Origin of the sequence: Paenibacillus qinlingensis (assembly GCF_013204845.1) — a bacterium.
Taxonomy (GTDB): domain Bacteria; phylum Bacillota; class Bacilli; order Paenibacillales; family NBRC-103111; genus Paenibacillus_E; species Paenibacillus_E qinlingensis.
In genome coordinates this window covers 288,358-346,028 of sequence record NZ_JABMKY010000005.1, presented here as the reverse complement: position 1 = coordinate 346,028, position 57,671 = coordinate 288,358, and the positions used below count along the sequence as shown (strand labels likewise).

General features: G+C 43.3%; 47 protein-coding genes (2 of these 47 only partly in view). 12 read left to right on the top strand and 35 right to left on the bottom strand.

The features are described 5' to 3' along the window. Positions 1-246, bottom strand: the 5' portion of a protein-coding gene (locus HQN88_RS13340) for an ArsR/SmtB family transcription factor (RefSeq protein WP_173112291.1). The gene continues 102 nt to the left of window position 1, outside the view; 246 of the gene's 348 nt are visible here — the first part of the coding sequence; it begins with the start codon at positions 244-246; its stop codon lies beyond the left edge, outside the window. A gap of 303 nt (positions 247-549) precedes the next feature. Between HQN88_RS13340 and HQN88_RS13335 the strand changes: the two genes are divergently transcribed. Beyond that, positions 550-1,941, top strand: a complete 1,392-nt coding sequence (locus HQN88_RS13335) for a phytase (RefSeq protein WP_173112288.1) — start codon at positions 550-552, stop codon at positions 1,939-1,941. Between the two features lie 80 nt (positions 1,942-2,021). Here the strand turns inward: HQN88_RS13335 and HQN88_RS13330 are convergent, their stop codons facing one another. From HQN88_RS13330 to HQN88_RS13310, 5 genes are all read right to left on the bottom strand, one after another. After that, positions 2,022-3,197, bottom strand: a complete 1,176-nt coding sequence (locus HQN88_RS13330; protein WP_173112285.1) for a YibE/F family protein — start codon at positions 3,195-3,197, stop codon at positions 2,022-2,024. 76 nt (positions 3,198-3,273) lie between these two features. Next, entirely contained in the window at positions 3,274-4,398 is a 1,125-nt protein-coding gene (locus HQN88_RS13325; protein ID WP_173112282.1) for a HupE/UreJ family protein, read from the bottom strand. 86 nt (positions 4,399-4,484) lie between these two features. Beyond that, complete coding sequence (locus HQN88_RS13320; protein ID WP_173112279.1) at positions 4,485-6,365, bottom strand: S-layer homology domain-containing protein; 1,881 nt, start codon at positions 6,363-6,365, stop codon at positions 4,485-4,487. Between the two features lie 95 nt (positions 6,366-6,460). Continuing rightward, a complete protein-coding gene (locus HQN88_RS13315) occupies positions 6,461-8,374 on the bottom strand; it encodes a metallophosphoesterase (RefSeq protein ID WP_173112276.1) in 1,914 nt (637 codons plus the stop codon). A gap of 170 nt (positions 8,375-8,544) precedes the next feature. Then, the gene (locus tag HQN88_RS13310) at positions 8,545-9,618 is read right to left on the bottom strand and encodes a HupE/UreJ family protein (RefSeq protein WP_173112273.1); all 1,074 of its coding nucleotides are present in this window, start codon (positions 9,616-9,618) and stop codon (positions 8,545-8,547) included. A gap of 292 nt (positions 9,619-9,910) precedes the next feature. Between HQN88_RS13310 and HQN88_RS13305 the strand changes: the two genes are divergently transcribed. After that, the gene (locus HQN88_RS13305; RefSeq protein ID WP_173112270.1) at positions 9,911-10,720 is read left to right on the top strand and encodes a hypothetical protein; all 810 of its coding nucleotides are present in this window, start codon (positions 9,911-9,913) and stop codon (positions 10,718-10,720) included. A gap of 162 nt (positions 10,721-10,882) precedes the next feature. Here HQN88_RS13305 and HQN88_RS13300 read toward each other — a convergent pair whose 3' ends face one another. The 9 genes from HQN88_RS13300 to HQN88_RS13260 form a co-directional block, all read right to left on the bottom strand. After that, positions 10,883-11,230, bottom strand: a complete 348-nt coding sequence (locus tag HQN88_RS13300; protein WP_173112267.1) for a VOC family protein — start codon at positions 11,228-11,230, stop codon at positions 10,883-10,885. A 63-nt stretch (positions 11,231-11,293) separates the two neighbouring features. Further along, complete coding sequence (locus HQN88_RS13295; protein WP_173112263.1) at positions 11,294-11,758, bottom strand: VOC family protein; 465 nt, start codon at positions 11,756-11,758, stop codon at positions 11,294-11,296. Positions 11,759-11,837: 79 nt separating this feature from the next. Beyond that, positions 11,838-12,524: an RNA polymerase sigma factor gene (locus HQN88_RS13290; protein WP_274319552.1), complete on the bottom strand. Its 687-nt coding sequence runs from the start codon at positions 12,522-12,524 to the stop codon at positions 11,838-11,840. Between the two features lie 249 nt (positions 12,525-12,773). After that, positions 12,774-13,619, bottom strand: coding sequence for an alpha/beta fold hydrolase (locus tag HQN88_RS13285; protein WP_173112262.1), 846 nt, complete (start codon positions 13,617-13,619; stop codon positions 12,774-12,776). Positions 13,620-13,676: 57 nt separating this feature from the next. After that, a complete protein-coding gene (locus HQN88_RS13280) occupies positions 13,677-14,432 on the bottom strand; it encodes a hypothetical protein (RefSeq protein WP_173112260.1) in 756 nt (251 codons plus the stop codon). Positions 14,433-14,503: 71 nt separating this feature from the next. Continuing rightward, positions 14,504-15,088: a TetR/AcrR family transcriptional regulator gene (locus HQN88_RS13275; RefSeq protein ID WP_173112257.1), complete on the bottom strand. Its 585-nt coding sequence runs from the start codon at positions 15,086-15,088 to the stop codon at positions 14,504-14,506. Between the two features lie 142 nt (positions 15,089-15,230). Further along, complete coding sequence (locus tag HQN88_RS13270) at positions 15,231-15,701, bottom strand: cupin domain-containing protein (RefSeq protein ID WP_173112255.1); 471 nt, start codon at positions 15,699-15,701, stop codon at positions 15,231-15,233. Positions 15,702-16,711: 1,010 nt separating this feature from the next. Next, complete coding sequence (locus HQN88_RS13265; RefSeq protein ID WP_246320215.1) at positions 16,712-16,999, bottom strand: hypothetical protein; 288 nt, start codon at positions 16,997-16,999, stop codon at positions 16,712-16,714. Positions 17,000-17,177: 178 nt separating this feature from the next. Then, on the bottom strand, positions 17,178-17,513 hold the full coding sequence (locus HQN88_RS13260; RefSeq protein ID WP_173112253.1) for a DUF1801 domain-containing protein: 336 nt from the start codon (positions 17,511-17,513) through the stop codon (positions 17,178-17,180). 233 nt (positions 17,514-17,746) lie between these two features. Between HQN88_RS13260 and HQN88_RS13255 the strand changes: the two genes are divergently transcribed. Then, on the top strand, positions 17,747-18,253 hold the full coding sequence (locus tag HQN88_RS13255; RefSeq protein WP_173112251.1) for an alpha/beta fold hydrolase: 507 nt from the start codon (positions 17,747-17,749) through the stop codon (positions 18,251-18,253). 225 nt (positions 18,254-18,478) lie between these two features. On the opposite strand, the gene HQN88_RS13250 is transcribed toward HQN88_RS13255, so the two are convergent. After that, positions 18,479-19,873, bottom strand: a complete 1,395-nt coding sequence (locus HQN88_RS13250) for an aminotransferase-like domain-containing protein (protein ID WP_173112248.1) — start codon at positions 19,871-19,873, stop codon at positions 18,479-18,481. 146 nt (positions 19,874-20,019) lie between these two features. Between HQN88_RS13250 and blaOXA the strand changes: the two genes are divergently transcribed. Next, entirely contained in the window at positions 20,020-20,823 is an 804-nt protein-coding gene (gene blaOXA, locus HQN88_RS13245) for a class D beta-lactamase (RefSeq protein ID WP_246320213.1), read from the top strand. A 50-nt stretch (positions 20,824-20,873) separates the two neighbouring features. Here the strand turns inward: blaOXA and HQN88_RS13240 are convergent, their stop codons facing one another. Both HQN88_RS13240 and HQN88_RS13235 read right to left on the bottom strand, forming a co-directional pair. Then, a complete protein-coding gene (locus HQN88_RS13240; RefSeq protein WP_173112242.1) occupies positions 20,874-21,812 on the bottom strand; it encodes a helix-turn-helix transcriptional regulator in 939 nt (312 codons plus the stop codon). Between the two features lie 195 nt (positions 21,813-22,007). Beyond that, the gene (locus HQN88_RS13235; RefSeq protein ID WP_173112238.1) at positions 22,008-22,238 is read right to left on the bottom strand and encodes a hypothetical protein; all 231 of its coding nucleotides are present in this window, start codon (positions 22,236-22,238) and stop codon (positions 22,008-22,010) included. Positions 22,239-22,509: 271 nt separating this feature from the next. Here HQN88_RS13235 and HQN88_RS13230 point away from each other — a divergent pair, with 271 nt between their 5' ends. Next, positions 22,510-22,755: a hypothetical protein gene (locus tag HQN88_RS13230; RefSeq protein ID WP_173112236.1), complete on the top strand. Its 246-nt coding sequence runs from the start codon at positions 22,510-22,512 to the stop codon at positions 22,753-22,755. Between the two features lie 186 nt (positions 22,756-22,941). Here HQN88_RS13230 and HQN88_RS13225 read toward each other — a convergent pair whose 3' ends face one another. The 4 genes from HQN88_RS13225 to HQN88_RS13210 all read right to left on the bottom strand — a co-directional run bounded on the left by HQN88_RS13225 (position 22,942) and on the right by HQN88_RS13210 (position 26,024). Continuing rightward, complete coding sequence (locus tag HQN88_RS13225; protein WP_173112233.1) at positions 22,942-23,742, bottom strand: sporulation protein; 801 nt, start codon at positions 23,740-23,742, stop codon at positions 22,942-22,944. Positions 23,743-23,947: 205 nt separating this feature from the next. Next, the gene (locus tag HQN88_RS13220; RefSeq protein ID WP_173112229.1) at positions 23,948-24,748 is read right to left on the bottom strand and encodes a class I SAM-dependent methyltransferase; all 801 of its coding nucleotides are present in this window, start codon (positions 24,746-24,748) and stop codon (positions 23,948-23,950) included. 132 nt (positions 24,749-24,880) lie between these two features. Beyond that, entirely contained in the window at positions 24,881-25,147 is a 267-nt protein-coding gene (locus HQN88_RS13215) for a CD3324 family protein (protein WP_173112226.1), read from the bottom strand. A 7-nt stretch (positions 25,148-25,154) separates the two neighbouring features. Further along, positions 25,155-26,024 (bottom strand): LysR family transcriptional regulator, encoded by an 870-nt coding sequence (locus tag HQN88_RS13210; RefSeq protein ID WP_173112223.1) that lies wholly within the window; start codon positions 26,022-26,024, stop codon positions 25,155-25,157. 116 nt (positions 26,025-26,140) lie between these two features. Between HQN88_RS13210 and HQN88_RS13205 the strand changes: the two genes are divergently transcribed. From HQN88_RS13205 to HQN88_RS13185, 5 genes are all read left to right on the top strand, one after another. Continuing rightward, positions 26,141-27,535 carry an MFS transporter gene (locus HQN88_RS13205; protein WP_173112220.1) on the top strand — a complete coding sequence of 465 codons (1,395 nt, stop codon included), beginning with the start codon at positions 26,141-26,143 and terminating at the stop codon, positions 27,533-27,535. Between the two features lie 140 nt (positions 27,536-27,675). Continuing rightward, positions 27,676-29,193 (top strand): spore germination protein, encoded by a 1,518-nt coding sequence (locus HQN88_RS13200; protein WP_173112217.1) that lies wholly within the window; start codon positions 27,676-27,678, stop codon positions 29,191-29,193. Further along, positions 29,180-30,346, top strand: a complete 1,167-nt coding sequence (locus HQN88_RS13195; protein WP_173112214.1) for a Ger(x)C family spore germination protein — start codon at positions 29,180-29,182, stop codon at positions 30,344-30,346. Before HQN88_RS13200 ends, HQN88_RS13195 begins: the two co-directional genes overlap by 14 nt. After that, positions 30,336-30,569: a hypothetical protein gene (locus HQN88_RS13190; RefSeq protein ID WP_173112211.1), complete on the top strand. Its 234-nt coding sequence runs from the start codon at positions 30,336-30,338 to the stop codon at positions 30,567-30,569. Before HQN88_RS13195 ends, HQN88_RS13190 begins: the two co-directional genes overlap by 11 nt. Positions 30,570-30,577: 8 nt before the next feature. Next, positions 30,578-31,663: a GerAB/ArcD/ProY family transporter gene (locus HQN88_RS13185; RefSeq protein WP_173112208.1), complete on the top strand. Its 1,086-nt coding sequence runs from the start codon at positions 30,578-30,580 to the stop codon at positions 31,661-31,663. Positions 31,664-31,765: 102 nt separating this feature from the next. On the opposite strand, the gene HQN88_RS13180 is transcribed toward HQN88_RS13185, so the two are convergent. After that, positions 31,766-34,681, bottom strand: a complete 2,916-nt coding sequence (locus HQN88_RS13180) for a family 78 glycoside hydrolase catalytic domain (RefSeq protein WP_246320212.1) — start codon at positions 34,679-34,681, stop codon at positions 31,766-31,768. 131 nt (positions 34,682-34,812) lie between these two features. On the opposite strand from HQN88_RS13180, the gene HQN88_RS13175 reads away from it, so the two are divergent. After that, positions 34,813-35,691 (top strand): AraC family transcriptional regulator, encoded by an 879-nt coding sequence (locus HQN88_RS13175; protein ID WP_173112205.1) that lies wholly within the window; start codon positions 34,813-34,815, stop codon positions 35,689-35,691. 17 nt (positions 35,692-35,708) lie between these two features. Here HQN88_RS13175 and HQN88_RS13170 read toward each other — a convergent pair whose 3' ends face one another. Next, on the bottom strand, positions 35,709-38,903 hold the full coding sequence (locus HQN88_RS13170; protein WP_173112202.1) for a glycosyl hydrolase: 3,195 nt from the start codon (positions 38,901-38,903) through the stop codon (positions 35,709-35,711). A gap of 142 nt (positions 38,904-39,045) precedes the next feature. Between HQN88_RS13170 and HQN88_RS13165 the strand changes: the two genes are divergently transcribed. Beyond that, complete coding sequence (locus HQN88_RS13165) at positions 39,046-39,939, top strand: helix-turn-helix transcriptional regulator (protein WP_173112199.1); 894 nt, start codon at positions 39,046-39,048, stop codon at positions 39,937-39,939. Between the two features lie 40 nt (positions 39,940-39,979). Here the strand turns inward: HQN88_RS13165 and HQN88_RS13160 are convergent, their stop codons facing one another. The 11 genes from HQN88_RS13160 to isdE form a co-directional block, all read right to left on the bottom strand. Further along, entirely contained in the window at positions 39,980-43,123 is a 3,144-nt protein-coding gene (locus HQN88_RS13160; protein ID WP_173112196.1) for an alpha-mannosidase, read from the bottom strand. Positions 43,124-43,202: 79 nt separating this feature from the next. Further along, the gene (locus HQN88_RS13155) at positions 43,203-44,225 is read right to left on the bottom strand and encodes a LacI family DNA-binding transcriptional regulator (RefSeq protein WP_274319544.1); all 1,023 of its coding nucleotides are present in this window, start codon (positions 44,223-44,225) and stop codon (positions 43,203-43,205) included. 424 nt (positions 44,226-44,649) lie between these two features. Continuing rightward, positions 44,650-45,708 (bottom strand): LacI family DNA-binding transcriptional regulator, encoded by a 1,059-nt coding sequence (locus HQN88_RS13150; protein ID WP_173112190.1) that lies wholly within the window; start codon positions 45,706-45,708, stop codon positions 44,650-44,652. A gap of 84 nt (positions 45,709-45,792) precedes the next feature. Continuing rightward, positions 45,793-47,019 (bottom strand): glycoside hydrolase family 130 protein, encoded by a 1,227-nt coding sequence (locus tag HQN88_RS13145; protein ID WP_173112187.1) that lies wholly within the window; start codon positions 47,017-47,019, stop codon positions 45,793-45,795. 215 nt (positions 47,020-47,234) lie between these two features. Next, complete coding sequence (locus HQN88_RS13140; protein ID WP_173112185.1) at positions 47,235-48,284, bottom strand: alpha/beta hydrolase family protein; 1,050 nt, start codon at positions 48,282-48,284, stop codon at positions 47,235-47,237. Positions 48,285-48,500: 216 nt separating this feature from the next. Then, positions 48,501-49,310 carry a class B sortase gene (srtB, locus tag HQN88_RS13135; protein ID WP_173112183.1) on the bottom strand — a complete coding sequence of 270 codons (810 nt, stop codon included), beginning with the start codon at positions 49,308-49,310 and terminating at the stop codon, positions 48,501-48,503. Beyond that, the gene (locus HQN88_RS13130) at positions 49,297-54,375 is read right to left on the bottom strand and encodes an NEAT domain-containing protein (RefSeq protein WP_173112181.1); all 5,079 of its coding nucleotides are present in this window, start codon (positions 54,373-54,375) and stop codon (positions 49,297-49,299) included. The genes srtB and HQN88_RS13130 overlap by 14 nt, the downstream gene beginning before the upstream one ends. A gap of 119 nt (positions 54,376-54,494) precedes the next feature. Continuing rightward, positions 54,495-54,950, bottom strand: coding sequence for a hypothetical protein (locus HQN88_RS13125; RefSeq protein ID WP_173112179.1), 456 nt, complete (start codon positions 54,948-54,950; stop codon positions 54,495-54,497). Positions 54,951-55,317: 367 nt separating this feature from the next. Next, entirely contained in the window at positions 55,318-56,094 is a 777-nt protein-coding gene (locus HQN88_RS13120) for an ABC transporter ATP-binding protein (protein ID WP_173112403.1), read from the bottom strand. After that, the gene (locus tag HQN88_RS13115; RefSeq protein WP_173112177.1) at positions 56,084-57,067 is read right to left on the bottom strand and encodes a FecCD family ABC transporter permease; all 984 of its coding nucleotides are present in this window, start codon (positions 57,065-57,067) and stop codon (positions 56,084-56,086) included. Before HQN88_RS13115 ends, HQN88_RS13120 begins: the two co-directional genes overlap by 11 nt. Positions 57,068-57,111: 44 nt before the next feature. Beyond that, positions 57,112-57,671, bottom strand: the 3' portion of a protein-coding gene (gene isdE / locus HQN88_RS13110) for a heme ABC transporter substrate-binding protein IsdE (RefSeq protein WP_420794184.1). It continues 346 nt past the right edge of the window; 560 of the gene's 906 nt are visible here — the last part of the coding sequence; its start codon lies off the right edge, out of view — the gene reads right to left on this strand; the stop codon is at positions 57,112-57,114.

Below are 57,671 nucleotides of genomic sequence, written 5' to 3'. Positions count from 1 at the left end.
CCAAGTACCACGTGTTTCCTTTGTAATCATTCCCGCATCCAACAGAATTTTCAAATGATAAGATAGTTTAGATTGAGGCATATCTACAATGTCAGTAAGATCACACACACAGGTGTTACCGCGCTGAGTAAGTTCATACATGATTTGTAATCGCTTCTCATCAGCAAGTGCTTTGAATTTCGATTCATACTCTTTAAAGGATACACTTGGCTCATTTACGGATGTTATCGGTATTTCTTTGATCATTGTCTCACCTTCCTCCAAACCAATTAATCAATTTTTTTTGATTTATCTTAGTGATATCAATTTACCATCTATTTCATAAGAGGTCAACCATTAAATCAAGAAAATTATTTTTTTTCGAAATTATTCATTTTCATTCCAATCTTGAAAAAAATACATAACGATGTCTTGCTATTTTTACATAGTCTTGATAAATGCTTCCATTTATTACAATTCGTTTACATAACTTGTACTACGTTTTTATATTGGTTTGTTATCCTTTAAAAGATAACGAGACTATCACGAAATATAAGGAGACTAACCAATATGAAAAAACGTCATATGCTGATTGCAACGACAATGATCGCGGGGATGATTTTACCAACGCTGCACCTGAACGCTGCTGAGGCTGATTATGTACCGTTACGTGAACAATTAGAGAAAATCGGATCGAAGATTATTTGGGATATGAAAGATCGAACAGTCACATTCAAACTGAAGAACGGCATTGCAGGAATTGTAACTATCGATGATGCGAAGTACCGCTTAGCTGGGAAAGAGGCTAAATTGTCCACGCCAGTGAAGTTAGTTGATGAAAAAACGGTTATTCCAGCATCGTTGCTACAAAGTATTCTTGCAGAAAATGCTAAATACCAGGATTCAAAAGATGTAATTCCTACTTTCTCTGTGAAAGCACAGGGAGAAACAGAAGCGGTTGACTCGGGGGAAGATGCAGCCGACGATCCATCGATTTGGGTAGATCCGAAGGATCCAGCTAAGAGTAAGTTGGTGGCTACGAATAAAGCAGGAGGCTTGCTTGTGTATGACTTGAACGGCAAGCAATTGCAATCCTACAAAGTTGGTAAAATGAACAATATCGACCTGCGTTATGACTTCCCGTTAGGTGACAAAAAGGTTGACATCGTCGCTGCGTCCAACCGTACAACGAATACGATTGACGTATTTGTAATCTCTGGAGAAACCGGTGAGTTGACGAATATCGTTGCCGAACCGATTAAATCGAGCATGAGCGAGGTTTACGGATTCAGCTTATACCACAGCTTGAAAACAGGTAAATTTTACGCACTTGTGCTCGGAAAAAAAGGTGAATTTGAACAATATGAGTTGTCGGATAATGGGCATGGCAAAATTGCCGGCAAACTCGTTCGTGAACTTCATCTCGCTACGCAATCGGAAGGACTTGTAGCCGATGATGAATACGGTACGATGTATATCGCAGAAGAAGACTTCGCGATTTGGAAATACAGCGCTGAGCCTGATGGCGCCAAAGAACCGCTAGCGACTGTAGATATTGCCGATGGACGCCGCTTACAAGACGATATAGAGGGTCTGACACTCTATTACGGTAAGGATGGCGCGGGTTATCTCATCGCTTCAAGTCAAGGTAGTAACAGCTATGCCATTTATAAGCGTGAAGGCAATAATCCGTTCGTGACGACTTTCAACATTGCCGATGGCAATACAATCGACGGAACAAGCGAGACAGATGGTATTGATGTAATGAGTTTCGGGCTCGGAGCTAACTATCCTAGCGGAATCTTCGTTTCACAGGATGACGCTAACCTAGAGAACGGCAAGAAGATCAATCAGAATTTCAAGATTGTTGGTTGGGAGCAGATCGCAGGCGGCGCTTCTCCAAAGTTGGACATTCAGAACAACATCAATCCCCGCCAATTGGTTAATCGAAATACGAAATAAGTGATTGCTATCTACATTGAACCTATAAAAACCTCCAATCCTATGTAAAAGGGTTGGAGGTTTTTATTATCGTTGAGTTATTATTCTTGGAAACGGTTCGCAAGATTATTCTTTTTCTCAAAATCAGGAATAATCCGCGAGGAAATAAAAGCGACAATCGGTACAGTAAGAACAACCCCAAAACATCCGGTTATCCCCTGAATCGCTTCAATCGTTATCATATTCATGTTAATTAATTGATTACTGGATACCTGAGAAACATAAATGATCATTAGCGAAGCAAGTGAAGTTCCTGTAAAGGCAAGGATCAGGGTATTGGCCATGGTACCCATCATATCGCGTCCAACATTAAGGCCAGAGAAAAACAGTTCCTTCTTGCTAAGATTAGGATTTGTTAAATAAACTTCATAAACGGATGAAGAAATAGCAATACCTACGTCAATTATGGCGCCAAGCGAAGAAAGTAAAATACCAGCGAACAGCAGCCCTTTTAGCTGCATGCCGGTTTGATCAGCAACAACGATTAAAATTTCGACTTCTGGTGTACTATACCCTGAAATATGGGCTAAATTACCGGATATATATGCAATCAATCCCGTAATAATCATCCCAACAGTCGTTCCTATTATGGCTGCGACGGATTTTGAGCTCCAACCGTTCAATAATAACAAGGTAACACAGGTTGTCAGGACAACCATCAGTACAGAAGCAAGTATTGGAGAATATCCCCTATATAACATAGGTATAAACAAATAGATAATACAAGCAAAAGTAAAAACGATACCTACTACTGACATCAAGCCTCTTTTTCCACCAAGCCACCACAAAGTAGCAAAAAAGAGCAAAATCAAAGAGAATAAGAGCGGAGCTCGATAATAGCTGTACACACTGACCAAGTAGTTTTGAGCATCCGCAGTATCGACGCTAACGATAAGCGTTTGCCCTGCTTTTGCAATAACGTTCAAATATATGCTCACGTTGTTGGTAATGGTATGAACGGTACCTTTATGCTCCCCGGAAAGAATTTTCACCTCGAGTTCCTGAGACCCCGAATACAAATCTCCTCTTGTTGAATCCTTTTCCAACTCCTCGCTAATGACTTTCAATACCTTTGCTTTTTCATATTTTGTATAGGAGGTATCACCATGCTTATTATACTTATCTTCGGGACTGAGACTAAAGAAGTACATAAATAGACTGATGATCAACAAAAACAGTACGAAAAGAACAACTCTTACTTTCTTAGATTTATGCATGTGAAACCTCCAAATTAGTAGATCTGTCATAGTCAGCCGATTCGGCAAAATGTTTGTTTTCAGAGGCTTTCCTTCACTAGATACTACTCACCCGTTTCAACAGCCAAATAGCTCCTAAAATAAGCGCTACACTTGAACTGGCAACAACGATACGTCTTGCATATTTATAACGGTGCATGACATAGAGTAGCGGCACAAGCAACCCGACAATTATGATCTGAACCGTTTCAATTCCCAGGTTAAAGCTGATCAAATCAACTGCTAACTCACTTCTCGGAATATTCATTTCCTTCAATATGTCGGCAAACCCCATGCCATGAATAAGGCCGAACAAAAAGGTCAGCACCCAGCGATGGCTAACCGAGGGACGCCTAATATTGTCAAATGCGACATAACAAATGCTAAGCGCGATAGCAGGCTCAACAATCATAGGAGGTACATTAATTATTCCGAGAACCGTTAAAGTTAGGGTGCAGCTATGAGCAATCGTAAAAGCTGTAATCATAGTCGCATACTGTTTAAGTGTTTGGCGTGCAATCAGCAGTGAAAACAAGAAGAGCAAGTGGTCATAACCACCCCATATATGGCTCATGCCAAGTTTCAAAAAAGAAAACCAGCCGTCTATCACATTTGTATGCTCCGATTCAAAATCCTTCTCCGTTACTGTCATATTCCATGTACGGAAATTACCGGATAGCGCTTCTGTGCTTTTCTGATCACCATGTTGAATGGTTAACAGGTTGACGTAATTCGTTTTCGCATCATTCGTATATAGATTATCAATAAAGGTTATTGTCATTGAAGGCGACACCGGAGGATAAATGGCTTTCAATACGAGCTTTGTTACGTCTCCTTGCTGTTCAAGCCCTAAGCTCTCTACTTGAGTCCAAGCCTTCGGTTCCCCGTTAATATTAAGGGTTAGATTCTCCTTTAATTTAACTTCCATCTTCTCTTTCACCGCGTCGAACTCTTCTTGATCCAGCTTGTTATCCGAATTGGCGTCACCGTTCAATAGCTCTATGACAGATAATTCGTCCAGCGAGTAGATCATCTCTGTTTGTGATTGGGTTAGTTTCAGCGTCGTATACCCAGCACTATAAGCATGGGCATACGCTGCTTGCTTGAAAGGAAAAACAAGTGCAGCCACTAACGCCAATGAACACAGTATCGAACGCAAAACAGAAGCATTCCTCATGATCATATTTATTCCCCCTAGAATTTTCATAATAAAGACAAAAACCCTCCCCTATCTGCAATTAGAGGAGGATTCTGTCATTCCGTTTCTGCTTATTTGTTTAGAAGTCTCTCAATCACAACAGCTGCTTGAGCACGTGTAGAGGAGTCATTTGGTTCAAAGTTATCATTGTAACCAACAACGATGTCTTGACTTGCGGCCAATGCAACGCCAGCTGCAAGAGATGAATGTATCGAAGCACTATCTTTAAATTTACTTAATATTGCATTCATATCTGTTTCATTCTTATAGCCTTTGACAGCCACGAGCGCATTTGAAGCAATTGTTGCCATTTCCGCTCTGCTAATTGTTTCATTTGGTGCAAATTGTTCAACCGAACGGCCATGGATGATTCCTGCCTTTGCAGCGGAAGCAACTACGGACTTAAACCAATCTTTGTCGTTTACATCACTGAAGGATTCGGTAGCGGAGTCATCTTCCAGATGAAAAGCTTTTACAATCATCGCAGCAAATTCGGCGCGTGTCACTTCAGCATTAGGCACAAATTGTCCTTCACTGCGGCCCTGAACGATTCCTTGGGCAGCTGCGATTCCAATCGATTTACCTGCCCATGCTTGAACGTCAGCGATATCAGTAAAATCCACTTTGTTCTCAAAGATGGCATACGTGGAAAACGATTTACGTTCGCCTTCAGCGTAATTGCCTTCCGCATCATAACGACCACCATAAAATTCTAATTTACCGTCGATTATTTTGGCTAGAGAGAATAAATCGGAATTCAATCCTTGCACCGTAATCGGTAATTTAACTAGTACAGGTTTCGTAAATGTCGCATTTGTGCCTGAACTATTCAGAAACTCAAAATTGTAAGTATCTGATGCTATTTTCAAGTTTGTAACTAAGCTTGCTGTTGGTTGTTTTTTAATAGTTAGTGTCATATTCCCGATAAATTGATCTACTTCAACAGCTAATGAAACGCCATTTACTTTAATCGAGATCGCATCAATTCCGGCTTCTTTGGCTTGTGTCACTAGATCGGCAATAATTGGAATCTCTGCATTATTCACATTTTGTGCCCCAAGATCAAGTGTTGCGGTCACGTTAGCTTTCGCATTTGGATCGAATGCTTTTAATTTATCATTCATTATTGCTGCATTATTTTTAATTGTTTTAAACAAATCAGGAAATGCATTGGCGTCCAATACAACCTTAGCAGTCTCGCCTTCAACTTTCACCGAACCAGAAATATTTAATGTTGATTGCTGTTCAATAGCCTTCTCAACTACATCAATTGCCTGTTTAAGCGCCGTTTGTGCATTGCCCCCATTGTTTTTGTTTGCTAATAGCTCATCCAGCTTTTGGCCAGCATTTTGAGTAATTAAAGCTAGCATTTGCGGGTCAATTGTCGTTGCAGGGACAGCTGATGGTACGGATGTAGAAGAACCTGACGGAAAGCTAGGTGAAGTGTTAGACGGGTTTCCCGCACTTTCCCTTTTTACATTTAGAACAAGACCAGGAGTTATACTTTCCTTTGTCGCCCCACCATTTTCGGTACTTGTTGTTACATTGGTTTCTTTCATCGTTATTTTTGCAGGATCATTTCCGCTATAAGTAAATATCACATTGCAGATGGTTACTTTGCCATTATAAATATTTTTGTTATCAAAGAAGCCGAAATAATTAACGCCATCCTTTTCTTTGAACACTTTGTTAGTACTTGTAACGGTACTTGTGTACTCTACTGATTTAATGTTTATATTACCTTCTAGGCCTAAACCAAATTCTGCGCCGCTAAACATGGCATTGTTCGTAACAATGATGCCCACTGAAAACTCGTTTGCATTTGTACCAACAGTAACACTTTGCTGTGAAAATTCTACATTTTGCAGGTTTATAGGAGTAGCGGCAAATGCAGTTATTTGCAAGGATAGTATGCATATAAGAACGAAGATCGTCATTAATTTCATTTTCATGCTCTATGGTGCACCTCTATGTTTGAGATTCAGGAAAAGGCTCTAGAGCCTTTTCCTGTTGAAGGTAACTCCGTTCATAATCAGGATATCAATTGTTAGTCAAGAATCTGTTTTAAAATTAAAGTGAAGTCGGTTATATCTACAACATTATCTGCAACGACATCTGCAAACTTAGCAATATTCCAGTTTGCATCTGTTGACGTAGCTCTGTAATATTCTAATGCTTTTGACAAATCGGCAGGTGTTAATAGACCGTCATTATTAAAATCGTAATAACTGATAACGGAGCCTGTCTTCCCAGTAATCGTAGATTTAGTGTCCTTATTTAACCCAGTGGAAGAAGTAAATGAGCTAAGAAGATTTAAATCTGCTGACGCCACTTTCTGTGGTCCTGGAACAAGCTCAAAGGTAAGTTTAACAACATCTGTGGTTGCAATTGTTGAGATCGCTGTTGTTAAGCCGGCCACAACCCTAACTGAATTCCCTTCTACTTTGCTGTCAATTACTCCAGCGTTAGGAGATACTAACTCAGCTTTCTTAAATTTGATTCTTGTGCTGTCAAAGCCGAAAGTGGCATCTACGGTGTTTACATTATTACCATTAGTAAGTGCATAGTAATATTCAAAGGTAGATGGATGAACATCTTGCGTTTGTTTAGAATATACTTTTGCTTCCGTATCTTTAACCAACCCATAGGAATCAACTTCTTCCATTGTATCGGTTCTAAACGTTTTGACCGTAACGCTGGTTGGAGTTACGTCAATCGTAGAGAAGGTCGGAACACGAAGCTGGCTTCTAACTGCTGAATATACTTCCGGAGTTGTCTGTAAGGAATAATACTTACTACCGCTTGATGAGTTGGCTGTGATGTAAGTAGAGCCTGTAGGGTTAACATCTCTTCCTTGACTATCAACAAGTTGGTTTTTTTGCGGTTTGTCGCCTTTCATTACAAACGTTCTAACATACGAGTGATCATGCCCCATGAAGATCATGTCGATATTCAACTCGTCAAATGTTGGGAAAAGGCCTGCTCTTAAATTAGTAATATCAGACTGTATCGAGTGAGTTCCCGCTCCATAAATATCATGGTGGAAAGTGACGAACTTCCATTTAGCATTTGGAACTGCAGCAACTGTTTCTTTCATAAACTGTACGTGTGCCGCTGCGCTGCTATTGTTTGTATTCAATACCATAAACAATGAATCGCCTTTGGTGTAATAATAGTCTCCTGGGCTAACCGTCGTAGCACCTAGAGTAGACTGATTCGGCTGATTAAAATGATAAGCATAATTCGCACTGCCATCGTGGTTCCCAACAACTGTTGCTACAGGCAAGTTTCTAAGCAAGCTAGGACTTAGAAAGGCATCATACTGAGCTTCACTGTTATTCGTTTCCACCTGATCGCCAGCAGACATAATAAAACTTAATTTAGGGAACTTAGCAACTGCTTTGTTCAACGTGTTAGTCCAACCGTATGTATCGTTGGTTACACTACCAGATGAACCGATTTGCGGATCCCCTACGAACATGACGCTATAGTTGTATGGATCTTGCGTTGAATAGTAGTAAACCGGACTCCAGTTGGTGCCGTCTCCTACTCGGTACGCATAGTCTTGATTAGGTGCAAGAGTTGTAATCGTTGCTTTGTTAGAATAATAAACATTCGATGAAACCGTCGCTGCTTCGGAAGACGTTCCTGTAAAGGTAACTGATGCGGAAGAGCCAGGGAATACACCGCCTACAACGTAGGCTTTATAAGTGACTTGGACTTGGGTAGCAACAGGATTAACGTTCGTATAATACGTTACATTCAACTCGGATTCATTCTTCCCCGGGTTGAGCAATATGTCTGAAATAGCGTAAGTACTCGCATCTGCACTTGCGACTGTGTTCAGCTTTAACTTACCTGCAAATCCAGAAGGTAGCAGAGAAATGACTAGTAGAATAGCTAAGACTAGTACAGTAATTGTGGTAAAGCGTCTTTTTGGACTAAATAAGATAAACAACATGGACCACTCCTCAAAGATGTTAGCACCCCCCCACCGCGCGGTTAATATAAGAAGGTACTAACCAAGCTTAATCTAGAATTGTAAAAAAAATTGGATCTTCCCATGTTATAATTGTAAACAAAAAAAGTACAGTTCATGGTAACACCTAGTAATTCTTGCGTTTAGTGCAGCTACGCTAGATAGACGCCAATTAAACCAAAAATTCCGAGCAATGAGAGTACTATTAAAATTGCAGAAATCGCCCAATTTAGTCTGCGGATATAATGGATGAGCGGATACAGAATCAGGACAATCACAACTAAACTGACAACAATACCCACATTATAAGCAATTAATGCGGGTGCAACGTGTCCTCCTTTGTTGCTCATTCCACTACATATTTCAGCAAACCCAAATCCATGAATCAAGCTAAAGCAGGAAACTAACCATATATTTTGTTCTTTGTTCTTGTTTAACAGATTGTTCAATGCGATATATAGGATACTAAGAGCAATGCCAGATTCTACAAACTTGTGTGGAAGCGTCAGGATATGCAGGCTGACTATAATCAAAGTCAGCGAATGAGCAACGGCAAAAGAACCTATATACATTAGGAGCTGTTTCTTAGATCTTGCACCTATTAGAAGAGCCAATAGAAACAAAATATGATTAAAACCAAACGAAAAACTCTCTAAACCAAGCTGAAAATATGTGCTGATTGCATGCCCAAAGCTCATTTGACCTACTTGAAACTCGCGGAGATCATTAACTAATACGGCATTCTGCTTAAGCTTACCCAGCTCTAACGTTACATAATTGACATGCCATTCATCCATATTAAAAACCAAGTCATAGTCCAATACAAAATGCTGAGGATTATTTCTCACTGGATACTCCAAAATCGCTTCTGCAAACGGCTGATTATCCTTTTCTACATAGTTAAGCTGTGTCAGCTTTCCATCAAGCTGCAAATTATCCCCATACAATTTGATTTGGGAGAGCAAAAAAGCTTCTACTTCATCACGGGAATTACTAACGAATCGATTTAACTCTTCAGGCGTTGTGAATTGTCTGTCCGGATCATCTTGTGTTGCGCCTGCACGCATATCGTACATATCAAGCTGCAATTTGTATGTAATGACGCCATCCTTTATTGAAATATCCGAATAGGCTAGGCTGTCACCATCATGAGCAAATGTAACAGGAACACATAAAGCGAATAGTACTAACGTTACTGCCAAAAAAACAAACCACTTTTTAACCATCTTCTTACCCTCCTGATCTGCTGCATTACAAACCTCTGCTAACGTCTGTTTACCAATATAAGCTCATTATGTTAGAGGAGAGTCGTAATCATATATATTTATTGTGAAGGAGAATATTTGGATGAACGCGGCAGCAGACGATTTGAATATGCAGAAGCTCGTAGCAGAGACCAAATATTAATTTATTGATTTATTGAATAATTGCGTTTATGATACATCTAAACGATTGACTAATTTTAGGAAAAATAATAATAGTACATATTTAATTACTACATAATGAAGGAGAGTATGCATGAACATTTCGATAAATCTAAACCACGAACGCACACCTGGAAAGTTAGAGATCCCAACTACCAATAAACCGAGTGATCATCATAAAACAACTGACAAACATAAGCGAGATCATAATAATGACAATATAACGATAAGTCCACAAGCTCAGAATTTGTTCAGTAAAAATGGTTGGAAGAAATCGATACTTGAAAGTTTAATGGAACATAAACAAAATATTATGGATCGACGAAATGACTACCTATCAAGCGGCTTAGAAGGTGGAGCTAGTCCGGAAGAAATGAAAATAGGACTTGAACAGATTGATAAACAAATTCAAGATATAGATAAGCAAATACAACAATTGCAGCAAGATGAGCTCCTCAAAGCAACTGGTTTAGGTGATAAAAACCTCAAAGAACATAATGCCAACGTAGACAAAAGCGTCAAGAATATCGATTCATCAAACTCCCAATATACTTCTACTATGCAACTTACATCGGACACGATGAAGACATTAATATCTTCAACCAGCGAAGTTAAACAAGTCAAAAGCGTTAAAATGGCTCAATTGACGCTTGAAAGTGAATCTTTAAATTGGGCAAGCGACCCCGCTCGCTCCGAAAGGTTAAAAAGAAAAGCACTTGATTTAGACGGCAAAATGATTGATACATCCCAGAAAGTAGTTAGAAATTTGGAGCATACGATTAAACATAGTAACGAAGACATTCAACAGCAATTACCAGTAAACGAAGACAGCAACATTGCTCAACCAATTGCTGCTAATGGTGTTGAATTAACTACGGAGGACGATATCAAGAAATACGTTTAGTATCACGCACATTAAATTTGCTAAGAACCAACTATGATGAAAAAACCGTTCATCTTGTCTTGGCTGCCCATTACTTTATGAAACAGAAAAGGAGCGCTGCAGTGAAGCAGGCTCCTCAACTATCATTTCTCGTTAACTAAACAGCAAATGAATGACAACTCGTTATTTCTCCCAAAGCTCAATCAAACGACCTTCAGGATCCTCAATCCAAATAAACTTTCCATAATCACTACTCTCTTTATTCTTTGCAAGTGGTACACCAATTTGCTCAAGATGTTTAATTGTCTCGTCAAGATTATCTACTTGAAAATTTAACATCACTTGTTGATCTGTTGGAAAATAACTGTCATTCTCGGTAAAAAAAGAAAAAATAGTTTCATTTCCCGAATGAGGTTTTATCACAGTCCCATTCCAATTTTCTATTTCAAGCTTCAACACTTCGCTGTACCATTTTTTTATAGCTTCAAGATTCTTCGTTCTCCAAAAAATTCCTCCGAAACCTAGGATCATTGTATCTAACTCCTGTCTGACCTCATTTTTTTTACTATCCAGATAACAGTATCCTCTTCACACTTAACACTTAAGCATGTCGAATAAATGAACTTTAACTTTATCCACTTCTTCAGGAGTCCGATGAACGTTTACACATTCATTCACATCAAATTTATTGCCATCTAGATCATAAAACACAAAATTAATGCCACAACTCCCACGATCCTCTAGCCCGTCAATTTGTACGTCTGTTGTTTTTAAATGGTCATACAGCACTTCGATCTGCCTCACTTCAAAGGTCATCCTGAACATTTCATATCCGGCTTTATTCGGAAATTGATTATTAATTGGACATTCAGTCTCTACCAAATGCAGCCATTGTCCGTCTGACAACTTTAAGATGACTTGAGCCTCCGCTTCATTATACGGAACTGCATACGCTAGCCCGAAATTCTGCTGCCACCATTTCGCTGACTTTAGAGGGTTTCTAACGGGGACGTAAATTGAACACACGGCTTTCAACGCATTTCTTAGAATTCCCGACATCCCGCTCATCTCCTCATTGTTAATGTGTCTCCATTCAAGAAACGTTGAAAGAAGCAAAAACCAAACAGTCCAAAAATATTTATTTAGAGATGACGTTGAATAGATTACCGTCAGGATCTCTGAACGTAAAGTGCATCTGCCCGTTTAATGTTTTAAGCTGTGCCAGAAGTATACCCTCTTGCGCTAGTCCGATGTAAGCGCGATATATAGCTTTTGGATCGCGTCTTTGGAAAGCGTCAACTAACGCATCAAAATCAACATCAGTTTCCTTCCTTAGTTGAACGACTCTTTTCTTCTTAGCATCATTTGACTCTTGAGCTAACTTTTTCAGCTTAACTCTGGCCCGTCCTAAGGAAACTTGTACTGTTGCTTCTTTCATCTTTACGAACACTGCGGTCTCTTTTGCCGTAAAATTAAATACATCCATTAAGAGCAATATGACGCACATCAACGGTGAAAGTCGTTCCGCTAACTGCTCTAATAGCTCTCGACTAGTTAACAACGAATCAGGCGCCACTGTTTCATGATTTTGTTCGAACGGTATCGTTTGGATTTTGAGTGCTCGTTGACTATCAATCCATGTATTCTTCGCTATACGGTACATATAGGCTTTCGTAATTGGTCTTTCCGGGTTCTTTCGAACTGCCTCAATCACTTTTACAATAGCATCTTGCGTTAAATCCTCCGCGTCCCATCGATTTCCAGTTATTCTTAAACTGTACTTAGTCAATATTTCTTTCCAGTCTATTCTTATGAATTCGATCACGGATTCCTGTTCCCCTTTTATCTGATTCTTAAAACAGATATCCCTCAGTTATAAACCATTTCATTACACTTATGCCCAGTTCCTTCTTTTGAAATAATTATTCATTGGGAGGATCCATTATCTAAGAATTACCTATCGCCAATGGTATCAAATAAATTTTTATGTAAACCCTAGTTGGTGATGTATGGTTCATTTAAATGATGAAAAAAAGCAGACCAGTTTCTGTTGGCCTGCCCTTTCTGTCTAACATCATTCCGCTTTATTCAAGAAACGATTTACTTCTCTAGCAAATTCGTGTGGATATTGAAACAGGAAGCCATGATTTGCATCTGGATAGATGATCAACTCAGCGTTAGGGAGATGACCCGCCAGCAAATAGGAGTTCACGGTCGGAACCATAATGTCGTTGTTGCCATTAGCAACGAGAGTCGGTTGTGTGATTCCCATAAGGCGTGCTAACTTGCCCATATTAGGAATACCCCAGCGAATAATAGCCTCATCCTGAGCATCACGCGTTGCCAATGATGGCGTCTCATCTCGATCTTCTGACCGAGTAAAGATACGTCCCACGAATTCTTGCCCTTTGGCTTGACTGTTCTGCGTTTGAGTAAAGAAGAGGTAGTAGATGTCTTCAGCGCCTTGCACATCTTTCATTGCATGACTGCGAATGTCATCCTTCCAACCATGCATGTCTCTACCGCCTTCTGGGCCAGTTCCGGCTAGAATCAAACGGCGGACAAGATGAGGACGTAGAAGTGCAACTTCTTGCGCGATAAAACCTCCCAATGAGAAGCCGAACAGGTCAATTGTTGTCAATCCAAGAGCATCAATAAAGCCTAATCCGCCGCGGGCCATTTCGGTTATCGTTCGCGGCGCCGTTCCTGTAGAACGTCCTACCCCGCTGTTATCAAAGAGAATGACTTCACGCTCTGCGGCAATGTCATCGACTAGCGCCGGGTCCCAGTTGTCAATATTGCCACGAAAATGCTGCAGGAACACGACAGGAGTCGTGCCAACTTTGCCAAAACGGCGATACGCATAGGTAGTTTGGTTATTAGATGTAACCGTTAATGTTGGAGCTGTATATTGGGACATGGATGTAGTCTCCTTTATTTTGAATTCGATTATAGGCAATGCCAAAAATTAAGCGAGTTAAGCGATCGTAATATCGTGGATATCGATGATAATCGGAATAAAACTGCGGTCTACAGTACCGTCTGGATTACGCGGGTAAACAAGGCGTCGGGTTGGAAATACCATTCCGTCGAAGGTTTTGTATGCCTCCATGTAGTGAGCGATAACGGCTTCACCGTTTACGTCCACTGTGTAGTCCATACGTTTAAGCTTACCTTCGCTGTCATAATAAAAAGTCTGTTCTGCCGTATGTGTGGCGATGGATTTAGGGAAAGTTACATGCAGTCTGCGCCATGTTTGACCCTCTTCCTCCCAAGGCTCGATCTCACGTGTCTCTACTCCTGGGAAAGTGAACAAGTATGGTGTAGTAAGGTAATTCCACATCGCATAGCTAAGGAAATAGCCCACTTGTAATTTGTCCCAAGGCGTGAACATGTCGTAGCCTGCGAATGAAGCACGTGGATTCGTACGGCTTTCTACAGTCTGACCGTCGGTGTATTGCAAGGTAACTCGATCTGCTTCACCGTCAAAGATTATTTGCTGGTCGGACTCGCCCCATGGTGTAAAGATAGTGTGCTGACGTTGGATGTCGATTTGCAAAGTCTCTTCCAGGAAAGCGTCTTTGTAGCCTTTGAGTTCCCAGAATGGGCCGCTTGCAGCCAGCTTTGTCGTAAGTGTTTGAATATTCGACCACCTTTTAAGTCCACCTGATGCCTCGAGCACTAGTTCCAGCAAGTCATTTTTATGTTGAATGTTGTTAGGTTGATTCGTCATGATTAATTTCTCCCTTATATAAAAACAGTGTTTTATTTGAGAATGATCATTCTCAAATTATCAAAAAAAAATTATTGCTTCTTTATCATGGACATTGTCGTTTCAATAATTTTATATAGTTTCTCTTTGTCATCTGTAGTCTTCGACATTACTAATAGCCCGGTATACGCATTGTTAAAATAAAAGGACAACATTTCAGCATCTAGTGATTTATCCAATTCACCGCTCTGCTGACCCGCTTCAATTAACTCACGCATCAATTGCTCTGAGCTTGTGAAGTTCTGTGTAACCCATAATTTTGACTCAGGATCATGAGTTGCCATCTCTACGGCCGTATTTACCATTAAGCAGCCTTTAGGAAGTTCATTTTTATCCTGATTAACAGCCATTTCTAATAATAAACGAATGCCTTCTTCGGCTGAAGATGCGCCATTGACTAGGTTTCTAACGGATTGCTCTATCATTTCATTGTAGCGTTTTAACGCTTTGATATATAAGGAATGTTTATCACCATAGGTGTCATACATGCTTCTTTTGTGAACGCCCATTTGTGTGACAAGGTCCATCATGGATGTTTTCTCATAACCCTGCTCCCAAAATAACCGCATGGCTTTAAGCAAAACAGCATCTTCATCAAACTCTTTGCTTCTGGCCATTCCAACGCCTCCTCCTTCTGAAGAGTATCTTAGCATATTGAGAACGATCGGTAAAGAATTATTTTGCACCGATCGTTCTCAATATAATTCTACTCATCCTAAGGTTCTCCGTTCTATCATTCTCTAGTCTGTCATCAGATGTTTAGTTTTTACCAGCAAGCAATGGAGGACCAATGATCCATGTGTCATAGCTTTCAGATAATTCCTGCCAACCTTCAGGCGGCGTAAGCCCAATTTTGGTGAAGAACTCATCTATCCCACCAGGTGCAAAGGTAAATAAGATGCGTGCCGTTTCTGATCCAATGTTTGCCCATGTGTGAGGAAGTCCGCGAGGAACCACAACACTAGTTCCTGGAGTGACATCGAACTCTTCGTCGCCGCAATGAAAGCGGAATATGCCTTCTAGTACTTCAAAAATCTCTTCCCGATCTTTATGAAAATGCTTAGGTGGTCCGCTTAAGGATGGTACTCGTGCTTCCATGATTGTCACGGCGCCGCCAACTTGGCTGCTATGAATTCGTATAGCCATTTGCTCCCCTGGCATAGTAGTAAACCATTCTAAATCTTTACCATGCATGATTGCCGCTTGCTTTGTTTCGTTGTTCGGATTCATAAAAATAAGCTCCCTCATATTGCTGAATTTAAGTGAACCGAGGTTGTCCCGTTCGCTTGCCACACAATATAACTGGGTTTTCGAGCATCCGTCAAATGGGAGGAATTAACGCTAAATAAAAATTTAATCATTTTATTTCCAAAGTACATATAGTAGATTGTCATTCATTTTCGCTAGGTTATCACTTCATATTCCCCAATATTTACATCCTAAAATAGTTCTCTTTCTAAGGGAGATGGGCTCTAGTTATTCACACACACCGACTCTTTTGGCTCCACATATGTTGTGAGAGTATACCAATCGAATTGAAGGAGTGATAGCTATGCCCGGACTGCTACGCACAGTCAACGGAACGACCACCCTTTTTGCAACAGCAAGCATAAAATCCAAGCAAGAAGGCATCTTAAGTGCAAACATAGAATTAGTTTTAAACGCCAGTCGAGGTGTCTCTGACATCTTCCTAAACATCACGCAGAATGCAAGTAACTTAGTAACATTCAAAATACAATCTCTGAATCGTACAAGCAGCAGACTCACTGCATCCTTTGGTAAACAAGTGAATGGCGTCTCCAGTGCCAACATTATTCTCCATGATAAGAACGACAAAATCACTGCTAGAGGATTCATTAATAAGAAAGCAATCGTTCCCGTTAGACTTGAAAGCGGCTGTCAATGTGGGTGCTCTTGCACACGCACAAAAAAAATAAGATTCAAAGACGGTACAACTTTAAAGATTAGCATCGATAAATCGCTCCAATTTGCCCTTAAACGACTATTTACTAAACTTGAGCGTGTGATACAAAAGCTGACTCCAAAGAGAGGCAAAGGTGCGACTGCTGATCCCGAATGCAATGCAAGATGTTATCGTATTGCAAACGCTTGCCGGTCTGCATGCGGCATCTTCGCAGTCTTATGCACTCCGATATGTTTGAGTGCTCAGGCGGTTTGCCTCATTAGCTGTTTGCCGACATAGTGATATATTCTGGTCAACCCTTGATAGTTATTAGATACTATATACCATCGTTAACTTCAATAACATGAAATAGAAATGGCTCACCATTTAAGTAATTTTTCATTATAGCTTGTGCGTATGGTTGTTCTGCTATCAGTCCCTCGGTTTCCCTAGGATCGGGGGCATGGTGACAATAATTTTCAATCATTACCATCACCGCAAACCCTTCCAACTCTGTAAGCCAATTATCATCTAGTTTCCTTATGCTCTCGTAACCCTTAATGACTAACTCTCTTTGTGCGGGATAAAGCCCTAGAATTCTATGTGCTAGTGAATATTGCATCATTTATAGGCAGAGTATTCCTTTATTCATTTCTTACATAACAACAAAAGGCTCATATTGGTTTTATCCAACATGAGCCTTTGTTATGCCTTTGTTTTATAAACAATTTTCTTAATGCTGTCATGGGATAGACAGTAAGAATGCGCAATGTCATTCATAACGATATCCCTCTCGGTCGAATTTATAACATGACGGAGGCTTGCTTCAATAGCCCGGACAACGTGGCGAGATCTGGCGTGCTCCCTTCCTTTAATTTAATCCACTTTCGTTCAGCGGGACCTTCGAATTCTTTGGGAAAATCAATTCCATTTGCATTCATGATCATAAAGGCAATCGCGTCTTTGGAAGGTGAAATGACGGCTGCATAATGTCCATTCTTCAGAAAGTGTGGTTTCTTATACTGAATACGCTCTTGGGCTTCCGGAATAGTCTCAAGTACCATGCTCCGCAGGGTCGAACTGATATCTGCTTGCCATTTCGGCAGATTTTCTATGTAGGCCGTAACTTCCTGATTCATACTTTAAATCCCTCCAATTGGTATTATTTTACTCTCGCTAAAAGTATACTGTTGCTTGAATATCCCGTCAATGAGGTAAATAATCAAGGAGGGATTGCGAATATGCATAAATGAAAGGATTACGAATATGCCAACGATTACCTGCAACAATATTTCACTTTACTACGAAACTTATGGAGAAGGCCCGCCGTTTGTCTTGATAAGCGGGCTTGGGGGAGATCGCTTATTCTGGAGTGGGCGGAAATATTGCACAGACCTTTGTGCTTACATATCCTGAGAGAGTAGAAAAACTAATTTTGGCAGCATCTTTTGCGGTAATGAACCAGCAGGCCAGACTGTTTTTGGATGCCGTTCTATCCGTCTATGAAGGAGGCGCCACGACCAAGCAAATGTTTGATTTAATTGCCCCTTGGCTGTTTTCTGCGTCATTTTTAAACGAACCCGATAATGCTGCTTATCTTGTCTATGACGAGAATGACCCTGACCAGCAGCCCTTCTATGCATGGAAGAATCAATACTTGGCACAGCAGTCGTTCAATGTCGTTTCCCGGCTTCATGAGATCAAAACCCCTACTTTAATTATCTCTGGAGAAATGGATCGGTTAGCTCATCTTGAAGATTCACTTCTGCTGACGGAAAAGATAGAGCATGCCATTCTAAAAACCATCCCAAAATCCGGCCACTTAATCAATTTCGAATATCCAGATTTGTTTCACAGCAGCGTTCTTGAATTCCTGTAATTTTTTCAACACAGTCTTCCACTAAAAAAACGGCAGCCGTTTACTAGCTACCGTTTCTTTGCTGTTTGTTGAACAATTGCTCTTCGTTTTTAAGCCCGCCATTGTGAAGGACGTTCTTGTTCCGATTCCAAACTTGTTTTGAGCGATTTAAGCATTTCACCGTGTGAAAACTCGATTTGTTTCATCACGAATCCCGCTCATCCCAAGCTTTTATTCCAAATTATCTCATTCCTGTATGACCCCCCGCTCCACAAACCTCACTTCCGTGCGCTGCCTAAGCAGTTCCCTAATTCCGTCACCGATGGCCCGAATGCCAGGCTCGATTAGTCCTTCATCGACCTGAGAGACGCTCAGCCGGAGGACACCATCCTGCCTGAATTCCGGCAGGTACATGTGCTGGATTGAATCGACTAGCACGCCTCGCTGCACCAGGTAGTCAGCCACCGCTTGCGCTCGCAGCGGAGCCGGCAGTCCTAGCGTGGTATAGAAGCCAGAATAAGATACGGTGTATGCTGTTCCCGGTGGCAGATACTTTCGATACGCTTCCTGCAGCAGTACCGCCTTGCGGCGGTAGATCTCCCGCATCCTGCCAATGTGAGCGGCGAACATACCGCTCTCTAGAAACACTTCGAGCGCCCCCTGCGTTAGCAGTGGCGAATGCACGTCGGCTGCAGCCTTCGCGCGCAGGAACTCCTCCCGCAGCCCGTCCGGTAGCACTGCCAGTCCAAGGCGCAAACCGGGAAGCATGACTTTGGAGAAACTTTTTACATAAATGACCCGGCCGGATGGATCGTATGCGAACATCGGGTCGTTCCTCGTATCGCCGTCCAAGTCGCCTAAATAATCATCCTCGATAATATACACGTCATACCGCTGCGCCAACTCCACTATACGCTTGCGGGCTTCGTTCGTGTGACTGTAGCCGGTTGGGTTGTGTAACCTCGAGACAGTGTAGAAAAACTTGATGTCCCCGTCTCGAAACAATGCCTCCAACCGCTCCAGATCCACTCCGCCTTCCTCATACCAGATTCCGTGCACTTCGCCCCCATATCCCCGCAGAGATTCGATCATGCCGGCATGTACCGGCTGTTCAACGACGATGTTCCTCTTGCCGTTAGGAAAAGGCAGCCCCACTAGCAAATGCAGTGCTTGCTGGGAGCCAGTCACCACATAGATTCGTTCGGGTACCGTGAACACCTGCAAGTCCCTTAGATGCCTGGCCAGTTGGAACTGTAACGAAGCGAGACCCTGCGCCTCTGAATATGTGAACATGTCCTCACGGTACCGCTCGATAGCCTCGTTCATGCAGTGTTGAAAGTCACGGTACGGCATTGCGCTCCGGTCTGGGCCCGCCCATACGAAATCGATGATGTCCCGAACTTCTTCCGAACCTCTTGCTTCCTCCTTGCCTTGGCGACGATGCGCAACATAATAGCCGCTCTGCGGCATAACATAGATTCGGTGCTTTTGCTCAAGCTCCGCATACGCCCGAATCACCGTATTCCGGCTACAACCGAACACTTCCGCACCTTCCCGGATTGACGGCAGCTTATCCCCCGGCCTCCGCCTCCCGTCTTTCATCTCCTGCAGGAGCTGTTCCACAATCTTTTCATACAGCATCGTCTTATTCACTCCTTCATGCCAACTGTACGGGTACAATCGCCGTAAACGGCACTATAGTCAAGTCGCAAATTCAACTATACTCAGTGTTGTCGGCACGAGCTTTTCTGTTACCCATTATGAATACGCCTAAGGAGGAATGCAATTTGTTTACCTGGACAAAGAAATACCAAATCGCCCTAACGTCTGCAACCCTGCTTTTCGCAGCAACAACGGACAGTGCAGTACTTTCCGTGAATGCCTCCCCGAAAGATACAAAACTCCCTTGCGAGGAGATGTTCCATGACGCTCAGGGAACATTGATCATCAAAAACTTAAAGACAGACCGCATATACGTCTGTTATCCCGAAAGGAGCCGACAGCGCTTCACGCCAGAGTCAACGTTCAAGGTGCCAAACGCGCTTATCGGTCTCGAGGTGGGATCGGTGCGTGACGAATATGACGTAAAGAGATGGGATGGCATCGTTCGGCCGTTCGAGGTATGGAACCGAGACCATACACTGGCTTCAGCAATGCGAGCATCCGCAATCTGGTATTACCAAGCGATGGCACGGGACATTGGAGCCGAGCGGATGAAGAGCAATATAGAGCGTATTCAATACGGTAATATGGATATTAGCGGAGGCATCGATACCTTTTGGCTAAATAACTCGCTGAAGATCTCGGCAGAAGAGCAGATCAACTTCATGGAAGAATTAGTGGAGGAGACACTGCCCTTCCAAGAACAGACTATGAAAACCGTCAAGCGCATCATGATTGATAATGACCAGGACAACTACACGGTGCATGGCAAGACCGGCACGCGGTTATCCGACATGGGCCTCGGTTGGTATGTGGGCTATGTGGAGCGTGGTAAAACCGACTGGATATTCGCTACTAACGTAGATAGCAGCGGGACAACCGCAAAGACGGTCACGTTGGAGGCCTTGAAATACCTCCGCATTTTGTAAGCAGCTTCTAACTCTTCATTTATAGGGTGTTATTCGCTGCTGTGAGGCTCTCAGTTATAATTATTAGCGATCTGCTCTCCTTGAATTCTAATCTTCTCAGCCACAAAGGCGGGTTCAAGTACGCGAACATCCGGTCCATAGCTAAGGATCATTCCGTACATCCAATGATTATTAGGGTAGCTGGTTCTGACAACCAGGGAGCCATCTTCCTGAATTTCTATATTGTCCAGACCGAAGGCTTCCTCCACCCTTACTCTTAACCGTGCTCGAAAATGTAGCAATAACGGAACAGATGGGCCAGTCTCCTGATTTCCCCATCGCGCGTCTAGCTCACTCATTCCAACACCCTTGGTTGCGAAATGCTCCAAATGGATCCGTAAGCCGCTTACTCTTGAGAGTCGGAACGTCCGGTAATCATTGCGTAGCCTGCAATATGCGTACAAGTACCATGCATAACCTTTCCAGGCAATCCCAATGGGTTCGACCTCCCTCTGTTCCCCGACACCATCCGAATTGGTATATAAAAATGATACAACCTTTCTGTTCTTAGAGGCTTGACGCAGTAAGACTAACATGGATTTATCCTTCAATCTTCCGCCATGCCAAAGGTTCGTATCGAAAATAAGTGTTTCACCTGAATCTTCCATTTGGTTTTGTTCAGATCTCACTACAAGCGCTTTGATTTTGGTCAGTAAATCATCCATCTCCTTATCGTCAAGAGATGCTTGAACACCTTTTAGTGCAACCAGAATCGACTGCAAATCGTCAAACGTCACGATTTGCCGATCAATTCGGAACTGCTCCATAATCTCATAACCTCCATCGTATCCAGTGAACGATACGATAGGGATACCTGCGGTATTAATCGTCTCCAAATCACGATAAATCGTCCGAAGGGACACCTCAAACTTATCGGCAAAGGTTTGGGCGTTAACCCGCCGCTGACTTAGTAGAAGCATTGTAATACCAAGCAGTCTCTGAATTTTCAAACCACTCTCTCCCTGTATGCAATAGTAGATTAAATCAATTGTATCAAAAAATCCCAGTTTCTTCTTGCCATATTGTTGTCAGGGATGGTGCCCTACAATAACCACTGATGAATAACAATAAAAAGGATGCCGTATCTTAACCGGCATCCTTTTCCCTTAATAAATCTCTCCCTATTTCAACTCTAATTCTGCTCCCTAAATCAAGCTCTTCATGCCCCTCAGCCACTCATAAAAACCATCATCAAAAAAGAGATCAGGGATGTAAGTCTGAGTATACTTGCAATTAGGGCAAAGAAGAACCAAACCTTGTTCAAGAACTTTAGGGTATAGTTTCTCGTGTTTACTGTTGTTCCCGCAAGTAAGATGACGAACTCCGTCTGCCTGCTGGTAATCTTTAATGCGTTGCTTGATATCCTCTTCGTCCATTATTATCCCCTTTATGAGTTGAGCCCATCTTTACGGTTATAATTATACACGATCTGCTCATTCACAACACCAAAATAATCTAAGCGTTGCCTTGGTTGTTCGAGCTAAATTACATGTAAGTAATGGCTTATCACCTTAATTTATTATCTCTAATTGATCTCTTAAAACTATTTAAAAAATCCACTAATTACTAGTATCCATGTACAAGAATTCACTAAAAACTTCCATATACTATATAGATTGTATATCCATATTTTAGGAGGTGTTTATTTTGTCAAAGAGATCACTAGTCGAAAGTGTATTGTCTCTACTTGATATTGAAGAGATTGAGAAGCTCAAAGCGCAGTATCCAAATGGAGATGAAGAAAAATTATCATTTAATGAATCCCAGAATGAAGAAGAACGAGAAGAATTGCTAGAGGAATGGTTAGACAGCATCAAATGGAAGTTTCTAGAGGAGTTTAAGATTGAGCTCTACAACGAAATTAAATATAAAATCAAATGGGATTTGTCATAATAACAGTCGATAATGATGCTGGTTTACTGACGGGTCCAAATTCTTCAATTAGGATAATTCAAGTTGCATTGGAGCATCGAATCTAGACTCGATGCTTTTTCAATCCCGCCATTTCAAAAAGGCAACCGATCCAATGAGGTCGGCTGCCTTCTCACTTTGTTATGTGCTTATCACCAGTGAAACTCGTTACACATCCAGCAATTGGTCAAAAATGCCTCGGAACTGATCAGCTACTGATTCAACGCCTTCCTCCAACTCTCCGGCACTGAAATAATAACGGTGATGGGACTCATCCATATCCAGCATTTCTGCTAAAAGTCCTTTAAAACCGCGCGCTTTACGGTCAAATTCCAAGAGAATTTTAACCCCGTTTTTATCCGGGTAAAATACAAGCTCCAGCTCTTCAACCGAGCGGCCATATTCGCTATTTTTATAGGGCACAAATTCAAAGTTTTGAATAAATGGCAGGTAATAATTAGCTTGCGGAAAGTATTCGTTTTCTGCTTTATGTAAATGAAAGCCCAATTCCTCCAACGCTTCGAAAATAACAGAAGTGTGCGGATGAGCCAATACTTCAATATCATCTCGATCGGATGGATCAATAGCGTTGTCAATATCCATTCCTGTACGAATCCAGATCGGGCTTACCCCAATTGAGATGGGTGTCTCATGCGGCAGCACGAAATAAAAGGGAATTTCGATCGTTTGTCCTGGTGCAAACTCCAAACTTTCTCCCAACAGGATATTGGCGATCTCAACCGATTCTGTCAACATACGATTCGGATCGCTCTCAGAGGGCGAGGGCTTGCGGTATTGTGTCATAATTTTAAAATAAATTTTGTCCACTTTTTGTTCTACACTGCCGCCTTTGGCGATAATAACACCTTCTACCAGCTCTCCTGGAACGAAAGCCTCCGTGTGGAACTGCGTATCGAAATCAATGTTCCCAATCCCTACTTTTGCCATCATTTTCTTAAAAAAGGACATAGTTATTTCTCTCCCTCGAATTGTTTATTACCCGAACCGAAACCGATTGCATAGTCATCTAAATCTTGAATCGAAAAATCCTTCCAACTTCCCCAATCATACTCTGTTTCAAAAGGATGGGAAATCCACCCATATTTACAATACGGAATGTACGTTCGTTTGTAAAGAGTATCTACTAAAGTTTATATCACTTTCTACAATCCCTTTATTTAGTAGCCTGTATCGATAACCATTGCGGAAGAGCAGCCAATGTATTTGATTTCCAATTCGATAATTCATCAAGCTCTTGTTGTGTCATTGCATCTACGTCTTCTTTGGAATCGTCAACCCAAAACGAACCGTCTTCAGCATACATTTCTTCCATATGGTTAATGCATAACCCTGATGACATCATTGCATTCAATATGTCTTGCATACGCCATTTAAAGGTTGGAACATCTCCGAAAGGACCTGTTGAATCGTAAGGTTTTACTGCTTTTATGTCCTTTGCTGCTTTGATACCAAATGGACGTAAGAATGGGTGAATATCAAACATGATATAGGAACCACTGGGTTTGAGTATTCTATGGATATTTGTGTACATAGCCTTTAAATCATTGATCCAAACATGGACACCATTTGAAGTATATACAAAATCATATTCATTACTATTAATTTTGCTTAAACTCATTGTATCATCACAAATAAATTCAATATTCCAACCATGTTTACGAGCGATATAAGAACTGTTCTCCATTTGTTTTTCAGAAATATCACATGAGGTTACTTGTGCTCCCAATAAATGAAAAGCGAATACGGCATGGTTATCGCCACTTGAAGGAACACATATGCGCTTGTCTTGCAAATTCTGCAATGCATGTTGGATCATCGAAAAAGTTTTATGATGAAATGCTGATGCAGGAGCCTTGATTATTTTTGAAATAGCATCATCACCTCTATATCTTTGATACCAAGTTTCAGACCATTCGTTCCAACTATTCTTAATTATTGCAGCATCCTTATTCATTTGGTTCCCCCCATATCTCGTTATAACTAAGTATAACAAGGAAGGTAGATTTATAGAGTGTACTAATCAACTAGAAAATAAATATTATATAAAAAGTCACACCAGAATACTCCGATGTGACCCCATGAATCTTTATTTTTTTGAATAAATGATTTTTTTAATACTATAACTGGAAAGGCAGAAAAGATCAGAAAGTTGAGCGATAGAAACGCCAGTTGCAAATTTCACACGAATCTCTTCATTCCGATTATTCAAATATTCCCTGCTCCCCGAGTTTTCGCCCCATTTCTTATGTGATCTTTTGGGGTTTGGGATATAGATGATTCCTCCCTGTGTATACTTCTGTATTTCTTCAATTAATTCTTGTGGAAAGATAGTTTCCGCATTTACATATTTCATGCTAGCTCTACTCCTGAAAATAAGCCACCACGACTTCACGGAATTCCTCTGCAGCCTTGGAGATGTACCGGCTCTTATGCCATAATAAAGCAATTTCCCGCACTAATTCATGGTCTTCTACGTGTAGATAGGTAATCTGTTCACGCGAGTTCCTTGCTGAGCTCGGTAGGAAGGCAAGGCCGATTTCAGCTTCCACAAGCGAGCTTAATCTTGCAGGTTCATTTCCCTCATATACATACTTTGGTTCGAATCCAACTGAATGGCATACCGAGTCTACTAAATCTCGGGTACCATAGCCTTTCTTTACACCAACAAACGATTCATTCCTTAGCTCGCTTAAAGAAACGCTGGTTCTACATGCTAGTCGATGCCCCAAAGGAACAGCTAATAGAATTGGATCCATACACACGATTTGACATACAATATCATCCCCTTGAACGGGTGGCGACGACAAGCAAAAATCAACCTCTCCTCGATGAAGAAGTGTAACCATTTCTTGTGTGGTTAGCATTTGTACATGAAATTGAAGATGAGGACGCTTTTGCCTGAATGCTCGAAGGATTTGGGGCAAGGTGCTTGCGGCAGTAACTGCCAATTCGAGCGCGCCATGGTCTGGACTGGATAAATCACTAAGCTCCTGCTTCCCTTGTTCCAATTCAAACAATGCCCTCTCAGCGCGCAGAAGAAATTTACTGCCGAACTCATTTAATCGCAGCTTCCTTCCAATACGATCGAATAAGGGCACGCCAAGATCCTCTTCCAAACGTTGAATGGTTTTACTAAGGGATGATTGGGTAACATGTAGGCTTTGTGCAGCCTCAGTCATATGTTCCAATCGAGCAACCGTGATGAAATATTGTAATTGTAGTAGTTCCATAATGCATCGCCGCCTCCGACTCATTCCTTATAATCAATGAAATCATAACATAAAAGTCATTGGAATAAATAATGAAATTCAATTACGATGACATCAGTAAACAGGGGGTGTCAGACATGAATGATCGCAATAAATGGTTGTTAATTTCAGTTGGATTGGGGGTGCTGCTAAACCCTTTGAATTCATCGATGATTGCTGTTGCTATGGCAAGGTTGCAACATGTGTACCAACTTGCATTCACAGAGGTGTCCTGGATCATATTTGTTTTCTACTTGGCGAGTGCTGTTGCGCAGCCTGTCATGGGTAAAGCCAGTGACTTATTCGGTCGCAAGAAAATATTTCTTGCTGGGCTGGTTATCTCCTTCATTGCTTCCTTACTAGCTCCGCTATCACCTTACTTCGCGGTGCTCCTTGTATTTCGCATTATACAAGCGATAGGAACAAGCATGATGGTTGCCGTCGGCATGGCCATTGTGCGGGTTCATATTACGGAGAAACAAGCGACTGCGCTATCCGTCATGTCCATATTTCTATCGGGAGCTGCAGCACTTGGCCCTTTCATTGGCGGAACTTTGATTCACTGGTGGGACTGGCAGGCGATCTTCTTCGTCAATATTCCGTTCGTTGTGGCGAGCTATCTACTCGCGAGAAGATTCATTCCCAATGACCAACAGCCAACATCCCTCACAGCCAAGCTATCTTTGCGAAAATGGTTGGCGTTCATCGATGCGTCTGGGATTCTACTTTTCACAGTGGGCCTAGTTGGGCTACTCGTTGGCGTACTGTCTGCCAAATCAGTTGGACACATTTCCATTAAGCATGTCAGCGTGGGATTGGTTGGCCTCATTTCACTAGGGGCTTTCGTACGGCATGAGCTAAGAACGGCAACTCCCTTTATTCCTTTGCGCACATTCGCCAAGTATCCGGCAATGACGAGGGTCAATATTGAATTCATGCTCGTAAACGTACTATTTTACTCACTTTTTTTCGGGCTTCCGTCTTATTTGCAAATGGTACGCCATGTCAGTGAGTTCCACACAGGACTTCTTATGTTAAGCCTAGGCTTATGTTCACTCGTCGTATCTCCTCTGGCAGGACGATGGATTGATCGATCAGGACCTCGACCAGCCTTGCGGCTATCCGCAATTTTAATGACACTTGGGTCTATATGGATCGTAACCTGGCAGCCAACGTCTCCGATGCTCAGTATATGTTTGGCTTTAGCCGCGTTCGGAATCAGCAACGGCTTGAATAATGTCGGGATGCAAGCTGTTTTGTTCCAAAGCTCACCGAAAGAAATCATTGGGGTAGCTTCCGGTTTGTTCAATACATCCAGATATCTGGGCACCATTCTCTCTTCTTTATTAATCAGCATTGTAATGGGCGATACATTCAGCGCGGGTGGTTTACGAATACTCGGGATTATTCTTACAGTCATTGCCATGTGTCTACTATTCTTGAATCGGAGACGCTTGGAATCATCACCAAGAGAAGCATCTCTGAATTCGTAAATCAGCCATCATGCTGAGCATTTTTACTAAACAGAAGGTATAATTTGGGTGCCGCAAGAGGATAATTAATGAGAAACGGTTGCTTCTTATCTTATTCGTTTCATTCAAATAGTTCCTTAGGGTTTACGGAGGGCTTGTTTATGAAACTGACGATAGATAACATTAATTCTTCCATTCTCATTAATTTGCAAAAAATCCAACACATTTTCTCAAACAGTGATTCTTTAGTCATACGTAAATTCACAGGAGAACAAGGAACTATACACGCTTGCATCATCTACTTAGATGTCCTTATCGATGAAAAAAGTTTGAATCAACATATCATTCGTAAAATTAACGAAGACATGCGTCACATGTCGAAACTAACTTGTGAATCCATACTAGAAACAATTTACTCACTTGGAACTATTCATGTAATAACAGACATTGAACATATCGTAAGTTTAATTACAGATGCTGGTTTTGTAGTATTAATTGAAGACCATACTGAAGCTTATGGCATGTTACTTCCAGGATATGAGACTCGTCCTATCGAAGAGCCGAAAATCGAGATCAATGTGCGTGGTCCAAGAGAGAGCTTTACTGAAGATCTACATAAAAATTTGAGTATGGTGTACAGGAAGCTTAAGACGCCAGACCTAAAATCAAAATTGTACGTCCTTGGGCAGAAAAGCAACACAAAAGTCATGATTCTATATCTTGAAAACCTTGTTGATTTAGATATTCTTACTGCTTTACAGCATAAACTTGAATCCATTCAATTGGATTTTTTAATTGCTAACACGCAAATTGAGGAGTTGATTCAGGGGAGTACGTTCTCCCCCTTTCCTCAGCTTGTCACGACAGAAAGACCAGATAGAGTGGCTACAGCTCTGTCTAGGGGGAAAATAGGAATTATAACGGATGGTACACCCATTGTTTTACTTACGCCATCCACTTTTTTTGAAATGCTGCACCCCAGTGAAGATCTTTATGAAAGGTTCTATTTCGCAAACTTTTTGCGGATCATTCGTTTGATCAGTCTGTTTCTATCCTTGTTTGGACCTTCCTTATATATCGCCTTGACGACCTTTCATCTCGAGATGATTCCCACCCCATTAATGATGACTTTTATCTCCTCAAAAGCAGGTATTCCATTCCCTACGTTTGTGGAAGCTCTCCTCATGGAAACATCCTTCGAGCTCCTGCGAGAAGCCAGTCTTCGCCTTCCCCGTGCTGTTGGGCAATCCGTTAGCATTGTCGGCGCACTTATTATAGGGGAAGCTGCTGTACAGTCTGGTATCGTATCCCGTCCAATGGTGATTGTAGTTGCAATGACAGGAATTGCCTCTTTTGCTATTCCATCCTTTAGCACGGCTATCGCGTTACGTATGCTCCGTTTCCCTGTCATGCTTTTTACAGCTTATTGTGGTGTGTTTGGACTTTCGTTGTCCTTGTTCATACTTATCCTGCATCTATGTTCTTTACAATCATTTGGCGTCCCTTTTTTAGCGGTCACGAATGATGGTAGCAGCTTAAGAAGTAATGTGATGAAGTATGTTCTCCTTCCAGTCAGGTACAGATCTAATAGGAAGGGGGAAAACAAAATGGCAGGTGCTTCTCACAACAAGGAAGGACTACTTTTGGAGGATGTTGAGCAGAACTATGAAAAGGACTAACCTATATGTGATTTTGTGTTCTATCTCCTTATTCCTAGTGGGATGTACACAGGATAGGATAGAAATTAGCGATATAGCTTTAGTTACAGCAACGGGGATAGATTATGATCTCGATAAGAATAAGTATGTATTTACGGCCTATTGCTTGCTTCCATCAGCAAAAAGTACCGATAAAACGAGTGGGCTTTCTGAGTGGGTTGCAAGTGCAACCGGCAGCTCTATTTTGGAATCCGCCAAAAATTTACGAAGCCGCGCAGGCAAAACATTAACATGGCAGCACAATAAATTTATTCTCGTTGGCGAAAATGCAGCACGTCATTCTTTGTATGAAATACTGGATTTCATAACAAGGAATCGGCAAGTCCGGCTTACCAGTTATCTTTTCATTAATGATGGCAATGCTGCAGACGTATTAAACTTAAAATCGGAAACTGGAGATTTACTTTTCAACGATTTGCAGGGAAAAGTTCGAAATGAAAAAGAGTGGGGAAAAAGTATTAGTCAGATCATACAAGATGTTGCCAATTGGAGTATTAATCCATACAGAGGCTATGTAGTAGGAAGGTTGAGTACTTCGAAGCAAAGTAAATCTAGAGACGTTCTATATTTTAACGGTGCTGCAGTCATAAACAAGGATAAAATGACGGATTGGTTGAAGGGATCCGATGTTCTAGTTGTTCACTTATTGGCAGAGAAAAAGAAATGGAACAGCCTAATTTTCAACGAAACGATTCCTTTTAAATCTAATAAAGTGACATTATTTTTTAAAGTTAAAAAGAAATTCATCCAAAGCAATTTCGTTAACGGTAAACCCAGCATAGATATTCATCTAGATTTCATTTCAACAATAGGAGAAATAACCGAACCTCTACCGTTTGCTAATCCGGATACAATCGATCAATTAGAGCAAGAGGCTTCCAAGGTCATGGAACAGATGATCCAGAAAAGCTTGAACCACCTACAAAAAGAGCTGAAAGTAGACGTTTTAGGGTTCTCCGAGCTATTTAAACAACATCACCCCCACGAATGGAATCGGATAAAAAATAACTGGAATGAGATTTATCCAACAATTCCCATACAGACAAATGTTCATGTTGCCATTGAAAAAATAGGATTGATTCAAAATCTAGGAGAAAATGGATATGTTGAATAGTATCATCTGTGTACTGTCTATAGGTTATGGCATCAAACAATTCCTATATTTACGAAAGCAAACAAATAATCACGATGCTATAGCAATGCTTCTGCTCTCCGCTGTAATTGTAGGTTACTGTATTCCGATCGGACACTACACACTGCCAACAGTGGAGTCCCTGTACACCAAATTGTTTAAATCAGTCTCTGATTATATGTTAGGACAATTAAAAGTAAGTTAGGAGTCGTCATGAAGTCAGTTAAAATAACTTATGTCCAGTTTGGGTTTTTATTATTCAGCTATTTATCTGGCTTCTCCACGCTGTTTTTGAACGAAGCTAAGTTCTTAAAACAAGATGTTTGGATTTCCTATACCTTGGGGACTACCCTTGCCATTATTATGATGCAGTTGATGTGCTATATACAGAAGCAGTACCCTAACTTAAAAATGGTTGAGATTTTTGACAACCTAGTGGGAAGCAAGCTGGCCAAATTATTAATATGTATTTATCTGCTCTACATTCTTGAAATTCAGACGGCAGCCTGTCGGGCTTTATCGTTCTTTTATACGACGGTTGTTCTTCCAAATTTACCATCTAACCAAATCATGCTATTTATTATCTTATGTACCACATATGCCACATTTCTAGGTCTTGGTACGATAGTTCGGTCCACACAAGTGATTATGCCTTTCTTTTTAGCGGGCATTACAATCATTTGTTTATTTATTATAAGAGAACTGGAAACCAATCCTTTCCTGCCCCAGTTTCAACATAGTATTCGGGAACTTGTCTACGGTGGGTGGCTTTCCTTCTATTTTCCGTTTGGAAAATCTATCGTATTTATTTTTATCCTCTATCGTGTAAAGAATTTGGATAAGATATTCACAATTAGCTTAAGTGCCTTAGTTCTCTCATTTCTCTATTTATTACTAGCGACTTATTTAACATTAGGTTCGCTTGGACTAGATTTGGCAGGAACAATTATGTTCCCCTTTTTCTCGACTATTCAAATGGTTAAATTCGGAGAATATCTGGAAAGAATTGAGATCGTCATCATCGCTATTTGGACCATATTTACATTATTCGAAATTGTCGTTCTCCAACATATTTTCATCAAATTGTTCGCTCATACACTGCAACTAAAAAATACGCGAATTGTTATTCTCCCAGTTGGGCTTTTATTTTTTGCGATGGCACAAAAAAGCTTTATCCGTATGAGCGACCTTTATCTGTATAACACTACAATTGCGCTGGTTTCTTCCCTACTTCCGACTGCGATTATTCCCATCCTATTAGTTTTTCTAACCCTAGTACGAAAGCGAAAGCGAATATAGCGTATCCCGCGGTATTAATGTAGACGATATGCTTGTCAACCGACAGAACAGCACAAAAGGTTTGCCCACTATGTCCTTCAACATAGCTGGCAAACCTTTTCCCTATTCAAGAAGCTGCAGTTTTAATTCTTTCACATTGCCTGTATATCCTTCTGGGATACGAACTTGAACAGATACACTTGCTGGATAACTAATGGATAATTCCATCGTTTTGCTAGCTTCATTCACCGTCCAGGCCACGTCGATTCTTCCCCCCGCTGGATGCGGTACGCTTCCTTTCGCCCATGTCAATCCACTTGGTGCAGGTGCAACCTCAATCTCTGCCCATCCTGGCGCAAGACTTTTCACACCGAGTACTTCCCTACCCAAGAAATACGCGGGAGCGGACGACCAGGCATGACAGTGACTGCGTGTAAGCATGTCTGGATTCGAACGATTTTCAAAGAAATTCGGATACTGTTCCCAACATGTTGTCGCTCCATTGCGAATCATCATCCCATAGTTATGACGAATATCCGCTAGCACAAGATCAACTTCCCCCAATTTCGCAAGCGCTTCGTAATAGAAGAACGACATGAACGGACTACCAATTTGCACAAAATGTGATGGAGGATTCACGAGGTAGCTGTCGATTGTCTTTTTCCGTTCACCGTTCGCTACGCCAGTTAAGGAGGCAACGACCTGTGTTTGCATACTCAACACGTCTGATCGTCTTCCGTCCACATGAATGCAATCTATATATGCCATGGCATCTGCATGCCATAAATGGTTGTTGATAGCTGTTTCCAGTTGCACTGCCGCATCTTCGAATAAAGCAACTCCCTCTTGATCGCCCGAAATGAGCGCCATTCGTGCGCCAACTCGTAACGTATGCACTAAAAACATATTCTGGTGCGTGACGATGCCATCATTCGGTTGATCAATCGGTGACCAGTCGAGTAAATTCCAGCCTTTAATCGCAAAGAGACCTTGATCATTGATGTTCGTCAAATAATGTTCGAGTGTGAAACGGATATTTTCATACATCTCCGAAGCAAATGCTTCATCTGCCGTCTGATCGTAGTACTCTGCACAGGCAATCGCCCAGAAGAACGTCCAATTAGGGATCACACTACTCCACCCGCTAGGCACTTGGTCCGCGAATAACGGGGTTTGGTGCTTAGAACCTGGAACAAGTCTTAAGCAGCGTTTGATAATATCTTGAACGCCATATACATAGTTGCTTACCAATGCTTCATTCCGGCTGTCCCCTACCCAGAATACCTGCTCAAAAGCAGGACAATCTACGAACGTATCCTCCATGCACACCTTCGTTGTGTGGCGGGATATTTCCCAAATGTCATTCAAGAGTTCGTCCGAACACGTGAATTGCCCGACTTCTGCAACGGGATAATTGCTCTGAATCATAGTGACGTTGTAGAGTTTGATTGGCTGCTTAGCACCTCGTACAGTCATGGAAACATATCGGAAACCTCGCCGAATCGGTGTTTCATAGCGCTGACGGCCGGCCTTGCACACATAACGGAGTGTATGGTCAAGTCCAAACATGTCTTGTCTATACTCGCCTGACATATACTCGAAGCCATACCAATCCAGGATATCACCCTCATTTGCTTCCACCTCGAAGGCCAAATAACCGGAATATTCCTTCCCTAAATCAAACAGCACTTCCGTATCGTATCCTTCGAATACAGGCACACTAGCCCCTTCCGCATTTGGAATAATGGCATTTTGCAGTTGGGGAGGGACTGCATAGCGAATGTTTTCTTTTCTCCACACACTTAGGGCAAAAACATCTACCTCTGATACATACTTCGGATTTACGGACTGAATCCAATCTTTGAACATGGCCAAATCATCCACAGATCTCACATTGTCGTGCAATGCTAAGTAGTCCGGATGTTCCGACTCCAAGGCACGAACACGTTGGTGATCGATTAACTCAACAGCATCGAAAGGTCCGATTCTGAGCCAAGCTGACTCTGCATGTTCTCGATAATGTGCTGGCGCCTGAAAGGATACAACAAGATCTTCCTCTGCATATACGCCAATCTGCAACTTGCCAGTATGTATATGACTCGACACATCAAGCAGGAGCAAATTCTCTCCAGCCTGAAGATCAACATCCACATACCGCTCTGGTGCTGTACCGTATATCCGATGCTTCTCGATCCATTCGCCATTTACTGATAGGGCTTGCAAACACTCCCTGTCTTGAAGGAATCCAATCGTCACTTTCCCAGCTTTGCTGGTCACAAGCGATGTCACTGCATAGCCGATGAAGTGAATCCGATTCGCGTGAACCTCACTTCCGTCAATCCATCCGTTGCGGATATCCAACGTTGCTGTGACTTGAAACGTCTTGATCTTGGCGAGGGATTCAACCCGAACCGGCGTAATAATTTCTTCTGTCAAGAGAGGGATGTCGCGCGGTTTTACCACCGTCCATGGTTCTATGCCGACAGGCCCAAGCACGACCGATTGCATCCAATCTACTGGCGTGTACTCCCTCTGCATCCATGATGAATCCCAGAGACTTGCATCTATGTATTCGGCAAAAGCGTGCTGACACGATGCTCTCGAAGCACGTGGATGATGTCCTGCATGCCCAGATGTTAACCATGTTGCATCTGTCGCTGCGAGCACATTTCCCTCGGAATCGTTCAATTCCGCTAGCAAACCACCGCGCCCTCTTAAATAGTAAAATGTAGATACACCGAAATGCATCACGAGAACAGCTACGGTGTTCCTTTCACCTGGTTGGAGTAAATGACCGATTTCATACGTATCGTAGGCTAATTCAAAAGGCCAAGAGCGAACTGGGCCTCTCCCTACCTGAGTACCATTTACCATGAGAACATATCTTGAATCCGCTGTAATTCTTAGTGAAGCAGTAGGATTACTTCCCCCCTCGCTGTGCGGAACTTCAAACTCTTTGCGAAAACATCTCCACTCATTCCGCGGACTTTCTTCTCCATCTCCCCAAATCCATTGGGCTTGCCATTTCGTCATTGTCATCGCGTTAGCGTCCTCCTTACGATCCTATCTCTTCTCCCATTATAAAAAAAGTAAAGAGCAATGTTATTGGTTGATAACGACATCCACTAGGTATATGATGACATTAATCTAAAACAAGTGGGGGAGTTCTTATGCGCAGACCTGATATGCACGTTGAGAAAGGCGAAGAGTTTTTTGAGAACGGATTTTCGATCTACGTCAATAAGGTTTACGAACATTTCTTTCTTCCCGAGCATGCGCATGATTTCTATGAAATTAGCTATGTGTGGGAGGGAAGCGGTTTCCACTATATCGGAGAACAGACGATCCGCGTTAGCAAAGGCGATTTATTTTTCATTCCAATTGGCATCTCCCATATTTTCCGCCCCTCCTCTCCCAACCCAAATAAGCCGTTGCGAATAGGCAACTGCATCTTCGATGCATCGCTTTTTCATTTTCTTACCTCCATATTACCAGAGCAGTACCACATGTACAGATTCAACGATCTGGTTTCGCATGGCGGTCAATGGCTGCAAATGAGAGAACAATCGCGCGAGTTCGAACAAGTGATGTCCTCTCTATTCATTGAGTTCCAACAGAAGCGAACTGGCTATGAAACCATGATGTGCGGACTTTTACTCCAGCTGCTCATCGTCATGGAACGCGCTATTGAGCACAAAGAAGCTTCATCCTCTCCCAATCAAGACAGAATGGAGGCTGTCTTACGGTCGATTCGAAGCCGATTAGCTGACAAGATTACCTTAGCTAGCTTAGCTAAAGAGGTGGGAATTGGTACAAGGCAATTACAACGTATTATTACGGAACATACTAGTGAGTCCTTTTCGGAACTGCTGTCACAAGAACGGATCAACCAAAGCTGCCGGCTATTGGCTGACTCTTCCAATCGCGACCTCTCTATTGCCGATATCGCCGCAGCCGTTGGAATTCAGGATCCGAAAAGGTTCTACCGTTTGTTTAAAGAAAAGACGGGTGTAACACCGGCTACGTATCGCCGGAGGAATCACATGTGATTTTCCAGTACGACTTGCTATTCCTCCGTTTCGAACTCGCCATCTTTCAACAAGCCATAATCAAGAAGATCATATTCGGTAGCCAGTGGCTGCCCGAATATCGGCGCGTTTTTCCAATTGCCAGGCCAAGCTTTATTCCTTGGTTTCTCTGGGTCAAAATGGGGACCGAGCAAGTTTTTAAACGAACCGTTTACCCGGATCAGGACTTCATTCTCTTGGTCTGGCGCAAGGTATGGCGTAATATCCAGTATGTTATTTTGGTCAAACCCGATCAAGCCGGCTTTCGCTCCATTTACCTGCACACTCGCAATGGTCCCCTGCCACTCTGGCAGTTTCAATCTGGTTGCTCTACCTTTCGAAGGAACATGCACCGAGTACCGATACGTTACGGCCGATCCATAGAATGGATAGCCTTGATCTTTCCAGGAACCAACAGCCAGCTTCCGATTGGCCCCAATTGCCCATTTCCCCTCATGTTCGATCACTGTGAAATCCCCCGTCAGATAGACGGCTTCAATTTCCATGAAAATGGAGAACGGTTTGGCTTCCAAACGGATCATGTTGTCTCCTGGGCGGATCGCTTCACGTATGGAGCCTTGCCCCATGTGGTGATCGAGCCAACACGTTCCAGCATGCAGTGAAATGAGCACATCGTTTACGCTGATCTTATATAATTCTGGTCGCTCTACGATCAAGCCGATAAAGCTCGGTATGTCATCCTCACAGACGTGGAATTTATAGACTGCCGTAAAGCCGGATTGTGCCTCGAAAGCACCTTCGCGATCCAGTAATCTTCGCTTGAACTGGATACTATTATCCCAGGGGTTCATCGGAAAACCATGATGTTCATACGCCAACCTAGAAGCTTGTGCCGTATAGATATCGGAATAGGATTTCGATCCTATTTTCAAATCACAATAGAAGATCGGTAACATATTCTCTCTCTCCGCAGTCACATCCAGAAGAACAGGAACGAGATCAATGCACGAACCCCCCTCTGCAACTTCCGCTAAGCGTTCAGACTCTTCCACACGTACTGATCCTTTCATGACACGGAGCAATCGACTACCCGATCCCTGTAAACATATAGGCATTTCTAACCTACCGTTCACAACATGACCAACTCCTTCCTCCATTTGCCCAGTAAGCGGATCCCAGATCTCTCCATGCGTGCCTTGCACCTGCAGGATGTCCTCCATAATGACTGCTGAACTATTTACGATAAAATACAGTGTACTTCCATCTTCCATTTCCCTAATCAACTGTGCGACAGAACTTCGTTCTGTCACGCCTGATTTCCAAGAAATTCTAGGCTGTAAGACCTGACGAATCGCCGCATCGGCGGTTGCATAATCCGTTACTTTTATCCAGCTTTCTGTCAATAAACGTAGGTCCGCTGAAGAAATTAGCAAACCTTCTTGCCGTTGAATGTGCTCATTCATTGCAATAACCGTTCCCTGTCCAGCCGCGTATTGCTGTAAAAGTAGAACCGTACTCCCTTTCAAATTCGACATGGCTGGTGGAACGATAATGACATCATACGTCCGATTGGCTACCGTAACGCGATTGCCAAACACCGATCCATGACGCTCCAGAATATACTCATCGCCCCAATCATAATCCCATCCGCAATCCGATAGGCGCTGGGCTAACTCCAATGTACGTTCAATGCCTAACCGATACGCGTCATGATCCTCCAAATCTTTCGGATTCATCAAGTATGATGATGTCGTTGGATTCAGTACGAGAATGCGATTCTCGGTCTTTCCTCTGGAAAGTACCGAAGACAAGCGCCCGAAATAATCATTAAGATCACCAAGCTCCTCCCACCACGGTTGGCGCCAATCGAAGGATTGTGGATGATCACGTTTACGAGCTCCGACAATCGTCGAATACGTTAAATGCGGGTTTAAGAAGTTAATGCCATGAACATACAACCAATCTCCTATGCGCTTATAATCTTCAAAAGTAGAATCCCAGCCTCCCGCTCCGAATGCCTCGCAAAGAACCCGCGGGCGATCGAATTGGTTGGCGACACTGTGTGCTTCACGAATGCCGATCATCAGTTGTTTCGTATTATGAAGGAATGATGAATTGGACTCTTTGCTGTTCGCTTTATGCAAATATGTCATCAACATATCAATCGCAGGCCAATGCATGTATTCGTACATCGACATGACGGAAGGTGAAGAACGATGAAAGGGATGAGGCCAGTTATGCTCTAAATAATGTCCTGTGTAGGCAATATGATGACGTTCACACCATTCGGAGATCGGCTGAACGGAATTGACCGTCCATAACGCATGCATCGTTGCATAATAGTCGTACCGAACCTGCTCGGCATCCCTAGTTTGTGATGGCCACGTAACATCTCGGAACAGGAAGGGCAAGTAATCCAGCAGATCATAGTGATTTCTTTTTTCAAATTCGGCAGAAAACCAGTAGCTGAATGGCAAGAAGCGATCTCCATGTTGGAATAGGTTACCTGGTGATATTTCAGGTTCATCCGTGAACAATGCAGGTATCACATTGCCGAACCTGTCTCCAAATCGCGCTCGATATTGCTCATGCGTCGTCTGAAGGAAGCGCTCCGTCACTTCGGGACGCAACAGGTCAACGTATGCGAAACCACCTAACCAACTATTCGTCTCCGGCGTTCCAAGCTCAAATACCCAAAACTTGTCACCATGTAATTCCCAATCTTGGATCGGAAGCAGAGTCACATCCTTGATAATCTCCCACTCCCCCGTTGCACCGCGTTCTCTCATAGCAAAAACACGCATAGGCTTACCCGGACGATTAAGCATCGGTGACGTTAAATGATGGAGTGCGGATAAATCATCCCGACTGTATTCATTAAATAACACGCAATTGGCTAAGCAATCCGGAAGTTCAGAGGGAACATGTCCACCGGCAAACCCTGATGGATAGGAATTCTCATCATAGATATAGAGCTTCAAACCTAGGAGCTCGGCTTCTTCGAGGGCAATCCCCCAAAGTTCGAACCACTCCTCCGATAAATATTCCGTCACCAGTCCAGGTCGCGGATGCACGAAGGCCCCGCCAAATCCGCGATCAGCCATCTCCCGAAGTTGAGCACGTATGCGATCCGGTTCCATCTTATCGTTCCAAACCCACAGTGGCGCAGGGCGGTAGTCATTGGACGGCGTATTAAAATAAGTCTTTAGGTCTTCTACTTTATCTATTTGCATTCGTTACACGCTCCTTGATAACCTTATTTACACTGTTATCTTAGCAAAGCTCTTTTCCGGTGTATTTATCCTTTTGCCGCTAGGCGTTTGTACTTTTCACAGATTTTTTGTTTTATAATGAGAGTCAAGGAGATGAACCACGATGGGCACACGTCAACATCCTAATTTGCATGCGCTTGGTGACCTCGTCAACTTACAACCGACGGTTAATTATGCCGAGCAATTAAATCAAGTAAGTCTCGCTTCTTGGGGACCCCGAACCATACCAGATTACCAAGTACTTTTTGTCATTGAGGGTAAAATAGAACTGCGATTAGGCTCACATCGGTACGTCTTGCAAGCTGGTGACAGCTGCCTGTATGGACCTCATAGCCCACATCAGCTAGCAACCTTAACAGCAAACACCTCTTTCTATAGCGTTCATTTTCAGTGGCATGGGGATTCAGTCGATCCGCTTCACCCTGCTCATGGCATTCGTGAGATCTCACTTGAGCATGCTCTTCAAGAACCAACTACATACACACTAGACCTATGGGATTCCAATGTGATCCATTTCCCTCCGGTATTCCGGCTCCCTTCATTAGGTCCCTTGTTCGTGCCGATCGTCGATGAATATAGGGAACAACAACCAGGTTACTCGTTGCTGCTGCGCGCACACCTCATCGTCTTGTTAACGACCCTTGCCCGCTCACAGATCGTTCAACAAACGCAAATGGAACGCAAAAAAATTGCACCTGCACTGGAGGCCATTTCCGCTAGTCCACAACAAAGCTGGACGGTCCAGGAATTAGCCCACTTATGCGGGTACAATCCGACTTACTTTGCCGATCTCTTCCGAGAACTGACTGGACAAGCGCCTAAGGTCTACTTATTACAAGCACGTACGCTTAAGGCCAAACAACTGCTGCTTTCCGGCGCCAAACATGCTGACATTGCGGAAGCGCTAGGTTACGGGAGTGTCCACTATTTCTCCAGACATTTTAAAGAAAGCACAGGGCTCACACCTTCACAATTTCGGATGACGACGGAAAGATAGTTATTTTTCCGTCGCACCCGCATCTGATAAGGTAACCCTCTTATTTAATGAGCCATGTTTTGATTTCATAAGGCAAGATTTCGCAGCTAATCCCGCCTGTCATCTCGTCACCTGTTGGTCGTTCCATCAGATCCGTTTCCTGCCACGTTGTTACGTTAAATCCCGTCTCTATTGTGAGTCGTCCTCGTGCTCCAGCAAACTCATGTACACGTACAATAATCCCCGTACCGTTCTCTGACCACTTCACGGCGTCGACCATCACATGAGCTGCTGATAGGGTAAGAAGCGATCGCAAATCCCCAAACGCTGATACGCCTTGGATGACAGCAGTTGGGTTGTTTAGCGACCATGCTTCTTGCACTGTTCTACCTTCGAACCAATCGCCGCTATGCGGCAATAAGGCATAAGTGAACACATGCTCACCTTGGTCAGCCGTGGGATCAGGCACCATAGCCGACTTAATGAGCGTAAGCCGCATAACATGATCCTTGATGTCGTAACCATACTTGCAATCATTCAAGAGACTCACGCCATAATCCCGCTCCGACAAGTCAGCCCATTGATGTCCCACTGTCTCGAAACGAGCATAGTCCCAGCTCGTATTCCAGTGCGTCGGGCGTCTAACATTGCCGAATTGGATATCATAGGTCGCTTCGGTCGCTCGGATTCCCACTGGAAAAGCAACCTTTAACAATTGACGCTGCTCATGCCAGTCAATTCTCGTTTCGAAATCAATGCGTCGACTATGTGCGTAGAGCTTCATGTGTTGAACGATGGTTGAATCCCCATATACCCAAGAGAATGCCACCGTAGCACGCAAAGGGCCTAATTCGATCACACTAATATTCGTGCATTCCTCAACATTCTTCTGTTTCTCGGTATAGAAAATATCGATGTCCCACGCCTCGTGCCGCCCCTTCGGTTTATCCTCGAATACCTGCAGAACATTGCCCAGTTCACCTGCTGCAAGTACTTCACGCTGCGCTTGAATGTCAAACAAACGAGTCAATCTACCGCTCTCATCCCAGCTAAGTCGATAATGCGGCGTTACTAAGCTATTCCCCTGACAATGAAAACTCGAAGCATCCCGTTCCTGACTTGACTGTCCTTGGATCGGTGTAAGTGTTAGATAACCCATAGCAGGCATATCCGGTACCTCGACAAGCCAACCTCCGCTCGTCTTTTGCCTTCTACAAAGTGCTCCAGCAGCCGTTGCCCACTGCTGTATGCCCTCCCCCTCCGCACGATCCGGAACCTCAATCAGATCTGTTCGTTGCCAGGATGAACCATTGATAACCGTATATCCCTCTTTCGCTGGAGAGGCCATTATTAATTTCCCTGCTGCCGTCCAAACTTCCGAAGCAAACTGTTCAGCCTGCATATACTCTACTCGACTGTCTTCATATACTTCACGTATCGAAGAGCCTGGGATAATGTCATGGAACTGATTACGCAGGATGATTTTCCATCCTTCTTGCAGCTTGGTTTCCGGTGCTTTCCCCCCTTGTTCCCCTGCCTCGAGCCTAGCGAATACATCCAGCCATTCTGTCTCCCAATACAGCAGTTCGAGCTTGCGATTCATCCGTTTATTATAGGCTTGACTCGTGTACGTACCGCGATGAAGCTCTAAATACAGTTCGCCATCCCATGTATGCACATAGTTGTCAGATGAAGCTACTTCCCTCTCTAGCTCTTGGAAAAAGGAATCCGCTCTGCCCGTTGTCACCTGCGGTAACCCTGGCATTTTCGCTAATCGGCGCCTCATCTCCAGCATCTCCCGATTGACGCCACCGCCACCATCCCCGTATCCATAAGACAGCAGCAGCTTGCGATTCAAGCTCTTATCCTGATACGCTTCCCAGATGCCGTTAACGGAGTAAGGGGTAATCCCGCCATTATACGTATAATAGAACGACCCTTCCGTAGCCCCTAATTCAGGTGTTGTTATACAATGTGTCAGTACCTCCGAACCATCAATCCCGCGCCAACGAAACGTATCATGCGGCATGCGATTATATTGATTCCAGCTAATTTTGGTCGTCATAAACATGGTAATGCCGCTCTTCTTTAGAATCTGTGGCAGAGCCCAACTATATCCAAACACATCCGGCAACCACAGATAGCTGCAGGCTACGCCAAACTCTTTTTGCAGAAAATGAGTACCATATAAGATTTGGCGCACGAGAGATTCGCCAGAAGATAAGTTGCAGTCAGCCTCGAGCCACATCGCACCGCCCGCTTCCCATCTGCCCTCTCCAATGCGCGTTTTCATTTTATCGTAAATCTCAGGATAATCCTGCTTGATGTATTCGTATAGTTGCGGTTGTGTTTGCAAAAAGATATAGTCAGGAAATTGCTCCATTAGTCTCAGCACCGTAGAGAAGGATCGCGCTGTTTTCTCCCTCGTATGAGCAAGCCGCCACAGCCAAGCCACATCGATATGCGTATGACCGATACATTGAACGATGATTTCGCTCGTTTTTGGGTGCTGTTCAAGCCCCTCAACGAGCAAGTTTCTAGCTAATCGAATGGAATCGTAGAAACCATCCGAACCTGGTCTTGACCAATCAATTTGGAGGAAAGCTTTATCCACAAGCGACAATAGGATATGCTTCTCAGGCTGATGCTCCAGCAGTATTTTGACCGTTTCAATGATTGCTTTCCCCGTAAAATACAAGTCATCCGCTGCTTCATCAAGCCAGCAGAGTTCCGCGAGTTGCAGCCGATGCTGGATAGACGCCGGATTGGGATCATAGCCCCTTAGTCCTGACCATAACCGAAAGCTTAATTGGACGCTGTTTCCAATCCATCCCTCTTCCAAGAACACCTCTTGATGATTACTATCCACGCCTTGATATGGCTGGCCGTCCACGAATAGCAGCGATTCAAAGCCACTATTATTCCCACCTCCCGTCTGCCCAAAATCAAAGCGACCCACGACCTTCTTCCCGATCCAAGTTGGTGGAATAGTGACATTGAACATTAGCCAGGCATACTGGTCATACCCTTGCCACGTATCACCAAGCCTTATCTTCCCCCAGTCCCCTTCCACGGAAGGATACGCTCCAATGTTGCCCTCTTGATCCAAACGAAAATCGAATTCATTCAGTGCTATAGCATCTCGATACCTAAATTCTTTAATCTCGTCTACTCGCTTAGCGATTTTCTCATACGTCCATAGCATGTGGAGACCTCCGTTTTCCCAGTGATATAACGTGTTATCAAAGCGCAAGAGGGACTGTAATCCTCTTCATTCTGTATTATTAGATGCTGTTTCGCAGGACTAACTGACATGGCACCATGATCGTCGTCGTATCCTGCAGCTTGCGGTTGCCTTCCACATATTGAAGTAGTCGCTCTGCCGCGAGATTTCCCATCTCCCGATAGGGCACTTCGACTGCGCTTAGCGGAGGTATCATATAGGCATTGACTTGTTCGGTATTATCAGCAGCCATGATATGAACATCTGTGCCAATTCGTAAATTCAAATGATAACAGGCTTCATAAACTTGTCTAGCACCATATGACCAGTTCGTTACGAGTGAAGCAGGTCTCTCTACCTTTTCCAAAACATGTACCCATGCGTCACGTTGAGATTCATTGTTATGTCTTGGCATACTTATGATCTGCGGCGTAAGCCTCTTTGCTTCGATCCATTCCACATATCCAGCCCTCCGCTGTAGATCTCCCCAGTTCAAGGTGTCTGAAGCACCGTGGTGCACTTCTACATATACGGGTGTTGTTTGGGTTCTCTGCCAAATGGTATTCAGCGCTACTTGAATACTCCCCTTATAATCCGTGAGCACGGAACAGACAGACTCGTTCTCTGAATATCCATCAACACTCACATAAGGTACTTGATTGTCATGAATGGCTTGCGCCCAGGCTGCATCTGCATATTGTGTAGGATCTTTCGAGACAATACCGTCAATTCGTCGTTCTCGAAACATTTCCAACAGCTCATACCGGGTGGATTCATTGCCATTACTCCCATAGAGCAAGACATGATAGCCAGAGGTTGTGCACATTTTCTGAAAACCTTGCAGCATCTGGAGAAACAGCGGATTATCCATATCGCCAAAAGCCGCGAAGCACTGACTCCGCCCCAGACGCATCCCCCTTGCCTGCACGTCGACGCGATAGCCCAATTCTTCAATCGCTTGTAAAACGAGAGCCCGCTTCTCCTCACTGACACGAATGCCAGCGGTATGATTAAGAACAGCGGATACAACGCCTCTAGACACGCCTGCTTTCCGAGCGACATCAATGCTAGTAACTCTTTTCACCAAAATCACCCTCCTGCTAATCCCATATTATCACGTGTTATCAAATTTTGGAAAGCTCTTTTCTAAAGCCAAAAAAAGCTTCATAAATCCAGCTTCATGACCTCTGATTGATATTTTAATGGGGTGCTGGGTCAATTCTTCTTCCATAGATATCGCATTTTCTAGGTGCTCGGAAAAAGGTTGCACGCTTGCACTTTTGCATGTTTCACAGTGGTAAGCATGTCACCGGCAAGCAAATTGCAAAGCATGACTTCCCATGAGCCTCACTTCATCTAAACAATGAGCGCTTTCTTCTGTCACTAAAAAAGCGTCCCCCGCCAATCGATTATTTAACGACCAGAAACGGAATCGAACGGCATTATGCGTGATGAACTAATGAAAAAACTGCCGTTTAAAAAGAAAAACGAAATCCGATCCTACGGCCTTAACCGTGGGTTCTGATTTCGCTTTTCGTTCTGACAGAATCACGCTCAACTAATTCCGTCGTCAGCAGCACCTGTTCCGTAACGGGTTGGTTATTCTGAATTCGTTTTTGAAGACACTGGACGGCTCGCGAGCCCATACTTTCTTTTGGTACGCGTACGGTCGTCAGCATGGGAGTGACAAATTCGGATAAGGAGATGTCATCAAATCCAACAATGGAAAAGTCTTCTGGACATTTTAAATGCCAATCATTCAATAATCGGAGCGTCTCGATCGCCAACCGATCATTAGCACAGAAGAAGCCCGTCACTTTCTTCACGGTAATCGTCTCTCGCAATATGTCTGGAAATGCGGTATGTACATAATTCCCTCTTCCACTAACCCCAACACCCCGAACCCAAGAGCTCTCGACCTTTTGCACAGTTTGCATCTTAAAGTTCTTTACAGCTTCTTCAAACCCACGTTCTCTCTCTCTAAAGCTCAAAGCAGTTTCGCTATCCCCCACGAATGCTATATGATGATGACCAGCATGCAAAAGGTAGTTCGTCGCTTCATAGGCCCCTAGAAAATTATTCGCGAGTATATGATCATACTTGCCATTTTGAATATTCGAGTCGACCAAGACAAAGGGAAGTTCCTTTGCTTCCAATGCTTCCATAAAAGCTTCGGGAATATGGCCCAAAAGCAAGGCGCCATCCACTTTCCCTTCATGGATACTTCGAGGCAACCCCTCTTCAGGATCCATTGAAATATCAACACCGGATAGCATCATACTCAACTCATTTATCGCCAATTCCCGATCGATTCCACGGATAATTTTTCCCCAATACTCAATATCATCCAAATACGCCTGTGGCATCAGCACGGCGATATTCCCCGTCTTGCTGTAACTAATCGATTTGCGAAGATTATCAAACCGATATCCCATTTCTGTAGCTGTTTGCCAAATAAGCTCTTTCGTTTCATTTTTAACAGCAGGGTCATTCGACAGCGCTTTAGAAACTAATGCTTTGGATACCCCAACTGTTTCAGCAATCATTTGAAGCGTTATCTTCTTCACTACCCGTGTCCCCCAGTTCATATCGTTATTCTTATCTTAATTGCAGGGGACACCTAAAGCAATTCTCACTTGTATACATATTTGCTAGTTAATCTTGTTTCCGTGTTCATCAAACGTACGTACATATGCGATCAATTCCTCTAAATTGACCCAGGACATGCCTATTTTTTGGTCTGCAGCTCCGTAGGACATGATTAACTCACCATTGATTACAATTCCACCCGTTGTAAACAAACATGGCGTAGGATAATCCGATGGCATCTCCCACTCTCTTTCTGCATACATCAAACGTTCGGAACAACGATTCAGTACAAGAGGAAAATCATTTTCTTGCTCTCGAACAATCATGAAAGACTGTGTATATCCAAAGTAAATATCCTTCTTCCCATGGTAGGAAACTAACCAATCCTGTTCACTTATCTGGAGTGGCGGCCAACTAGCTCCCACCCGATTCTCTTCCCAATCGAAAATACTTGTAGCCAATAAGCGATGTGTAGCTTTGGGAGTAGCGAAATCTTCAATTGCCTCTGCCGCTGCTACATAGATGGAGGGCTTCTTAACCGTTTCTCCTTGGTCAAAAGGTAATACGTTCATGGGTCTATGCAGCATCACATATTGCATTTTGCCATCGATCTTCATCTTATTCGGAAAAAGGAAAACATCACGATTATCGCTAACATGTCCTTCTGTTAGAGGCCCAATATAGTCAAATGCTTCCTCATACAACCTATTCTTAAGCTTATCCAAGTTTAACTTATATAACACAGTCACCGTCTCGTTGGCACGCGCCGCTTTGACAAACGGCTCCTCATCGCTCGCACTATGAATCCAATCAGGAACATACTCATATCTCGTTTGAATTGGCGGATCTTGATCTAATAACCAATACGGCCCTGGTGAAAATGAACGACAGGCTACTGTCACATACAACTCATCTTCCACTGTAAAAATTCTCGGGTCCTCTATGCAACCATTCGCATAGTTCCTTACCCGATTCCCCTTGATATCCATCGTATAAAGTTCATGCTCCTCATAACCAATGACAGGCGCCAACGCAGGTCTTGAGAAGTCTGCATCCCACGTTTCCCCTAAGTCATCACTCGTTGCATAGCCAAGGAAAATGGGATAGGGATCATGACATCCTTCTCTTCTTTTTTGCGGCCACGGTCCAGTAGATCTAAATAACATATGTATGCGATTAGATTCAGGATCTTTGACAATCGCAGGGTTTAAGACCATTTTATCCGCCCAATCGCACCCCGGAACAGGTTCAAGTACTGGCTTATCCAAATAACGAAATTGTGGTTTCATATTTCCTCCTGATAGGTAAGTTATGAAGAGCTTATGAAAGTACTTTCTGTATCAATTTATCACACGCTAATTGTTTATTCAACTGTTTAATGAAACAAATAATTATAAAAAGACGATCGTGCCTCATATCCCATAAAAAAATAAAAAACAATCCCTGCTACATGAAGCAGGGATTGTTGCACCGTCGAATACATCTAACCTCTTAGTTTCCGTTGTCACTTCACTTGCATACAACAACCGCTCACAACAGTCCCATCCGCCCATTCTACATAATACGGATAGTCAGCTGAAGCTGTTAGTTGAACACTGCGTTCCTCAACGTCATACAGCAGTTCCGCTAGATGATTCACAGAGTCTAGTTGCAGCTTGAAGTACTTCGTGTACACATATCCGCCTACAAGAAGCTTACCCTGTAACGGAAGCTGAATAGGCGCTTGGTGGTCGCTCCGATTACGCTCCGATTCCACTTCCACGCGGAGTGACTGTTCGGGTCGAATATGGGCTAAATGTCCGCGATCTCCGACACCTGCAAGCTCATCATATCGAACGAGCTGCCCTTTGTTTAGCTGTTGCATCTCATCTATATAAGAACGCGAGTGAGTAACAGGCACGCGAATATCCCCATCGCCATGCGTGATATAGAGCGGCGTGTGCACATTCAAGGCCAAGTGCAAACCACTTCGTGCCTGATAACGCTCCATATCCTCTTGCGGTGTGCAGCCAATCCAGACATCCATCTCATCACGAAATTCTCCTGTTTGATCTTGTTCATACCAAGCAGCGTAATCTGACATGCCGTACAACGCTGAAGCAGCCGCAAATAGATCAGGAAATTTGGCTACAGTAGCTAGAACATTACCGCCTCCACCACTTCCACCTTCCAAATACGCAGGCTCCTCTGCGAGCAGCCAGTCCTTGTACTCTCGCCGAGCGAATTGAACAGCATCATAGATATCCATCAGTTCAAGTCCGTTACAATCTGCGCTGCCTTGGGAGAAGGCACGACCACGCATGTCCACTTGTACAATCAAATACGAGCTTTCATTTGGCGTATCCCGTCGTTGCGGCTTCGGCATACTCATATGCCAACCGTGCAATTGAATAAGCAGTAGTCCCGGTTTGGCCGGTTTGATGACATTCATTCCAAGTTGAATCCTTGGTGTAACGGAAGAAGGATACAAACGGAAATCTTGATAGGGTGAATACGATTCTTCCAGTCCTTCTATTTTATCTAACCGTTCGGAGTCTTCATACTGTGCAAACATGCAGCCACCTCATCTTAGTTAAAGTAACACACTGTCTCACGCGTCCCTCGAAATAGTGTTTTACGTAACTACTTCCCTTACTTCCCCTTACTTTCCTTTGTTCAGTTCAATAATTTTCTTCGGTTCATCCATCATATAGCGTAAAGAACATCCTACATACAAAGAGACCGTCCCAAGGTAATATCTACTTCTTGAGACAGTCTCTAGGTAATCACTTCAGCTCACACGCTTCAATCGGGCATGAACGACGAAACGTCCATTCACGGGATCAAGTCTATAATCACAGGTTGATAATGTTACGATTTGATCACTTGAAGTAACTTCAATATCTGGCCTATACAATGATTTCTGTTCGATGCTCGTTAGATAACTTTGAAATGCCTCTGCGTCAACAAATTCCGTCTCAATATAATTAAAATCAACAGTTGTATCATACACGGAGAAAATTTCAGCGAGATAAGAGGCGTCCAAGGTATCCAATCGAAATTGGCGATGAGCGTCATAGTAATCGGGATTCAGGAAGTTCTTCAAGTCACCAAACATCGTGCCGTCTTTCATCCTATGTCCATATAGGACAAGGTTCCTCTGAGGTTCCCATCGCTCATTCCGATAATCCATAAAGATACTGCCAGCTTTCGCATATTCACCCTTGAAATTACGGTATAAATACCATTCATTGTCTGGTCCCTGCATAACAGGATTGTTGATGCGACTGCCATCTAGTTGTATCCAACCTACGATATCAGGATTACGTTCAAGTAATGGTTGAAACACGCCTCGCGCTTGCTGAACGGATTCCTGTTGCGTCCGTTCAGCAAATTCCACAGATGAGGTGATAGGTTGCCTAGGTTCAGTTTTCAATTCTTGCGATTGCGCTTCTCTAAATATGTCACTTGCCTCAGCCAATACCTGATGATTCTCATAATATCCCCAGCCGATCAGGATTAATCGGCATGCAGCATATAGGAATATAGCAATGGTTAAACACAAGCTCTCAAAGTAAATACTTCGCTTATTTAGCTTCACTGTACAGGGCAAGAATCAATGAAATAGCTTCCGCACGCGTTGCATTGTCGTTAGGGGCGAATAGATTATCACCACGACCTTGAATGATACCTTGTTTTTGGACAGCCGCAACTTCAGCCTGTGCCCATGAAGGTATGCTCTCCACATCTGCAAAGCTTGACTGTGCCTTCTCGTCTACCTGCAAGTGAAGTGCTCGCGCTATGATGACTGCCAGCTCTGCTCTAGTTATTTGTCGATCAGCACGGAATGTGCCATCCTCGTAACCGTTCAGAATACCCGCTTTCACAATCGACCCAAGCTGAGGCTTCACCCATGTCGGAATGTCGGTAGCGTCGCTGAAACTCAGCTCATCCGTGCTAGGGACCAATTTCAACACTCGCCCTAGCAGTGCGGCGAACTCTGCCCGTGTGATTAAGTTATCAGGGCGGAACGTGTTATCCCCATACCCATTCGTTAGACCTAACTGAATCGCGCGATCAATCTGAGCTTTAGCCCAATGTTTCTCTACATCTTTAAAACTGCTTGCTGTGGTGGTCGGTGGTTTAACCGGAACGACATCCTTAACTGGTTCTTTGTAAGGTTTCACGCTCGAGCCATCCCATACGAACTCCACAGCATATTCACCCGTGTATTTACCTTGTACGGTAAACAATGCCATAACTTTGGTCTTTGCATCCGAAATGGCAAATTGTACGGTCTTCTCGTTGTCTTTCTCATTCGTTGAAATAATTTCAACATCGGTGAGAGTACTATTTTGCTCAACCTTCAACGATTTCACTTCTTGATTGGATACGGTTAGTTGGACGTATGTTTTGCCGTCCTTCACGACTAATTTAGCCGGGTGCTTCACATAGGCGTCTACTTCGGCCTTATTTGAAGTACCTCTTACATTAAGCGCATAAGCCATTTCATACTCACCCGGGGTGTACAAATCAATGAACGGCTTTTCTCCTCCAGAAAGTGCAGGGTTCGAGCCAGAAGCGATCGCTTGTAAGGACGATCTGTTTAATGCCAAATGAACATCATAATTATGCACATAGTTCATGGCCGGCCAATTGACATCAACCCAACCGTGGAGCTTTTCATCCAAATTATTCACTTTGAATTTATAAGTCCTTGTGTTTTTGGCCTCATCTGTCGCAGATACATCTGGAGCAGACAAACCATTGCCATTATCAATTTGGAAATCGGGAATTTCTTTGCTATTTTTCAATACAAATTCGAAGTACATCCAACTACCGCTCACAGTAAGCTTACCTGGCGTTACCACATAATCCTGCATAACCGAAGTTGATGATTCATTGTATTTAAGAAACTTATACGCAATGCTGTATGTGCCGTCAGAAATTCCATGTACATTCACGGGGCCGACTGGACCTGTACCTGATCCTGGTCCACTCGTTCCTGGCGTCACTTTGGCAGGCTCCAATTGCGAGAAAGGAATCTCAAATGCCCGTTCTGTCTGATCCGCGCCAACCAATGTTACAACATAATTCGCTGTGCGATCTACTTCAAAGCTAAACGAAGGTGAACTTCCTGATGTACTCAGTATAGCTACTTCATTCACTCTTTTAGCAGCGGCAACCACTTGTGGAAGAACATCTTCCAGTGTGCCATCTGCCTTTTTCTTTTGCACTTTTTTCAGGGTAACACCTGTTTGAAGTTGCAATGTCATCACTTGTTTACCGTTACTTACTTCCAATTTAGCTTCACTAGTTACATAGTTATTAATCGGTGTCCCAGAGCCGTCCGTAATGGACGTTGGTAAGGTAACTGTGTAATTGGCATCTGCCAAAATAATGGAAGCTTGGAAAACATGAAGTGCTTTTTGCAAAGCCACAACAGCCGCATCTGCGGTTTGTTGGGATGCAGCTGCGTTAGCTGCTACAGCTTTACCCGTATTAATCGCTGCTAGCATCGCTGCTTTCGCAATTGCTGGGTACTTCCCTGCATCCGTTCCTTCAACTGCTCCATCATATTTACTTTGAGCCTGTGTAACCAATGCGTTCAAGCTTGTTTTATCTGTCGCATACAATTTCAAACGAATGTTATGATCCATTTCATACGGCTGGCCATTATAGCTCGTCGAAACATGCACTTGTGCATTGAGTAGTGTAGTAAGATCCGCAGTTTCGAATTGTATAACGCGTGTATTCGCAGCCGTATCCGTACTGAGAACCGTCGTTTCTGTTAATACACCGTTTTTCTCAACTTTAAAGCTCGGTACAGTGGTACTATCCTTCAACGTCAATGTGACTCTCGCTTTTCCGTTGACCATACTGTATTTGCCTGGTTTCACGAAATAGCGATCCATGGAAGAAGCTTCATCTTTCGTTGCATGAAGGACGCTAAAGCTCAGGTCTTGTTGTACTTCAGGGATAACCGGTTGATCGAACCCTAATTCCACTTCATATTCGTGATCGTATAAATTGATTGGCGGAGGAAGCATCCAATAGATTTTCACCCATCCATTCAAGCGAGCACTTAGATCTTTGACTGGGAAACGAACAACACGCGTATTGGCTGCCGTATTCTCACTCACTTTATCCGTTTCAACCAAGGAGCCATTGCGTTCCGTTTTGAAAGACAATATTTCTGCATGTTGTTTCAAAGTAAACGAAATGAAGGATTGACCATTCTCCACGATCAACTTTCCGCTGTTCGTATCCACATAGTCATACATGACGGATGATTCGTTAGAACCTTTTTTGTAAATATGGAAAGGAATCGCGTATTCCCCATCATCCAGTTGGCTGCCACCTGTACCAGGATTTGTACCAACAGCAGAAGCCTTAAAGGTCACGATTGCTCCCTTCAGTGTTTGTAGTGCAGCAACGGACTGTTCATTCGTACCATCTGTGCGAACTGCTTCACCTCCTGCCGTATCGATGGCTGCTTGCAGTGTTGTTTTGGCAGTTGCTGGATATTGACCAACTTCTGTTCCTACAACGGCTGTCCGTAATAGCGTACTTGCTTCCGTAGATATTTGTGCTAATTCAGCATTGTTCACATCATTAAAATTCAAACGAATCGTATGCGTTTGATCGTAATTTTGCGCTGGAATGACAACTCGCATTTTGGCATCAGCCAACGTGGAGAGGCTGTCGATCTTAAACTTCACAACGCGCGTATTCGCTTCTAGGTTCTCACTTACGACTTGCGCATCAACATAATCATTACCCGTTTTAACTTGGAAAGATTTAATAACCGTGTTGTCTTTTAGCGTAACTGCCGCGTACGTTGAACCGTTCTCGCTAGTAATAATAGCTGGTTTACCTAAGTAACTGTCAGCTGAAGAGAATGCAGCTTTCGTTGCATGCACGGTACTGAATTGTCGTTCGTAGCCTTGAACAGCTCGAAACGAATCGACGGCTGCTTGCAAAGCCGTATGAGCTGTGCGGATATCTGGCCGTTTGGAAGCCAAATTACTTGCAACGGGTTTGGCTGCATCAAGGGAAGCTTGCAAGGCCAGCTTGACGATATCGAACTCTTCTTGGCTCGTACCCACCGAACGTGGAGCAGCAATCAGTTGCTCTGCTTGGGCTACCAGCGTTTGAAGCAGCTCTAATTTTTCCTTGTTATAGCTGATGTAGACCGTTCTTGTTACGCCTTCTACCGTATATTTCACCATGCTGATTCCTAGCCACGTCCCATCAGGCTCTACATAACTTACTGGAGCAAGTTGGTACACCTTTTGCGAAGCATTTGAAAGGGCAGACACTTGGCCAGCTGGGAACGTGTACGCATAGAATGGCCCCTCTTCCGTCGCTGCCGATTGTAATAATTGATTATCATCTGGAGCCACTTTCAATGTCACATTAGCTAAGAAATTAATCATTTTAACAAAATCCACTTTTTGCACAATGGTCGTTACTGTGTCACCGATCTCATTAGCATAGGGAGAAAGCGTTGTTGTCGGCTGATCCGTATCCAAGGCATAAATTTTGTATGGTTTGGATTCTACGTACTCATTTTCCTCAGCTGTCTTGTAGCGATTCTCCATCGCTTTCTTGGCATTGCTTAATACTAACGGCGTGCTTTTCGGATTAGCCACAGCATTTTTAGCAGTTGTCAATGAACTGTTAAGCAGGTTAATCGCAGAAGCATAATATTCCCCAGCCTGAATGGCTGCCGCAGCTGAGCCAGGAGCGCCTTCAGCTGTTCCATGCCGCTTCGCTCGATTCAGGAATGACTGAACGACTTTGATAATCGGCTCAATGTCTGAACGATCTGCCAAGATACGTCTAGATTCAAAAAAGGACAGGGCACCATTCACCGTATTATAAATCTGACCATACGCTGCTGCATCCCCCTGCGTCGTCATATCCAGCATCATTTGGCTAGAAACTATAATGGCGTACAGCGTGGACTTGCTGCCTGTTGGGTAATCTCCGTAATTGGTTCCTTCCATAGCTACGCTATAAACAGATTGAGCAACAGTTATACGTTCAAATACTTGCGCATAGGTCGCTGTCGTTACAGTGCCGTTGCCTGGTGTTTCTTCCTCTTCATCGGACGGTAAGCCAGGTACCGTAGTTAGATCAATCTTCAACTGTACATTGTACCAGTGATTATAATTAAAATCAGGTATATTCACATGCATGAGAATATCCTGTTTTTTCGTAATATCTGACACATTGTATGTAACAAGGTAGTTCGCATGCTCTCCGTTCCCACGTACAGCAGTAACACCTTGATAGCCTTCAATTCCTAGGGCAACTTCATTGTGCGTTGCAGGATCGGTACTAATGACAGCCTTATCTTTCCCATCCAGGCGATAGCCCAAGTATGGAAAGTACGAATAGTTCGTTTCAGATACTTCATGTTCAAACACAGCTTTACCATTCTGAATGCGTAGTGTTCCCTTTTGACCAGGTGATTTTAAATATGTATTAGCAACAGATACAGAATCAAGCTCATTCACTAAGTATAAATAATCAACCGTATAGACACCATCTGGTGCAGTAGTTGCAGCAGCCGCTGCATGAGCCGTACTTGCATGCAAGCCTAGCGGTGAAAAGATTAAACCAACAATTAACATGAGGATCGTCATTTTTTTTATCAATGAACTTCCGCCCAAAATCACTTGTAACTCACTCCCTATCATGATCATAATGATCCATGCAATCTATTAGAAGAAAAACGAAGAGTGCAGTCTCAGACACTCTTCGTTTCCGTAAATACTTAGTTCCAGTCGATAATCAATTCGCTGGTTGAGTTATGGATGCCAAGTACAGATGTTTGAAGCTCAATTGGCACATTAAACGTATTGTCAGACAAACCGCTGAACGCGAAGTACGTGTAACCACCGGATACCGTTTTGGTTGCCGTTACTTCATAAGTGCCATCACCTGTCGGTGCGCTATCCAAATCAGCATTTAAGAATGAATAGCTGGCAGGAAGTGTAATTCCCATGTAAGTGCCGGAGTTTTTCAACTTGATTGTTACCGTGTAGTTACCTGCTGAACCTGTAACAACAGCAGGACCTTCAATCGATGACGAAGCATGGGATACAGCGCTAGTAGCTGGATTCCAAAGTTGATAATTTTGATCAGCAGCAAGAGCAGGAATAGCCGTAGCTAGCGTAAGTGCAGAGAATAGGAACATGGAAACAACGGATTTTTTGGATAATAATTTCATAGTGAGGTAACACTCCTTCATTTTTAGTTTTTTTAATTTTTCTACTGTTTTTACGATGGTCTTGCTAGTTGAAATATTTCGGTCTAGCAGGGATGCTGCGGCTGTGCCCCCTTCCTACGTTGTGTCTCGTGAATGCCACGAACGGTCCGCTATGTAGAGATAATGATAATCATTATCAATCATGGTGTAAAAAAAAACTTCTAGGCTGAGACATGCCAATCAGGCCAATAATCGATGTCTCTTCACGGTCGAAGCGTCGAAGATGTGTGCACCACCTATCGACAAACCTATCTTATCCATTCATTCAAAAATTTGTCAACCTCTTTTTTTTACTATTTTTACAACCAATTTAGTGCAGACTTCTCCCTTAAATTCCGATTGGAAGCACGCTTAGACCAGCTTCCTCATCTTCTCGGATGACAGACCTAACCCCATAAACAGCATGAATTGTCTCCACCGTAATAATATCTCGGGGAGCACCTTGAAGGCAGACTTTGCCCTCCTTCATAACCACAATCTCATCACTGTATCGAATTGCATGGTTAATATCATGCAGCACCATAATAATGGTCAGACCATAGGTCACATTTAAATTACGAATAAGCTCTAGAAGCTCAATCTGATAGAAAATATCCAGAAACGTGGTAGGCTCATCCAGAAATAAAATAGGCGTCCGCTGGGCAAGTGCCATAGCAATCCATACGCGCTGTTTCTCCCCACCTGACAGCTGATCTAACGTGGTCTCCCTCCTCTCAAGCAAATTTGTGCAGCGCAAAGCCCAATCTACGGCATTCTCATCTTCTTCACGTTGCATAGCGAATAATCCCTTATGCGCATTCCGGCCAAATGTAACAAGCCTTTCCACGGTCAGATCGACCGGAGCCTCGTTCTGTTGATGTACGACAGCCAACTTGCGGGCTAATTCTTTCGGCTTATACGCAGCGATTGATTTGCCGTCCAACACAACTTCTCCGCTCTGCGGTCTGTAGTTTTGAGACATGACGCCAAGCAGTGTCGATTTCCCACACCCGTTGGGACCAATGATGGCCGTAATTTTGCCCTGCGGAAAGCAGCAATTAATCTCTTGCAGTTGCAACTTTCCCCGCTTAGGCTCATAGGAAAAACTCAGTTGATTAACGTCCATATACACGCTCACTCTTCCTAAGCATAAATATTAAAAATGGCCCCCCTATAACGGTCATAATAATAGAAGCCGGAATTTCCGCCGGCGCTAATACCGTACGGCCCAGCGTGTCTGCCCCCAGAATCAGAAGCGCACCTGCCAACGCCGAGAAGGGGATTAGAACACGATGATCCGAACCTACAAGCAGGCGGGCAATGTGCGGAATCAACAGACCAACAAAGACGATTAAACCTCCAATAGCCGTCGCCACAGCTGCAAGTAACACCGCAATCGCTGAAATCCACAGACGAACCCTGGATACATGGAGGCCTACACTTTTGGCTGATTTATCTTGGAGCGCCAATAAGTTGCACCATGGACTCACCATCCAAGCCAATACTAGGCCAAGTAACCCGTAGAGCAGCATAATACGGACATCCCCCCAATTTTTCATCGTGAAAATGGAGGTTACTGCCTGATTAATACTCGTAACTGCGTAACTGCCTCGGTAGTTAAAGGACTGTCCAAGCCCGCTGAAGGTGGCATTGATCGCGATACCTACAAGAATGATGCGAATCGGATTTAACCCGGATTTCCATGCGAATGTGTAGACGAGAAAACAAGCTAAAGCCCCGCCAAGACATGCAAAAAGAGGCATCCAAAAAAACAGGTTGGGAAAAATCGATACGGTCAGAATGGAAACGAAACCTGCTCCTGAAGAAATGCCGATTACTCCCGCATCTGCCAATGAACTGCGCATGACCGCTTGCAGCAGAACACCGGAAACGGCTAACGTTGCCCCCACTAATGACGATATAATGATGCGTGGCAATCTTAAATCCCGAATCACTTCAACTTGCTTATTGGTTCCGGTGAATAATCCCTGGATCAACTCCAGCCAGCCTACCTTAATACTGCCCGTACAAGCCGAGTAGACGAAGACAGCAAGAAAGAGCACACTTACACTTAATAAACTCCATACTATTTTATTCATCCTTAGTTTCCTCATTAAATGTTGTCATACATGTGCGCATGTCATTATGGAAAGAGCATCTTAACTGTTGCATCCAATGCTTCACTCACGGCCAAATTTCCCGTAGTCGCAAACAGCTCCTCTGGCAAATCATACACTCGGTTATTTTCCACCGCAGCAAAGTGCTTCCAAATATCGTTTTTCTTGAATTCTTTCTCAAACATCTTGATAACCTCTTCCGGCATCCCATGTGCTGCACGTAAGATAACATCCGGATTCGATTTCTGTAAGTACTCGGTATTCGAAGCCAGATACTCCACTTTGGAATCTTCCACGATATTCTTGCCACCGGCTAACCTAACCAAGTCACCAATATACGAATTCTCGGTGGCGACGAGATAACTGCCAGGCACGCCAAGCAGGATGAGAACTTTCGGCTTCGGCTTCCCTTCAATCTGTTTCTGAATCTGCTCGACTTTAGCTGCATAACCCTCGACTAGAGCGTTAGCTTGATTCTCCCGTCCATATCGCTGCCCGATATCCAGAATCGCTTTATTCATGCGCTCCAGACTGGTGAAGTCCAAGAAATTGGCTTGCAAATCCGCATTCTTGAATACAGGTGCAA

What these genes read in the sequence shown, in the direction of transcription:
- HQN88_RS13335 (WP_173112288.1), top strand. Translation starts at nt 550, where the DNA reads ATGAAAAAACGTCATATGCTGATTGCAACGACAATGATCGCGGGGATG.
- HQN88_RS13330 (WP_173112285.1), bottom strand. Translation starts at nt 3,197, where the DNA reads ATGCATAAATCTAAGAAAGTAAGAGTTGTTCTTTTCGTACTGTTTTTG.
- HQN88_RS13325 (WP_173112282.1), bottom strand. Translation starts at nt 4,398, where the DNA reads ATGATCATGAGGAATGCTTCTGTTTTGCGTTCGATACTGTGTTCATTG.
- HQN88_RS13320 (WP_173112279.1), bottom strand. Translation starts at nt 6,365, where the DNA reads ATGAAAATGAAATTAATGACGATCTTCGTTCTTATATGCATACTATCC.
- HQN88_RS13315 (WP_173112276.1), bottom strand. Translation starts at nt 8,374, where the DNA reads ATGTTGTTTATCTTATTTAGTCCAAAAAGACGCTTTACCACAATTACT.
- HQN88_RS13310 (WP_173112273.1), bottom strand. Translation starts at nt 9,618, where the DNA reads ATGGTTAAAAAGTGGTTTGTTTTTTTGGCAGTAACGTTAGTACTATTC.
- HQN88_RS13305 (WP_173112270.1), top strand. Translation starts at nt 9,911, where the DNA reads ATGAACATTTCGATAAATCTAAACCACGAACGCACACCTGGAAAGTTA.
- HQN88_RS13300 (WP_173112267.1), bottom strand. Translation starts at nt 11,230, where the DNA reads ATGATCCTAGGTTTCGGAGGAATTTTTTGGAGAACGAAGAATCTTGAA.
- HQN88_RS13295 (WP_173112263.1), bottom strand. Translation starts at nt 11,758, where the DNA reads ATGTCGGGAATTCTAAGAAATGCGTTGAAAGCCGTGTGTTCAATTTAC.
- HQN88_RS13285 (WP_173112262.1), bottom strand. Translation starts at nt 13,619, where the DNA reads ATGTCCCAATATACAGCTCCAACATTAACGGTTACATCTAATAACCAA.
- HQN88_RS13280 (WP_173112260.1), bottom strand. Translation starts at nt 14,432, where the DNA reads ATGACGAATCAACCTAACAACATTCAACATAAAAATGACTTGCTGGAA.
- HQN88_RS13275 (WP_173112257.1), bottom strand. Translation starts at nt 15,088, where the DNA reads ATGGCCAGAAGCAAAGAGTTTGATGAAGATGCTGTTTTGCTTAAAGCC.
- HQN88_RS13270 (WP_173112255.1), bottom strand. Translation starts at nt 15,701, where the DNA reads ATGAATCCGAACAACGAAACAAAGCAAGCGGCAATCATGCATGGTAAA.
- HQN88_RS13265 (WP_246320215.1), bottom strand. Translation starts at nt 16,999, where the DNA reads ATGATGCAATATTCACTAGCACATAGAATTCTAGGGCTTTATCCCGCA.
- HQN88_RS13260 (WP_173112253.1), bottom strand. Translation starts at nt 17,513, where the DNA reads ATGAATCAGGAAGTTACGGCCTACATAGAAAATCTGCCGAAATGGCAA.
- HQN88_RS13250 (WP_173112248.1), bottom strand. Translation starts at nt 19,873, where the DNA reads ATGCTGTATGAAAAGATTGTGGAACAGCTCCTGCAGGAGATGAAAGAC.
- HQN88_RS13235 (WP_173112238.1), bottom strand. Translation starts at nt 22,238, where the DNA reads ATGGACGAAGAGGATATCAAGCAACGCATTAAAGATTACCAGCAGGCA.
- HQN88_RS13225 (WP_173112233.1), bottom strand. Translation starts at nt 23,742, where the DNA reads ATGTCCTTTTTTAAGAAAATGATGGCAAAAGTAGGGATTGGGAACATT.
- HQN88_RS13220 (WP_173112229.1), bottom strand. Translation starts at nt 24,748, where the DNA reads ATGAATAAGGATGCTGCAATAATTAAGAATAGTTGGAACGAATGGTCT.
- HQN88_RS13215 (WP_173112226.1), bottom strand. Translation starts at nt 25,147, where the DNA reads ATGAAATATGTAAATGCGGAAACTATCTTTCCACAAGAATTAATTGAA.
- HQN88_RS13210 (WP_173112223.1), bottom strand. Translation starts at nt 26,024, where the DNA reads ATGGAACTACTACAATTACAATATTTCATCACGGTTGCTCGATTGGAA.
- HQN88_RS13205 (WP_173112220.1), top strand. Translation starts at nt 26,141, where the DNA reads ATGAATGATCGCAATAAATGGTTGTTAATTTCAGTTGGATTGGGGGTG.
- HQN88_RS13200 (WP_173112217.1), top strand. Translation starts at nt 27,676, where the DNA reads ATGAAACTGACGATAGATAACATTAATTCTTCCATTCTCATTAATTTG.
- HQN88_RS13195 (WP_173112214.1), top strand. Translation starts at nt 29,180, where the DNA reads ATGAAAAGGACTAACCTATATGTGATTTTGTGTTCTATCTCCTTATTC.
- HQN88_RS13190 (WP_173112211.1), top strand. Translation starts at nt 30,336, where the DNA reads ATGTTGAATAGTATCATCTGTGTACTGTCTATAGGTTATGGCATCAAA.
- HQN88_RS13185 (WP_173112208.1), top strand. Translation starts at nt 30,578, where the DNA reads ATGAAGTCAGTTAAAATAACTTATGTCCAGTTTGGGTTTTTATTATTC.
- HQN88_RS13180 (WP_246320212.1), bottom strand. Translation starts at nt 34,681, where the DNA reads ATGACAATGACGAAATGGCAAGCCCAATGGATTTGGGGAGATGGAGAA.
- HQN88_RS13175 (WP_173112205.1), top strand. Translation starts at nt 34,813, where the DNA reads ATGCGCAGACCTGATATGCACGTTGAGAAAGGCGAAGAGTTTTTTGAG.
- HQN88_RS13170 (WP_173112202.1), bottom strand. Translation starts at nt 38,903, where the DNA reads ATGCAAATAGATAAAGTAGAAGACCTAAAGACTTATTTTAATACGCCG.
- HQN88_RS13165 (WP_173112199.1), top strand. Translation starts at nt 39,046, where the DNA reads ATGGGCACACGTCAACATCCTAATTTGCATGCGCTTGGTGACCTCGTC.
- HQN88_RS13160 (WP_173112196.1), bottom strand. Translation starts at nt 43,123, where the DNA reads ATGCTATGGACGTATGAGAAAATCGCTAAGCGAGTAGACGAGATTAAA.
- HQN88_RS13145 (WP_173112187.1), bottom strand. Translation starts at nt 47,019, where the DNA reads ATGAAACCACAATTTCGTTATTTGGATAAGCCAGTACTTGAACCTGTT.
- HQN88_RS13140 (WP_173112185.1), bottom strand. Translation starts at nt 48,284, where the DNA reads ATGTTTGCACAGTATGAAGACTCCGAACGGTTAGATAAAATAGAAGGA.
- HQN88_RS13125 (WP_173112179.1), bottom strand. Translation starts at nt 54,950, where the DNA reads ATGAAATTATTATCCAAAAAATCCGTTGTTTCCATGTTCCTATTCTCT.
- HQN88_RS13120 (WP_173112403.1), bottom strand. Translation starts at nt 56,094, where the DNA reads ATGGACGTTAATCAACTGAGTTTTTCCTATGAGCCTAAGCGGGGAAAG.
- HQN88_RS13115 (WP_173112177.1), bottom strand. Translation starts at nt 57,067, where the DNA reads ATGAATAAAATAGTATGGAGTTTATTAAGTGTAAGTGTGCTCTTTCTT.